This window comes from Actinoplanes xinjiangensis, from assembly GCF_003148685.1.
Taxonomy (GTDB): Bacteria; Actinomycetota; Actinomycetes; order Mycobacteriales; family Micromonosporaceae; genus Actinoplanes; species Actinoplanes xinjiangensis.
In genome coordinates, this window is record NZ_QGGR01000006.1 from 1 (window position 1) to 54947 (window position 54947).

General features: G+C 70.9%; 59 protein-coding genes (1 of these 59 running past the window's edge). 31 read left to right on the forward strand and 28 right to left on the reverse strand.

Going from position 1 to position 54947, the window contains the following annotated elements; translation table 11 throughout:
• Positions 1–254: 254 nt before the first annotated feature.
• On the forward strand, positions 255–1160 hold the full coding sequence (purU, locus tag BC793_RS14590) for a formyltetrahydrofolate deformylase (RefSeq protein WP_109593067.1): 906 nt from the start codon (positions 255–257) through the stop codon (positions 1158–1160).
• Here the strand turns inward: purU and BC793_RS14595 are convergent, their stop codons facing one another.
• Entirely contained in the window at positions 1161–2108 is a 948-nt protein-coding gene (locus BC793_RS14595; protein WP_146246280.1) for an Hsp70 family protein, read from the reverse strand.
• A gap of 226 nt (positions 2109–2334) precedes the next feature.
• Between BC793_RS14595 and BC793_RS14600 the strand changes: the two genes are divergently transcribed.
• Positions 2335–2814: an NUDIX domain-containing protein gene (locus BC793_RS14600; protein WP_109593069.1), complete on the forward strand. Its 480-nt coding sequence runs from the start codon at positions 2335–2337 to the stop codon at positions 2812–2814.
• Here the strand turns inward: BC793_RS14600 and BC793_RS14605 are convergent, their stop codons facing one another.
• The 4 genes from BC793_RS14605 to BC793_RS14620 all read right to left on the reverse strand — a co-directional run bounded on the left by BC793_RS14605 (position 2815) and on the right by BC793_RS14620 (position 5389).
• Positions 2815–3132 (reverse strand): hypothetical protein, encoded by a 318-nt coding sequence (locus BC793_RS14605; RefSeq protein ID WP_146246281.1) that lies wholly within the window; start codon positions 3130–3132, stop codon positions 2815–2817. It abuts the gene before it with no gap.
• 75 nt (positions 3133–3207) lie between these two features.
• Positions 3208–3879: a DNA alkylation repair protein gene (locus tag BC793_RS14610; protein WP_109593071.1), complete on the reverse strand. Its 672-nt coding sequence runs from the start codon at positions 3877–3879 to the stop codon at positions 3208–3210.
• 72 nt (positions 3880–3951) lie between these two features.
• Positions 3952–4134 carry a hypothetical protein gene (locus tag BC793_RS49570; protein ID WP_158319254.1) on the reverse strand — a complete coding sequence of 61 codons (183 nt, stop codon included), beginning with the start codon at positions 4132–4134 and terminating at the stop codon, positions 3952–3954.
• A gap of 52 nt (positions 4135–4186) precedes the next feature.
• Positions 4187–5389, reverse strand: a complete 1203-nt coding sequence (locus BC793_RS14620) for an MFS transporter (RefSeq protein ID WP_239170054.1) — start codon at positions 5387–5389, stop codon at positions 4187–4189.
• A gap of 82 nt (positions 5390–5471) precedes the next feature.
• Here BC793_RS14620 and BC793_RS14625 point away from each other — a divergent pair, with 82 nt between their 5' ends.
• From BC793_RS14625 to BC793_RS14650, 6 genes are all read left to right on the forward strand, one after another.
• On the forward strand, positions 5472–6377 hold the full coding sequence (locus tag BC793_RS14625; protein ID WP_109593072.1) for a LysR family transcriptional regulator: 906 nt from the start codon (positions 5472–5474) through the stop codon (positions 6375–6377).
• Positions 6378–6388: 11 nt separating this feature from the next.
• On the forward strand, positions 6389–7333 hold the full coding sequence (locus BC793_RS14630) for a serine hydrolase (RefSeq protein ID WP_109593073.1): 945 nt from the start codon (positions 6389–6391) through the stop codon (positions 7331–7333).
• On the forward strand, positions 7333–8133 hold the full coding sequence (locus BC793_RS14635) for an alpha/beta fold hydrolase (RefSeq protein WP_109593074.1): 801 nt from the start codon (positions 7333–7335) through the stop codon (positions 8131–8133). The genes BC793_RS14630 and BC793_RS14635 overlap by 1 nt, the downstream gene beginning before the upstream one ends.
• 33 nt (positions 8134–8166) lie before the next feature.
• Positions 8167–8550: a hypothetical protein gene (locus BC793_RS14640; RefSeq protein WP_109593075.1), complete on the forward strand. Its 384-nt coding sequence runs from the start codon at positions 8167–8169 to the stop codon at positions 8548–8550.
• Positions 8551–8642: 92 nt separating this feature from the next.
• Complete coding sequence (locus BC793_RS14645) at positions 8643–9518, forward strand: hypothetical protein (RefSeq protein ID WP_146246282.1); 876 nt, start codon at positions 8643–8645, stop codon at positions 9516–9518.
• Between the two features lie 265 nt (positions 9519–9783).
• Complete coding sequence (locus BC793_RS14650) at positions 9784–11091, forward strand: radical SAM protein (protein WP_109593467.1); 1308 nt, start codon at positions 9784–9786, stop codon at positions 11089–11091.
• Positions 11092–11208: 117 nt separating this feature from the next.
• On the opposite strand, the gene BC793_RS14655 is transcribed toward BC793_RS14650, so the two are convergent.
• The gene (locus BC793_RS14655; RefSeq protein ID WP_373871222.1) at positions 11209–11799 is read right to left on the reverse strand and encodes a helix-turn-helix domain-containing protein; all 591 of its coding nucleotides are present in this window, start codon (positions 11797–11799) and stop codon (positions 11209–11211) included.
• A gap of 257 nt (positions 11800–12056) precedes the next feature.
• Here BC793_RS14655 and BC793_RS14660 point away from each other — a divergent pair, with 257 nt between their 5' ends.
• Both BC793_RS14660 and BC793_RS14665 read left to right on the forward strand, forming a co-directional pair.
• Entirely contained in the window at positions 12057–13025 is a 969-nt protein-coding gene (locus BC793_RS14660) for an NAD(P)/FAD-dependent oxidoreductase (RefSeq protein ID WP_109593078.1), read from the forward strand.
• A 41-nt stretch (positions 13026–13066) separates the two neighbouring features.
• Positions 13067–13255 (forward strand): putative antibiotic biosynthesis monooxygenase, encoded by a 189-nt coding sequence (locus BC793_RS14665; protein ID WP_239170053.1) that lies wholly within the window; start codon positions 13067–13069, stop codon positions 13253–13255.
• A gap of 31 nt (positions 13256–13286) precedes the next feature.
• Here BC793_RS14665 and BC793_RS14670 read toward each other — a convergent pair whose 3' ends face one another.
• Together BC793_RS14670 and BC793_RS14675 are read right to left on the reverse strand one after the other, a co-directional pair.
• On the reverse strand, positions 13287–13766 hold the full coding sequence (locus BC793_RS14670; RefSeq protein WP_109593080.1) for a DinB family protein: 480 nt from the start codon (positions 13764–13766) through the stop codon (positions 13287–13289).
• 11 nt (positions 13767–13777) lie between these two features.
• A complete protein-coding gene (locus BC793_RS14675) occupies positions 13778–14173 on the reverse strand; it encodes a VOC family protein (RefSeq protein ID WP_109593081.1) in 396 nt (131 codons plus the stop codon).
• 143 nt (positions 14174–14316) lie between these two features.
• On the opposite strand from BC793_RS14675, the gene BC793_RS14680 reads away from it, so the two are divergent.
• Positions 14317–15186, forward strand: coding sequence for a hypothetical protein (locus tag BC793_RS14680; protein ID WP_109593082.1), 870 nt, complete (start codon positions 14317–14319; stop codon positions 15184–15186).
• On the opposite strand, the gene BC793_RS14685 is transcribed toward BC793_RS14680, so the two are convergent.
• Positions 15174–15773 (reverse strand): hypothetical protein, encoded by a 600-nt coding sequence (locus BC793_RS14685; RefSeq protein WP_239170052.1) that lies wholly within the window; start codon positions 15771–15773, stop codon positions 15174–15176. The two genes, BC793_RS14680 and BC793_RS14685, sit on opposite strands and share 13 nt — an antisense overlap.
• 24 nt (positions 15774–15797) lie before the next feature.
• On the opposite strand from BC793_RS14685, the gene BC793_RS14690 reads away from it, so the two are divergent.
• From BC793_RS14690 to BC793_RS14700, 3 genes are all read left to right on the forward strand, one after another.
• Positions 15798–16454 carry a DUF998 domain-containing protein gene (locus BC793_RS14690; protein WP_109593084.1) on the forward strand — a complete coding sequence of 219 codons (657 nt, stop codon included), beginning with the start codon at positions 15798–15800 and terminating at the stop codon, positions 16452–16454.
• A gap of 310 nt (positions 16455–16764) precedes the next feature.
• A complete protein-coding gene (locus BC793_RS51290) occupies positions 16765–18387 on the forward strand; it encodes a serine/threonine-protein kinase (RefSeq protein ID WP_239170051.1) in 1623 nt (540 codons plus the stop codon).
• A 59-nt stretch (positions 18388–18446) separates the two neighbouring features.
• Entirely contained in the window at positions 18447–19727 is a 1281-nt protein-coding gene (locus BC793_RS14700) for an alpha/beta hydrolase (protein WP_109593085.1), read from the forward strand.
• Here the strand turns inward: BC793_RS14700 and BC793_RS14705 are convergent.
• Together BC793_RS14705 and BC793_RS14710 are read right to left on the reverse strand one after the other, a co-directional pair.
• Positions 19708–20376 (reverse strand): HAD family hydrolase, encoded by a 669-nt coding sequence (locus BC793_RS14705; RefSeq protein WP_109593086.1) that lies wholly within the window; start codon positions 20374–20376, stop codon positions 19708–19710. The two genes, BC793_RS14700 and BC793_RS14705, sit on opposite strands and share 20 nt — an antisense overlap.
• Positions 20377–20556: 180 nt before the next feature.
• A complete protein-coding gene (locus tag BC793_RS14710) occupies positions 20557–20931 on the reverse strand; it encodes a PH domain-containing protein (RefSeq protein ID WP_109593087.1) in 375 nt (124 codons plus the stop codon).
• A 94-nt stretch (positions 20932–21025) separates the two neighbouring features.
• Between BC793_RS14710 and BC793_RS14715 the strand changes: the two genes are divergently transcribed.
• Positions 21026–21802, forward strand: a complete 777-nt coding sequence (locus BC793_RS14715; RefSeq protein ID WP_109593468.1) for an ArsR/SmtB family transcription factor — start codon at positions 21026–21028, stop codon at positions 21800–21802.
• Here BC793_RS14715 and lipB read toward each other — a convergent pair.
• Together lipB and BC793_RS14725 are read right to left on the reverse strand one after the other, a co-directional pair.
• Complete coding sequence (gene lipB / locus BC793_RS14720; RefSeq protein WP_203896224.1) at positions 21785–22435, reverse strand: lipoyl(octanoyl) transferase LipB; 651 nt, start codon at positions 22433–22435, stop codon at positions 21785–21787. The two genes, BC793_RS14715 and lipB, sit on opposite strands and share 18 nt — an antisense overlap.
• An 18-nt stretch (positions 22436–22453) precedes the next feature.
• Positions 22454–23323 carry an AraC family transcriptional regulator gene (locus tag BC793_RS14725; protein ID WP_109593469.1) on the reverse strand — a complete coding sequence of 290 codons (870 nt, stop codon included), beginning with the start codon at positions 23321–23323 and terminating at the stop codon, positions 22454–22456.
• Between the two features lie 93 nt (positions 23324–23416).
• Between BC793_RS14725 and BC793_RS14730 the strand changes: the two genes are divergently transcribed.
• Together BC793_RS14730 and BC793_RS14735 are read left to right on the forward strand one after the other, a co-directional pair.
• Entirely contained in the window at positions 23417–24043 is a 627-nt protein-coding gene (locus BC793_RS14730) for a class I SAM-dependent methyltransferase (protein ID WP_239170050.1), read from the forward strand.
• 70 nt (positions 24044–24113) lie between these two features.
• A complete protein-coding gene (locus BC793_RS14735) occupies positions 24114–25292 on the forward strand; it encodes an MFS transporter (RefSeq protein WP_109593090.1) in 1179 nt (392 codons plus the stop codon).
• Here BC793_RS14735 and BC793_RS50580 read toward each other — a convergent pair.
• Positions 25282–25611, reverse strand: coding sequence for a hypothetical protein (locus tag BC793_RS50580; RefSeq protein WP_203896223.1), 330 nt, complete (start codon positions 25609–25611; stop codon positions 25282–25284). The two genes, BC793_RS14735 and BC793_RS50580, sit on opposite strands and share 11 nt — an antisense overlap.
• Before the next feature lie 102 nt (positions 25612–25713).
• On the opposite strand from BC793_RS50580, the gene BC793_RS14745 reads away from it, so the two are divergent.
• A complete protein-coding gene (locus tag BC793_RS14745) occupies positions 25714–26682 on the forward strand; it encodes an NAD-dependent epimerase/dehydratase family protein (RefSeq protein ID WP_203896222.1) in 969 nt (322 codons plus the stop codon).
• A gap of 4 nt (positions 26683–26686) precedes the next feature.
• Here the strand turns inward: BC793_RS14745 and BC793_RS49575 are convergent, their stop codons facing one another.
• From BC793_RS49575 to BC793_RS14770, 6 genes are all read right to left on the reverse strand, one after another.
• Entirely contained in the window at positions 26687–26839 is a 153-nt protein-coding gene (locus BC793_RS49575) for a hypothetical protein (RefSeq protein ID WP_158319255.1), read from the reverse strand.
• Between the two features lie 45 nt (positions 26840–26884).
• Entirely contained in the window at positions 26885–27604 is a 720-nt protein-coding gene (locus BC793_RS14750) for a phosphotransferase (RefSeq protein WP_203896221.1), read from the reverse strand.
• A 45-nt stretch (positions 27605–27649) separates the two neighbouring features.
• The gene (locus tag BC793_RS14755; RefSeq protein ID WP_146246283.1) at positions 27650–28243 is read right to left on the reverse strand and encodes a hypothetical protein; all 594 of its coding nucleotides are present in this window, start codon (positions 28241–28243) and stop codon (positions 27650–27652) included.
• 96 nt (positions 28244–28339) lie between these two features.
• Positions 28340–29506 carry an RtcB family protein gene (locus tag BC793_RS14760; RefSeq protein WP_109593092.1) on the reverse strand — a complete coding sequence of 389 codons (1167 nt, stop codon included), beginning with the start codon at positions 29504–29506 and terminating at the stop codon, positions 28340–28342.
• Between the two features lie 42 nt (positions 29507–29548).
• Positions 29549–30031 carry a GNAT family N-acetyltransferase gene (locus BC793_RS14765; RefSeq protein ID WP_109593093.1) on the reverse strand — a complete coding sequence of 161 codons (483 nt, stop codon included), beginning with the start codon at positions 30029–30031 and terminating at the stop codon, positions 29549–29551.
• An 18-nt stretch (positions 30032–30049) separates the two neighbouring features.
• Entirely contained in the window at positions 30050–31462 is a 1413-nt protein-coding gene (locus BC793_RS14770; RefSeq protein WP_109593094.1) for an RICIN domain-containing protein, read from the reverse strand.
• 122 nt (positions 31463–31584) lie between these two features.
• On the opposite strand from BC793_RS14770, the gene BC793_RS14775 reads away from it, so the two are divergent.
• Both BC793_RS14775 and BC793_RS14780 read left to right on the forward strand, forming a co-directional pair.
• Positions 31585–32586: a substrate-binding domain-containing protein gene (locus tag BC793_RS14775; RefSeq protein ID WP_239170049.1), complete on the forward strand. Its 1002-nt coding sequence runs from the start codon at positions 31585–31587 to the stop codon at positions 32584–32586.
• Positions 32583–33527, forward strand: a complete 945-nt coding sequence (locus BC793_RS14780) for an inositol-3-phosphate synthase (RefSeq protein ID WP_109593096.1) — start codon at positions 32583–32585, stop codon at positions 33525–33527. The genes BC793_RS14775 and BC793_RS14780 overlap by 4 nt, the downstream gene beginning before the upstream one ends.
• 67 nt (positions 33528–33594) lie before the next feature.
• On the opposite strand, the gene BC793_RS14785 is transcribed toward BC793_RS14780, so the two are convergent.
• Positions 33595–34686, reverse strand: a complete 1092-nt coding sequence (locus BC793_RS14785; RefSeq protein ID WP_109593097.1) for a substrate-binding domain-containing protein — start codon at positions 34684–34686, stop codon at positions 33595–33597.
• Positions 34683–36518 carry a heparinase II/III domain-containing protein gene (locus tag BC793_RS14790; RefSeq protein WP_109593098.1) on the reverse strand — a complete coding sequence of 612 codons (1836 nt, stop codon included), beginning with the start codon at positions 36516–36518 and terminating at the stop codon, positions 34683–34685. Before BC793_RS14790 ends, BC793_RS14785 begins: the two co-directional genes overlap by 4 nt.
• Before the next feature lie 241 nt (positions 36519–36759).
• Here BC793_RS14790 and BC793_RS14795 point away from each other — a divergent pair, with 241 nt between their 5' ends.
• The 8 genes from BC793_RS14795 (at position 36760) to BC793_RS14830 (ending at position 45184) form a co-directional block, all read left to right on the forward strand.
• Complete coding sequence (locus tag BC793_RS14795; protein ID WP_109593099.1) at positions 36760–38595, forward strand: DUF2264 domain-containing protein; 1836 nt, start codon at positions 36760–36762, stop codon at positions 38593–38595.
• 10 nt (positions 38596–38605) lie between these two features.
• Positions 38606–39892: an ABC transporter substrate-binding protein gene (locus BC793_RS14800; RefSeq protein ID WP_109593100.1), complete on the forward strand. Its 1287-nt coding sequence runs from the start codon at positions 38606–38608 to the stop codon at positions 39890–39892.
• A 53-nt stretch (positions 39893–39945) separates the two neighbouring features.
• Complete coding sequence (locus BC793_RS14805) at positions 39946–40836, forward strand: carbohydrate ABC transporter permease (protein ID WP_109593101.1); 891 nt, start codon at positions 39946–39948, stop codon at positions 40834–40836.
• Positions 40836–41717 (forward strand): carbohydrate ABC transporter permease, encoded by an 882-nt coding sequence (locus BC793_RS14810; protein ID WP_109593472.1) that lies wholly within the window; start codon positions 40836–40838, stop codon positions 41715–41717. Before BC793_RS14805 ends, BC793_RS14810 begins: the two co-directional genes overlap by 1 nt.
• On the forward strand, positions 41714–42343 hold the full coding sequence (locus tag BC793_RS14815) for a YesL family protein (RefSeq protein WP_109593102.1): 630 nt from the start codon (positions 41714–41716) through the stop codon (positions 42341–42343). Before BC793_RS14810 ends, BC793_RS14815 begins: the two co-directional genes overlap by 4 nt.
• Positions 42340–43473, forward strand: coding sequence for a glycoside hydrolase family 88 protein (locus BC793_RS14820; RefSeq protein ID WP_109593103.1), 1134 nt, complete (start codon positions 42340–42342; stop codon positions 43471–43473). The genes BC793_RS14815 and BC793_RS14820 overlap by 4 nt, the downstream gene beginning before the upstream one ends.
• Positions 43474–43485: 12 nt before the next feature.
• Entirely contained in the window at positions 43486–44310 is an 825-nt protein-coding gene (gene iolB / locus BC793_RS14825; protein ID WP_109593104.1) for a 5-deoxy-glucuronate isomerase, read from the forward strand.
• A gap of 187 nt (positions 44311–44497) precedes the next feature.
• Entirely contained in the window at positions 44498–45184 is a 687-nt protein-coding gene (locus BC793_RS14830; RefSeq protein WP_203896220.1) for an SDR family oxidoreductase, read from the forward strand.
• Between the two features lie 926 nt (positions 45185–46110).
• On the opposite strand, the gene BC793_RS14835 is transcribed toward BC793_RS14830, so the two are convergent.
• Positions 46111–47064 carry a CU044_5270 family protein gene (locus tag BC793_RS14835; protein ID WP_109593105.1) on the reverse strand — a complete coding sequence of 318 codons (954 nt, stop codon included), beginning with the start codon at positions 47062–47064 and terminating at the stop codon, positions 46111–46113.
• Complete coding sequence (locus tag BC793_RS14840; RefSeq protein WP_203896219.1) at positions 47061–48035, reverse strand: SigE family RNA polymerase sigma factor; 975 nt, start codon at positions 48033–48035, stop codon at positions 47061–47063. Before BC793_RS14840 ends, BC793_RS14835 begins: the two co-directional genes overlap by 4 nt.
• On the opposite strand from BC793_RS14840, the gene BC793_RS14845 reads away from it, so the two are divergent.
• Entirely contained in the window at positions 48034–48525 is a 492-nt protein-coding gene (locus tag BC793_RS14845) for a hypothetical protein (RefSeq protein WP_109593107.1), read from the forward strand. The genes BC793_RS14840 and BC793_RS14845 overlap by 2 nt on opposite strands.
• 245 nt (positions 48526–48770) lie before the next feature.
• Entirely contained in the window at positions 48771–49403 is a 633-nt protein-coding gene (locus tag BC793_RS14850; RefSeq protein ID WP_109593108.1) for an NADPH-dependent F420 reductase, read from the forward strand.
• Between the two features lie 506 nt (positions 49404–49909).
• On the opposite strand, the gene BC793_RS14855 is transcribed toward BC793_RS14850, so the two are convergent.
• The 3 genes from BC793_RS14855 to BC793_RS14865 all read right to left on the reverse strand — a co-directional run bounded on the left by BC793_RS14855 (position 49910) and on the right by BC793_RS14865 (position 53272).
• A complete protein-coding gene (locus BC793_RS14855; RefSeq protein ID WP_109593109.1) occupies positions 49910–52336 on the reverse strand; it encodes an MMPL family transporter in 2427 nt (808 codons plus the stop codon).
• Positions 52337–52364: 28 nt separating this feature from the next.
• The gene (locus BC793_RS14860; protein WP_109593110.1) at positions 52365–52964 is read right to left on the reverse strand and encodes a TetR/AcrR family transcriptional regulator; all 600 of its coding nucleotides are present in this window, start codon (positions 52962–52964) and stop codon (positions 52365–52367) included.
• Between the two features lie 86 nt (positions 52965–53050).
• On the reverse strand, positions 53051–53272 hold the full coding sequence (locus BC793_RS14865) for a hypothetical protein (protein WP_109593111.1): 222 nt from the start codon (positions 53270–53272) through the stop codon (positions 53051–53053).
• An 83-nt stretch (positions 53273–53355) separates the two neighbouring features.
• On the opposite strand from BC793_RS14865, the gene BC793_RS14870 reads away from it, so the two are divergent.
• A complete protein-coding gene (locus tag BC793_RS14870) occupies positions 53356–54117 on the forward strand; it encodes a PhzF family phenazine biosynthesis protein (protein ID WP_203896218.1) in 762 nt (253 codons plus the stop codon).
• Here the strand turns inward: BC793_RS14870 and BC793_RS14875 are convergent.
• A protein-coding gene (locus BC793_RS14875; protein ID WP_109593113.1) for a trans-sulfuration enzyme family protein crosses the window boundary here: on the reverse strand, positions 54104–54947 show its 3' portion. Its footprint extends 323 nt past the window's final position; only the last 844 of its 1167 coding nucleotides appear in the window; its start codon lies off the right edge, out of view — the gene reads right to left on this strand; it ends in the stop codon at positions 54104–54106. The genes BC793_RS14870 and BC793_RS14875 overlap by 14 nt on opposite strands.

Consider the following 54947-nt stretch of genomic DNA (forward strand, 5'->3'; position numbering starts at 1 on the left):
GACGGGCGGAGAGTCGAAACGACCGTGGAGCGCAGGTAAGACCGGGATCCGTCCCGGCACCGCGCGGCGAAGCGGTAACCCACCCGGACGCCGCGCGTTCCCTGCGCAGCGTGGAGGGAATCTCCGTCCCTTAGGGCGGAGAGGATGTCAACTCGAGTGAGGATCGCCTCGCCGGGTCACCTGTCGGGTCCGGGGCGGGTTAGGTTTCTAGACTCCGGTGGCCCGTGTAGACGTTTTCGGAAGGACGCTCCGTCGTGACCCTGACCCAGCACGCCCCCGCCTCGCAGGTGACGCCGCCGAGCCCCGGTGACCAGGCCGTGCTCATCGTGCACGGGCGGGACCGGACCGGGATCGTGGCGGCTCTGAGCACGGTGCTCGGGCGGCACGGGGCGAACATCGTCTCGCTCGACCAGTATTCGGACAATCCGCAGGGTGGCGCGTTCTTCCAGCGCACCGTGTTCGGGCGCCCGGACCTGAAGGCGGCGCTCCCGGCGATCGAGGAGGACCTGCGGCAGGAACTGGCCAACGGGTTCGACCTGGAGTACACGGTGCGCGACCTGTCGGTCCCGAAGCGGGTGGCGATCTTCGCGTCGAAGGCCGACCACTGCCTGCTCGACCTGCTGTGGCGGCACCGCCGCGGTGAGCTGCCGATCAACATCAGCATGGTGATCTCCAACCACGCGCACACCGCCGACGAGGTGCGCTCGTTCGGGATCCCGTTCTTCCACGTGCCGTCGCAGGGCCCGGACAAGTCGGCCGCCGAGGCCCGCCACCTGCAACTGCTCACCGGCAACGTCGACTTCATCGTGCTGGCCCGCTACATGCAGATCCTCTCCGGCGAGTTCATCGAGAAGGTCGGCGTACCGATCATCAACATCCACCACAGCTTCCTGCCGGCGTTCATCGGCGCCGACCCGTACGCGAAGGCGCAGCACCGGGGTGTGAAGCTGGTCGGCGCCACCGCGCACTACGTGACCGAGGACCTGGACGAGGGCCCGATCATCGAGCAGGACGTGGTCCGGGTGAACCACGCGCACACCGTCGCCGAGCTGCGCCGTCGCGGTGCCGACGTGGAACGGGCGGTGCTGTCCCGCGCGGTCCTGTGGCACGCCGAGGACCGGGTCATCCGGCACGGCAACCACACGATCGTGTTCCAGTAGTCAGCGGCGCCACCACAGGCGCCGCGACGGCGGCTGGGTCCGGGCGATACCGCGCAGCAGGGCGTGCGGGTCGCGGACGGTGATCGCCGGGACCAGCCCGGCGTCGGACAGGGCCGTGGCGACCTGGGCGTCCTCGCCGACCTGGACCACCGCGGTGACCCGGTCGACGCCCGCGTCCGCGAGCAGCAGCTTGACGGTGTCCGGCAGCCGGTCCAGGTGGACCGCCTTCGCCGCGGTCAGGTCGTCGCGGGTCAGGACGACCGCCTGATGCGGCTCGGGCAGCAGCATCGCGGCCCGCTGCTGCACGCCCAGGGTGGCGCGGGCGCGTTCGACCTCACGGGTCAGCCGCCAGTCGTCGGGGTCGGCCTCGGCGCCGCCGCGGGCGGCCGCCACCCGCAGCAGGGCCTCGTCGATCGCCGGTGCCCCCGGTGCACGGACCGCCGAGGCCGCCAGGTGCCGCTGACCGTCGACGAGGGTGAGTTCCGGCCAGGCCGCACCGGCCACGCACACCAGCACCACCCCGGGGCCGGTCGGGGCGGCGGCGGCGACGGCGGTCGAGACGATGCGGGGGCGGGGGAGCCCGGCGATGGTGGCGGCCGACTCGAGACGGTCGCGGGCCGGCCGGTCCCACTCCTGGGCGGTGACGACGGTGAGCGCGGCCGGGCGGCCGGTGCGTTCGGCGACGTGGGAGAGGACCGCGGCGACGGCGGCCGGTGGACCGCCGTGCCGGAGCAGGGTCATCGGGTCGGGGCGGTACGACTCGGGGTTCGCCAGGCCCGCGGTGAGGGCGGTGGTCCCGGCGGTGTAGACGCCGGATAACTGGAAGACCCCGCTGGGTGCGCGGGCTCGCCCGTCGAAGAGAACGGGCCGGTCGAAGCCCTCGGACTCGAACACCGCGGTGACCCACCATGCGGCGATGTCGACGACCACAAGATCCGTCGCTGGCATGTCCGGCAGTGTCCCAAATGGACGAACCTTGCGATACTCCTTGTCCGGAATTTTCCACGCATAGTGATAGATCGCCAACGCTAGGTTAGTCTGGTCGGATCGGTTCAGGGCAGGCCGGTTCATGGCGGAGTGTGGGGACGAACGGGTCCCGTCAACGCCGCCCCGGATGTCACCCGTGCGAGTGCGGGGCCGCTTTTCTGTCGTACCCCCGTGATGGAATCCGGGCATGCCGACGCACCGCATCCCCGCCGCCCGGCCGGTCCGGGCGGCCCCGACGCATCCGGTCGACGTGCTGCTCCTGCTCACCGACGGCGACGATGTCCTGCTGGCCCTGCGCTCGGGGACCGGCTATGCCGACGGTCGGTGGAATCTTCCGTCCGGCAAACTCGAGCACGGCGAGGACGCGGTGACCGCGCTGCGCCGCGAGTCGGCCGAGGAGGTCGGGCTGCACCTGGCCGCCGACGAGCCACGCCTGATCACCACCGTCCACTACCGCACGCCGTCCGGTCACGCCCGGGTCGGGCTGACCTTCCACGTCCACCACGACCCGGTGCGGCACGGTGTACCGGTCAACGCCGAGCCGCACAAGTGCGCCGGGATCGGGTGGTTCCGGTGGGACGCCCTCCCATCGTCGACGTATCCCTACTCCGCGGCGTGCGTCGAGGCCTGGCGTTCCCGTGCACCGTTGACGTTGCGCGGGTGGTGATCAGGCCGATTCCTCCGGGGCGGGGCGAGGCAGTCCCATGGTCGGGTGCGGGTGGCCGCCCAGCGCCGACGAGAGGGCGCCGACCACGGCCCAGTACTCCGGTTCCTCGTCCTGCGAGGCCCGCTGGGCCAGCCGGTCGACCACCAGGGCCCAGTTCCGGCCGGGCAGAGTGACCCGGACCGACTCGGTGGACCCGGCCGCCTCCTCGTCCGTCGTCTTCTCCGCCACGGTGAACTCGCACCACGGCGACCAGTCGCCGCCGGCCACCCTCTGCGGTGTGCCCCGAACCCGCCACTCATACGTCGCACCCTGCTGCAACGGCTGGACCAGACGGAGGTCGAGTTCCGCCGGCTTGTCCCACGCCGACGGGTGAGCCGGCGCGCTCGGCGAAGATCAGGCGGCCTGGCGGCGGACCATCTCGGTGATCCAGATCGGGGCGTACGGGGAGGTGCAGTTCGGCGGGGTCGGGTAGTCCTTCAGGACTTCCAGGCGCTCGCCGATGTCGAGGGCCCGGGCGCGCCGGTCCGGGTGCGAGATGCCGATCTGGGCCAGGCAGTGGTTCATCGCCCACTGGAGGCGGTCGGGGGCGTCCTTCATCCGCGCCTCGATCACGTCGAGCAGCCCGTCGAGGTCGAGGCCGTCGGGCTTCTTCGCGACGCGTTCGGTGGTCAGGGCCCAGCCGGCGCTCGCCACCACCGGGTCCGGGTCGGCGGTCCAGGCGACCCGTAGGGCCTCGGCGTGCGGGCTCTTCTTGACCACGTAGTTGACCAGCCAGTCGTGCACCTTCGGGGTCCGCGACTCGCGCAGCATGGTGTCCAGCTCGTCCCGCTCGAAGGCCCGCGGCCGGCAGATCAGCAGCGCCACCAGCCGGGCCGCGCCGTCCCCGGTCGCCCACAGCTCCCGGGCCAGGTCCTGCTGGGTCTTCAGCCGTTTCGCGATGGCCCGCAGCGCGCCGAGGTTGACACCGTGGTCGTCGCCGTGCCGCTCGTTGACGGCACGCGCCTTCGGATCCTCCAGGGCGGCCAGTTCCGCCAGCACCCCGGTCACCGTCGTCGTCTCGGCCACTGTCCGCCTCCGTCGCTTCCGAACCTGCGGTAGCACGCTATCAAGGGGCGAGCAGCCATCGACGAAGATCGGTCAGCTGACATGTTCGGCCGCTGGAGCGGAATCGGGGGGTTCGGAATGTCCGAGGTGGCGCTGCGCCCGGTCGAGGATGCCGGCCTCGATGCCCTGTTCGAGCAGATGCGCGATCCGGAGTCGGTCCGCATGGCCGCCTTCACCGCCGCCGACCCCGACGACCGCGCCGCGTTCGACGCCCACATGGCACGGGTACGGACGTCACCCGGCGTCACCCACCGCGCTGTCGGTCGGCTCAGCCGTGACGCGGCTCCCGCGACCGGATCGGATCAGCACTTCCCGCACGACGGGTCAGGGCGGCCACCGCGCCGAGCAGGAGCAGCAGGGCGGCGGCGAACCAGGTCATCACCGTGATCACCGGCGTGGTCCGGGCGGCGAGGCCGATGGCCAGGGCGGACACGGCCAGCGCCACGTAGGCGATCAGGAAGATCCCGGCGAGTGCCGCACCCCGCTCCCGGCCGGTGGCGAGCGCGGCGACCGTACCGATGCCTGCTTTGAAGAGGACGCCCGCGCCCGCGGCCGCGAGGATGCCGCCGATCAGGAACACCGTCAGGCTTGCCTGATGCATTCCGGTCACCAGGGTGACCGTGCCGATGGCCTGGGCGATCAGGCCCAGCGTCGTGCGGCGCCGCGCGCCGATCCCGGTGGTGAGGGTCTGCGCGGCCGCCGAGCCGCCGAAGACGGTGAAGACGATCAGCCCGGCGAGGGCCCGCGACGGGTGGTGCAGGGTGCCGGCGACGAAGCCGGGCGCGACCGAGGTGAAGAAGCCGAAGACGGAGAACGCGGCGAACGCACCGGTGGCGGCGGCGAGATGGGCGGGGCCGCGGCCGGTGGTCACCCGCTGCGGCCGGTAGCGGTAGGCGGGGTCGGGCCGCACGGTCTCCGGCGCCAGGGTGACGGCCACGATGGCGGCGAGCAGCAGAACGACGAAGACGAGGTACGGCGTACGCAGCGGCGCATCCACGAAAGAGGCGAGCACCCCGGCGACGAGCGTGCCGACGCCCAGGCCCCCGATGTTCGCCGCCGTCGACACCATCTCGAAGCGGGCCGGGGAGCCGCCGTTCAGTTCGAGCAGGTGCGCGGTGGCCGTGGCGGTGATCATGCCGACGCCGAGGCCGGTGATGAGCCGCGCCGCCAGCAGCACCGGCAGTGACGTCCCGGAGAGGAACAGCACCGCCGCGACGAGTTCCAGGCCGAGCGCCGGGATCAGAATCCGGCGCCGTCCGACCTGGTCGGAGACGTGCCCGGCGAGAAGCAGGCTCGCCACGACACCGACCGCGTAGGCCGCGAACACGACGGTCACGGTGAACGTGGAGTAACCGTAGAGCGGGTAGAGCGGCGCCGGGACCGTCGAGAACGCCATCGCGACGGTGAACGCGAACGCGACCGGCCAGAAACCGGTACTCCGGGTGGCGACCCGGGCCTGGAGAAGTGCCATGCGCCGACTGTCCACCGCGCCGATCATCAACGCCAACGAAAGTTGATGCTCGCGCCGATCGCGATCGTTGATACTTCGAGGTGTGGAACTCCGCCAGCTCGCATACTTCGTGGCCGTCGCCGAGGAGCAGCACTTCACCCGCGCGGCGGCCCGCCTGCACGTGGTCCAGTCCGCCGTCTCCGCCGCGATCAAGACCCTGGAACGTGAGCTGGGCGCCCCGCTGCTCGACCGCAACGCCAAACGGGTGCGGCTCACCGACGCCGGTCTCGCCCTGCTGCCCCGCGCCCGGGTCGCCCTCGACGCCGCCCGGGACGCCCGGGACGCGGTCGCCGAGGTGCGCGGCGGCCTGCGCGGCACCCTGCGGATCGGCACGCTCACCTCGATCCGGGTGATCGACGTGCCGGCGCTGCTCGGCGAGTACCACCGCCGCCACCCCGGTGTGCTGTTGCAGACCGCGGTGTCCCCGATGGGCTCCCGCGGCCTGATCGGCATGCTGGCCGAGCACCGCCTCGACCTGGCGTTCGTGTCGGTGCCCGGACCACGGCCGGCCGGTGTGCACCTGGTCGAGCTGGCCAGCGCCGTGATGGACCTGGCCGTGCCGGCCGATCATCCGCTCGCCGGGCGGCCGGCGGTGTCGGTCGAGGAACTGGCCGGGCTCGACTTCATCGACCTGCCGGCCGGTTACGGCAACCGGGACGTCGCCGATCGGGCGTTCGCGGCGGCCAGCGTCCGGCGCAACGTGACGATCGAGATCACCGACATCGGAACGAGCGCGGACTACGTACGCCATGGGCTCGGTGTCGCTCTTCTCCCGCGATTTCTGCTGGCCGGCGGGGAAGGGCTCACCATCGTTCCGGTGACCGGGGCGGACCTGCGGTGGCCGTTGTCGCTGGCGGTTCCGGCGGACCGTCCGCCGGGCGCCGCCGCGCGTGCGCTGATCTCGCTGACCGCGGACTTCCTCCCGGACGGCGACCGGCCGGTCGATTAGAGTGACCCGCCATGAGGTCGAAACGGGTCTGGATCATCGCGGCGGCAGCGGTCGTCGCCATCGGTGGAGGAGGCCTGGTGGTGGCCGGTCCGGACACCGGCGCGCCGGCGGACTCCACACCCGTGCCGGTCGCCGTGACGATCCTCGCGGCATCGCCGGCCGCCCCGTCCGCGGCAGCCGCGGCCGCGTCCGCCGCTGTCACGCCGCCGCAGGCAGCCGCCTCGACCGCCGCCACCGACCGCGCCACGCGTGTCAAGAACCTCAATGCGGCATTGAAGGCGGTCAAGGGCGACTTCGCGGTCGCGGTCCTCGATCGGAGGACCGGGCAGCGGTACGTGTATCGCGGCGCCGTCAAATACGACACCGCCAGCATCGTGAAGGTGCAGATCCTCGCCTGCATGCTGCTCAAGGCCCAGGACGCCGGCCGCGCGCCGACCTCTGCCGAGATGAAGCTGGCCCGGCCGATGATCCGGCTCAGCGACAACAACGCGACCACGTCGCTCTACCAGCGGATCGGTGGCAGGACCGCGGTCACCAGGTGCAACAAGCGGCTCGGCCTGACGCAGACCGTCGTCAACAGCCGGTGGGGCCTGACCCGGACCACCGCCGCCGACCAGGTCGTCCTGCTGTCGGAACTCGTCGACACCAGGGGACCGCTCTCGGCGGGATCCCGCAAGACGGCGTTCACGCTGCTGAACACGGTGGACAAGGCGCAGGACTGGGGCGTCCCGGTCGTCGCCCGCACGGGTGAGATCTTCACGGTCAAGAACGGATGGGACACCCGTACGGCCGACGGCGGCCTGTGGGCGGTCAACACCATCGGCCGGATCACCGCGAAGAACGGCAGGGTGGACGTGTCCGTCGCGGTACTCACCCGTCGCAACCGGAACATGAGCAGCGGCGTCACCCTGGTGGAGAGGGTCGCCAAGCTCACCCGGAGACACCTGGCCTACTGATGACGTTGCACGTCGAGTCCCGCGGTGACGGTGTGCCGGTGCTGGCGCTGCACGGGTGGACGGCCGATCACCGGCTGATGCTGGGCTGTCTGGAGCCGGTGTTCGCGGACCGGCCGGGATATCGGCGGCTCTACCCCGACCTGCCGGGCATGGGGAGATCGCCCGCGCCGCCGTCGATCGCGAGTGCCGACGATGTGCTGGCCGCCGTGCTCGACCTCGTCGACACGGTCCTCACCGACGAGCCGTTCCTGGTGGTGGGGGAGTCGTACGGCGGATATCTGGGCCGGGCGGTGACCCGTGCACGCCGCGACCGGGTGCTGGGGCTGGCGCTGATCTGCCCGCTCGGCACGATGGTGGACCGGTCCCGTCGTACGCTGCCGGCCCGTGCCGTTCAGGTCCTGCGCCCCGACCCGTCGGCGGTCGCCGGCCTGGACGCCCGGACCGCGGAGGCGTTCACCGAGATGGCCGTGGTCCAGTCGCCGGAGACCGCCGCCCGGTTCCGTGACGAGATCATGACCGGCCTCGACGTGGCCGATCCGGTGGCGATCACCCGCATCGAGCGGAACTGGGAGTTGAGTGTCGTCCCGGAGACCGGCCCCGCCTTCACCCGGCCCACCCTGATCCTCACCGGCCGCCAGGACCAGCAGGTCGGATTCGTCGATCAGTTCGCCCTGCTGCCGCACTATCCACGGGCGACGTTCGCCGTCGTCGACGTGGCCGGCCACAACCTGCAACTCGATCAGCCGGCCCTCTTCGCGACCCTCACCCACGACTGGCTCGACCGCGTCGCATCCGGCTGACGCGGTCCACTCGCCGCTGTCGGGGGGTTGCCGATGGTGACCAATCTGCGCGACGCTGATCAGGTGGGAGAACCGGGTGCCCGGGCCGCGCTCGGATTCGTACGTGCCGTCGCTGTGCTCGCCTCCGACGCCGAGGTGCAGGTGGCCTGGCTGAGCAGGGTCTTCGCCGAGGGCGGGGCCGTCGTCGACGAGCTGGCGCTGGAGTTCGACCAGGGCTACCGCTCGTTGTCCACCTTCGTGTTGTACACCTGGATCGACCCCGGGGCGGTGCCCGCGCTGACCGAACTCGACCGGCAACTCGACGAGATGAGCGGCGACCACAACCGGGCACTGTGGACCGCCGAGGCGCTGGTCACCCGCCCGGAGTGGGACCGGGTCCGGTTCCTGGCCCGGGCCGCCCTGATCCTGCTGCCCTGACTCGCCTTGCCGCCGTCGGTCCTGGGCTCGATCGTGGTGACGATCGTCGCTATCGTTTGCGGCGCCCGCTGCTTCGATCATGGGGAATGCCGATGTCGTTACGCCGTTTGACCAGGCTGACGGGGCGGTGGGCACTCACCGTCATGGCGACGGTGGCCTGGCTCGGCGCCGTCGGTGGACTGGTCCTGATCCTCGCCACCGGCACGGCGGCGTTCAGTGACCCGAGCCCGGCCCGGATGTGGGTGGTCTGGCTGCTGCTGGTGGCGGCGTGCTTCCTGAGCCTGCTGGCCGACCGGTCACGGCCGGCCGGTGTGCTGGCCCGGCACGCGGCAGCGGCCGGATGGGAGCGGACCGCCCCGGGGAAATCGGAGTGGCCGTGGCCCGGACCCCAGTCTGGCGGGACGATCCGGGTGCGCCGGGCATGGTCCTTCACCGCGGGCGGACTCCCGGTCACCGCGGGCGATGTCCGGTGGACCGGCAGGGCGTTCGGTGGCGCGACCGACGACGCCGACGGTCAGGGCGTGGTCGTGGTGGTCCACCTGCGGGGCCGGGTGCCGTCGATGGCGTATCACGTCCCGTTCGAGCGGATCGGTGACTCACCGCTGCTCGACCGCACCGAACTGCGCAAAGCATTCCTGACCCGCCGGATCCCACCGTGGACGGTCCGGGAGCGGTGCCTGTACACCGTCGAGCCGGCGAACGGGAGCGTCACGCCGGCACTCATCGACTCCGCCGTCCGTCGCGCCCTGCTGATCGTCCGCCTGCTCGACCTCACCAGCGAAGCCGGTACCAGCGAAGCCGGTACCAGCGAAGTCCGCACGAGCGAGGCCCGTACCGGCGAGGCCGGCAAGGGCGAGATCCTTAATGGCGAGGTCCATGCCGGCGAAGCGCGTATCAACGGGGTCCGGCCCGGTACCGTGCGGCCGAAAGGGCCCCGAGCCGAGGGCGGCGCCGACACGGCCGGGTGAACGGGGCGGTCTGAACGGTGGGAGCCGCACACGCCCGTGAGGCGCCTTGCGGTCCGGTGTCGTGACCGTGTCGCGGGGTAGTCGTGGGCGGTGTGGGTGCGGTTGTCGGCGGGCGTGGCCCGTACAAGATCAATGAAAACGATCGTGAGCTGGCCGGAGTCGGTGACAGGGGTGCTGACCTGGGGTTTGGTGATCTGTGACACGGGTGCCTGGCTCCGGTTGTAAGGGGTCGGGCGTGCTACGGTCCGGATGGGAGGACGCCACGATGCAGACGCGTACGGATCTCATCGAAGATCTGATGGGACGGTTCCCACACATCCCGCGCGAGGCGGTGATCAAGGAAGACCTGCTGCGAGGCGGGCTGGCGTTCGACGATTCGGCGCTCACCGACAATGAGAACGGTGATGTGAAGCCGAAGTCGTATTTCATCTTCTCGTTCGATCACCGCACGCTGCCGGAGCTGGGGGAGGCGGCGCTGCGGCGGCCGCCGGAGGAGATCGTGCTGACCGGGGGGCCCTACGGCCTGCGGCGCACCGTGGTCTCGGTCCGGGTCAACCCGGCCTCGCCGTACCGGGTGAAGCCGTCCGACGACGGCCGGCTGATGCTGTTCCTGGACGGGAAGCCGATCGCCGATGTCGGGCTGCCGCCGATGCCCGATTACTACCGGCACACGCTGGAGGGCGGCAAGCAGATCATGGAGGTGGCACCCACCATCCAGTGGGGCTATCTGATCTATCTGACCGTGTTCCGGGTCTGTCAGTATTTCGGCGCCAAAGAGGAGTGCCAGTACTGCGACATCAACCACAACTGGCGTCAGCACAAGGCGGCCGGGCGGCCCTACACCGGCGTCAAGCCGGTCGACGAGGTGCTCGAAGCGCTCGCGATCATCGACAAATATGACACCGCGAAGACGTCGCAGGCCTACACGCTGACCGGCGGCAGTGTCACCAGCAAGGTCGACGGGCTGGCCGAGGCCGACTTCTACGGGCGCTATGCGCAGGCCATCGAGGAGCGGTTCCCGGGCCGGTGGATCGGCAAGGTCGTCGCGCAGGCACTGCCGAAAGAGGACGTCCAGCGCTTCTACGACTACGGCATCCGCATCTACCACCCCAACTTCGAGGTGTGGGACAAGCGGCTGTTCGAGCTGTACTGCCCCGGTAAAGAGCGTTATGTGGGCCGCGCCGAATGGCACCGGCGCATTCTCGAATCGGCCGAGATCTTCGGGCCGCGCAACGTGATCCCCAACTTCGTGGCCGGCGTGGAGATGGCGGAGCCGTTCGGTTTCCGGACCGTGGACGAGGCGATCGAGTCGACCACCGAGGGCCTGCAATATTTCATGTCCCGGGGCATTCTGCCGCGCTTCACCACCTGGTGCCCGGAGCCGACGACGCCGCTCGGTAAGTCGAATCCGGAGGGCGCTCCCCTGGAGTACCACATCCGGCTCCTGGAGGCGTACCGCGCGACCATGGAGGCCAACGGACTGAGCAGTCCGCCCGGCTACGGCGCGCCCGGCGCCGGCAACGCCGTCTTCTCGGTGAGCTCGTTCATGGATACTCTGCCAGCCGCCGAATGACCGGGGCGTGACCTGATCCGGCCGTTTCGGTCGGTGGCCCGAACTAAGTGGCGAATTGCCGTTCCGGCACCTTTCTCAAGGTGTCGGAGCGGCATTTCCCGTTGGGCGGCACTCTGATCAGGCGTCGTCCCGCTGTGTGGTCGAGCGGGCGCGGACGTGCATCCGCTCGCCCTGGCGGCCCAGAATGCTGATGATCTCGACGGCGTGCTCACCGGTGCTGCCGAACCAGTGCGGCAGCCGGGTGTCGAACTCGGCCGCCTCGCCGGGGCCGATCACGAAGTCGTGGTCACCGAGGACCAGCCGTAGCCGCCCGGACAACACGTACAGCCACTCGTAGCCCTCGTGGGTCCGCGGCTCCGGCTCGGTCTGGTCGGCCGGAATGATGACCTTCCAGGCCTGCAACGACCCGGCGTGCGGGGTCAGCGGCAGCACGATGCGCCCGTTGACCCGGCGCGGTACCGGCCGGACCCGGGGATCGGCGATCTGCGGCGCCCCGATCAGCTCGTCGATCGGCACCCGGTGCGCCTGGGCGATCGGCAGCAGCAGTTCGAGGCTCGGTTTCCGCTGACCGCTCTCCAGCCGGGACAGGGTGCTCTTGGAGATCCCGGTCGTCTCGGCGAGCGCGGTCAGGGTGACGTTGCGCTGGGTGCGCAGTCGCCGGAGCCGGGGTCCCACCTCGGCCAGTGCGGCCGTGATCGCTTGTTCCACCCGCCCATTGCACCCACCTGTTCCCGGATCGGCAACCCGCTTTGCCATTTCTGCGACACGCGCCACCGTCATCGCGCCCCGGTCACAGCGGCCCCGGCATCGATGTGCCCCACCGCACCGTCGCCCGTCGCCCGTCGCCCGTTGCCCGTTGCCTGTCGCCCGCCGCCCGGCGGCCGCGTTCACCGTCCCGGGCTCCGGATTCCCGGAAACGGCAACAATGATTGCCGGATGCAGGGGCCAGGCCGAGTCTTGGCCGCATGAACGAATACGACGTCGTAGTGGTGGGCGGTGGCGCTGCCGGACTGAGCGCCGCCCTGGTCCTGACCCGGGCCCGGCGCCGGGTCGCGGTGATCGACGCGGGCCGGCCCCGCAACGCACCGGCCGCCCACATGCACGGATACCTGTCCCGCGACGGCATGCCGCCGGCCGACTTCCTCGCCGCGGGCCGGGCCGAGGTGACGGGATACGGCGGCCACATGATCACCGGCACGGTCCGCGAGATCACCCCGACGGCCCCGGCGGGGGACACCGGCTTCCGGGTCCGCCTGGCCGACGGCGGGTTGCTCCTCGCGCGGCGGGTCGTCGTGGCCACCGGCCTGCGCGACGAGCTCCCGGACATCCCCGGACTCGCCGACCGGTGGGGCCGCGACGTGCTGCACTGCCCGTACTGCCACGGCTACGAGGTTCGCGACCGCCCACTGGGCGTGCTCGGCGGCACCCCGGAGACCGTCGGGCACGCCCTGCTGATCCGGCAGTGGTCGGACGACGTGGCCTTCTTCTCCCACGCTTATGAATTGACCGCCGACGAACGGCAGCGGCTCACCGCCCGGGGCATCCGCATCGTCGAGGGCGCCGTGACCCGTCTGGTCATCGACGGTGACCGGCTGGCCGGCATCGAACTCGACCGGGCGAGCGTGGTCGCCCCGCACGCCCTCTTCGTCCGTCCTCGGCTCGTCCCCGCCGACGGTCTTCTCACCGCACTGAACGCCGTCGTCGTCGACGCCCGCACGGGACGCACCGACGTCCCCGGAGTGTGGGCGGCCGGGAACGCCGTCGATCCCCGCGCCCAGGTGATCACCGCGGCGGGCGCCGGGTCGGCCGCCGCGATCGACCTGAACGCGGATCTGGTCGACGAGGACGTCCGCGCCGCCCTGCCGTTCTCGGCGGCCCAGGAACGTGAGGTCGCCGCCATCCTCGCTTCCGTCACCTTCGCACACCAGGAGTAATCGCCATGTCGCATCAATCGAGCCGTCACCAGATGGCCGTCATGATCTGGATCGCTGTCGCCCCGACCCTCATCGTCCTCCAGTTGGTCCTCGGTGATCTGCTGCGAGACGCGCCGGTGGTGCTGCGCACCCTGATCACGGCCACGATCGCGGTGCCGATCGTGGTCTACGGTCTGCTGCCGCTCCTCCAGCGCGCCCGGGCCCGGCTGGTTCCGGGCGGCCGGGCCTGAGCCGGAGACCACGAGGAGCGGGCGCCGCCCGTCAGCGGGGGCCCAGGCCGGTGCGCCCGTCGATCAGCTCGCGGGCGGCGTCCAGGTGGCCCGCATGCCGGGCGGTCTCCTCGATCATGTGCAGGATGATCGAGCGCAGGTCGGTGGTCTGGGCGGCGAGCACCTCGTCCTCATGCTTCCCGGCGGGCGCCGCGTCCAGCGGCGTTTCCGCGATCAGCTCGTCGGACACCGCACACACCTGCCGGTAGAAGTCGAGCACCGCAGCCGCCGGCCGTGGGGTGACGAACGACAAGCCGTCGTCACCCCACGGGGGCGGCGAACAGGACCCGGTCAGCACGGTCTGGAACCAGTGCCGCTCGGCGTCCCCCAGATGCTCGATCAACCCGATCGGCGTCCACCCGGACGGCAGCACCGCCGTGTGCAGCGCAGCCTCGTCGAGCCCGCCGATGATCGCCACGACGCTGGCTCGCTGGTAACCCAGATACGCCTGTAGAACGGCCTTCTCCGTCATGGGCCCGGACGCTACCCGGCACCTCCGACATTTCTGAGCGCCGCCGGGTTCTGCACGAGTTCGAAGACGGTGCCGTCCGGCGCCCGGAAGTGCTGCCATCGATAGCCACCGCCACCGTCCTCCACCGGCCCGATCAGTTCGATCCCCGCTTCCCGCAGCTCGGCGGCCGCCGCGGCGACGTCGTCGACGAGCAACCCGGCGACGACCTTCTCCCGGGCGAACTGCTCCGGCGGGTCGTCGGCGCCGGCTCCGAAGATCTCCACCTTGCCGCCGTCGGGCAGCCCGAAGACGGCGAAGTCGGGCCGTTCGGTGTCGAGCCGCAACCCGGCCACGTCGGCGAAGAAGTCCCGCATCCCCTGGTAGGAGTCGGTCTTCACGCCGACCCACGAAATCCCGTACACGCGCATCGCCCCAGCATCCGACGTGAAGTCCGGTTCAGGTCAAGCCGCGGCCCGGGCACCGCGCACGCCGGGGATCACCGCCGTTCCGGCACGTTCGGCGAGATTCCGCCGTTCCTCGCCGAAACGGCCGGACGGGTATCGTCTGCGGGGTGAGAAGTCGTCAGTTCGCGCTGGTCCGGGCGGATCTGGAGGATGCGGTCTGCCCGGTGCCCGACGATCTGGCCGCCACGGTCGCCGGCCGGGATTCGGTCACCGTCGTCATCGAGCACCGGACGCTGGGGCTCACCCCGGCCCGGGAGTCGTTCGAGGCGGCCACCGTCCAGGAGCCCGGCCTCCAGCTGACCGGGATCGCCTGGCCGGCGGATGTGCGCCCGGGCGTGCTGGTCACCGTGGCCTGGCGTCCGTCGGAGGAGTATGTGGTGGTCAGGACCACGGCCCTGGACGAGCCGCTGCGGGTGGACGGCGTCGACTACTACCACCACTACGACCCGAGAGTGATCACCCGCGAGTTCGATCCGGGTGTCTCCAACCGGGGGCAGGTGCTGAAGGCGGTCCGCCGGCTGGGCCGGGTCTTCGACGACGGTTCGGCGGTCTTCCCGGAGGCGGAGCTGCCCGCCCACTGCGGTCTGGGCCGTGGCAAGAAGGGCACGTTCCTGCTGCGTAACGCCGTCGACCAGTTGCTCCGCGAGGGGTATGTCACCCGTGTCACGGGCAGCACCGGCCCGGACGGCGAGCTGAACTATCCGGCCGTCGACGGCGAGGACCGTGTGGACCTGCTGTTCTACGCCCCACTGGTGGAGGAGGCCACGCTGCCGGGTGAGTCCGGTGGGGACGGTCACGGCGACGCCGGTGACCGCCGTGACCACTGGGTGAACGGGTTCGTCCGCCGTCTACCACCCGGCGCGCACGCGTCGAAGAGGCAGCTGACCCTGCACCAGAAGGCGCTGGAGAAGGAACAGATCGACGGTTTCACCCTGGAACCGGGTTACACCTTCGTGAAACGCCATCACCGGGGATAGTCGATCTCCGCGATGTCGTCGGCCAGATATCCCACGGTCACGGCCGGGTTGAGCCGCCGCACCAGCCGGTCGGTGAGCGGCCGCAACGCGAAGACCTCGGTGACCGCCGCCAGGTCCACGTCCTCCTCGTAGTAGTCCTCGGCGAACTCCCGGTAGGCCTCCGGGGTGCCGTCGACGAGCAGTTCGAACAGCCACGCCACGTCGTCGAGCCCGCGCCCCTGCCACTGCCCGTCGCCGGTCTCCCGCCACAGGCAGATGTTCGCGCCGTGGCTGAACGCCGGCTCGCCGATCTGGGCCGCGAACACCGCCGGCACGTCGTCGAAGAGTCCCGGCTCCTGCCGTGCCTCGTGGTCGAGCCCGCGGATCCAGGCGCCGGCGGGGGAGAACACGATCGAGTACTCGTCACCGGACCCGTTGCGCATCGACGCCAGGTGCTCGCCCCGGTCGGTGTTCCACCGGGAGTCGTAGGAGTAGTAGCGGCTCTCCCAGTCGGGGCTGATGATCGCCTCGCACATGGCGAGCGCCCGCGACCGCCGCCGCAGATCCTCGACGTCCGGCAGGGCCCGGACCACCTCAAGAACACTCACAGGAAGATCCTGCACCCTTGGCGGATGAAAGCCCTCGCCGCCCTCGGGGTCGCCGGTGTCCTGGCCTCGCTGGCCCTGTATGCGTCGCTGCACGTCCTGCCGCCGTCGGCCGGGCTGGACTGGAGCCGCCGCACCATCAGCCAGTATGCGCTGATGCCGAACGGCTGGATCTTCGACGCCGCGACGCTGCTGCTGGCGGCCGGCTCCGCGGCGATCCTGGCCGCCCTGCACCGGACCGGCCGGCTGACCCGCGGCGCACTGGTGGCTCTCGCGTTGTGGGTGGCCGGCCTGGTCGGTGTGGTCTGGTTCGAGAAGCACAACTGGCAGGCCGGGCCGTCGATGAGTGGGGACGTGCACCGGGTGGCCAGCGTGGTCGCGTTCCTCAGCCTCCCGATCGGTGCCCTGCTCGCCGCCGGGCGCACACCGGGCCGGGCCCGATGGGTGGCGGCCGGCGGGGTGGTGTCGCTGCTCTGCTTCACGCCGATCCTGTGGGCGGTGCTGGCCGAGCCGTGGACGGGTGTGCGCTGGTGGCAGGCCATCCCGCTGGGCACCGTGGAGCGGCTGCTGGGCCTGGCCGAGGTGCTGACGGTGCTGCTGCTGGCCTGGTGGGCGGTCCGCACCGAGGGGGTCCGCGACCGGGAGGGCGACATCCGGACCGTCCGGACCACGATCAAGACCTGACGGGGGTACGCCCCGCGCGCCCCCCTTCGCCGCAAGAGGCCCGCCCCACCGCCACGTCCGCAGCAGCCGGTCCGCACCCCGGCCGTCGTGACGGGCGGTGATCCGTCCACGGTTCGCGCCGCCGGAAACGGACCGCCTCCGCCCGTGAGTCGCCTTGGCGGCCGTGCGGGACCGCCCGCGTCGCGCGGTGGCCACGGGACGGTCCCGGTTCGGTGAGCCGGGCCACGCCGTACCGCCAGAAGGTCCTGGTCTGTGGAAAGGCCTTTCCCTGGGGCTGCGGATGGTCATCATTGACGGCAGACTGGCGGGGATGAGCGATGCCGGTGGATATGAGGGGGCGCGCGAGGGGCTGGTCCTGGGCGGGCGTTATCGGCTGGTGGCCCCGGTCGGCGCCGGTGGGATGGCCGTCGTGTGGCAGGCGCGGGACGAGGTGCTCGGCCGTGCGGTGGCGGTGAAACTGCTGGCTCCGGCGCAGGCCGGCGACGCCCGTTCGCGGGAGCGGATCCGTCGTGAGGCGCGGGCCGCCGCGGCGTTGTCGCATCCGAACATCGCGCAGGTGCACGACTACGGTGAGACGGATCTCGCCGGGCGGGTGTTTCCCTACGTGGTGATGGAGCTCGTGCCGGGCGGCACCCTGTCGGCGCGGCTGGCGCTGGGTGCTCCGCCGCCCCGGTTCGCGATGCGGACCGGCGCGGAGATCGCGGCCGCCCTGGCCGCCGCGCACGCCGAGGGGCTGGTGCACCGCGACATCAAGCCGGGCAACGTGATGCTCGCCCCGACCGGGGCCAAGGTGGTCGACTTCGGCATCGCCGCGGCGGTCGCGCCGGACGGGTCCGGCGCGCCGGACGACCCGGACGAGGTGCTCGGCACCCCGGCCTACCTGGCACCGGAGCGCCTCGTCGGGGACGCCGTGGTGCCTGCGTCCGACGTGTACGCGCTGGGGGTGGTGCTCTACCGGATGCTGTCCGGCCGTTCGCCGTGGAGCAGCGAGGACACCCGGCAGATGGTTCAGGCGCATCTGTACGTCCCGCCGGCGCCGTTGCCGCCCGTCGCGGGTGTGCCGGAATACGTGGTCCGGCTCTGCGACCGCTGTCTGGCCAAGAATCCGGCACACCGCCCGAGCGCCGAGGAGGCCGCCGCGGTGCTCGCCCACGGCGCCGGCATCCGGGTGGTCACCGACGAGCCGCCGCCCGCCCACGATGCCGGGATCCCGGTGGTCACCGGCGGTCGGCAGTCCGCCGCGGGTGACCGGCCGCCGGCCGGCGACGAGCGGGAGTTGTCCGTGGTGGTCCGCCGGGGCCCGTCGGCCGTGCGGGCCGAGCCGCATGTCGCGGTGCCGGTGGCGCCGCCGGCCGGGCCGCCCCGGCGGGACCGGCGGGTGGCGTGGTGGGCCGCGGCGGTCGTGGTTCTGCTCGCCGCCGCCGGTGCCGGCGTGTGGCTGTTCACCGGGCGGTCGCCGGAACAGGGCGCCGGAGCGAGTGGCCGGATAGTCCCGGGGGAATCCGCGCCGCCGTCCCCCGCGCGCCCCGGCGCCGTCCCGGAGGCGACGACCGGTCCCGGGCCGGTGGTCACCGCGCCGGGGACGAAGCCGGGCCGGTCCCGCCCGGCACCGCCCGACCAGGCCCCCTCGCGGCCGCCGGGCCCGTCGCCGTCCACCCCGATCACCACCAGCACCCCGCCGTCGCCGTCACCCACCCCGGAGGCGGTGGAACGGACGCTCTCGTCGGAGGGCGGGACGGTCGTGGCGACGTGCTCCGACCCGGTGACCGCGCGGCTGCTGTCGTGGAAGGCGACCCGGCCGTACAAGGTGCAGTCCGCCGATCCCGGGCCGGCGGCCGCTCCCGAGGTCACCTTCAAACGCGGCACCGATCTGATCACCATGACGGTGACCTGTTCCGGCGGTGTTCCGGCCGCGGAGGTTGCCCAGGCCTGACCCGGCCGTAATACTTGCACGGACCGTGCAGAATTCACGGCTGTCTATCGGGAGGGTCGATGGGGATTACTCGCCGAACTCTGATGGTGGTTCCGGCCGGGGTGGCACTCGCCGCCGGGGCCGGTGTGCCGGCGATGGCGGGCCGAGGGCGGCCACCACGACCGGTCGTCTTCATCCACGGCAGCGCCGGATCCGCGATGCAGTTCCGGGTGCAGGCCAAGCGCCTGGCGAGCAACGGCTATCCGGCCGGAATCGTCGAGGCACACGAGTACGACTCGCCGAACATCGCCGCGATCGTGCAGCAGGTCTGGGTGAGCCTCGACGAACGGATCACCCGCCTGCTGGCACTGACCGGATCCGATCAGGTCGACCTGGCCGCGCATTCGCTCGGCACGTTCGTGACCCAGGGCTACCTCAACAGCTCGCCCGAGCGGGCCGCCCGGGTCGCGCACTACGTCAACCTGGACGGCCGGCCCGCCACGGCACTGCCCGGTGGCGTGCCGACCCTGGCGATCTGGGGCGAGGGCGATCCGGCACGGACCGTGGTGGGCGCGTCCAACGTGTATCTGCCGGACCAGTCGCACACCCAGACCGTCTCGTCGGCCGAGTCGTTCCGGGCGATCCACCGGTTCCTGCGCGGGCACGAGCCGCGCACCGTCGAGGTCCGGCGGGAGCGGGTCGCGCACGTCTCCGGCCGGGCCGTGCTGTTCCCCAGCAACGCCGGCGTGACCGGAGCCTCGCTGGAGATCCACCGGGTCGGCGAACGGACCGGGCGACGGCGGGGCCGCCCGATCCGGGTCGCCGTCGGCGCCGACGGCAGGTTCGGGCCGGTGCCACTCGCACCCCATGAGCGGTACGAGTTCGCGCTGCTCCGCGCCGGGCAGTCCACCCACCACTTCTACTTCCAGCCGTTCCGCCGCTCGGACTCGTTCGTACGGCTGCTCACCAGCCGGCCGGGCGAGGGGCTCGGTGGACTGGTCGACACGAGTGACCGGCACACGGCGCTGACGTTCCAGCGGCAGAAGGAGTGGTGGGGCGGCGAGGGCGACCACCTGTGGATCAACGGGACGGACATCCTGAACCCGGCGACCGCCCCGCACCAACGGCGGGTGATCGGCGTGTTCGCGTTCGACGACGGCAGCGACGGGGTGAGCGACCTGACCGCGCCGCTGCCCGAGTTCATCGCGCAGACGTTCATCTCCGGGGTCGACCTGTTCATCCCGTCCGCACCGCGGGGGACCGTGTCGATCGTGGCGCGCGAGCGTGGCGGCGGAGTCACGCGACTGCCGGTGCCGGCGTGGCCGTCCAGCGGGCACCGGATCAGCGTGGAGTTCGGCTGAGTCGCTCCACCACGGCCACCACCTCGGGAAAGGCGGCGACCTCGGCGGTCACGTACCGGCTGTCGAAGTCGCCGGGGCGGCGCACCCCGCTCTGCAGGCAGGCGATGAACGGCAGGCCCGCCCCGCCGGCCGCGACCGCGTCACCGGGCGAGTCACCGACGTAGACACACTGCGCCGGTGACAGCCCGGTGTGCGCGAGCAACTCGTCGAAGGCCCGCGGATCGGGCTTGCCGTGCCGGGTGTTGCCGCGATGCCAGATGCCGCTGATCCGGGTCGCCAGCACATGATCCGGTTCCAGCATGTGCCGGACCTCGTGGCCCTCACGCGAGGTCAGCAGCATCACGCTCCGGCCGGAGAGGACCAGCTCGTCGAGGGCGGCCAGATTCTCCGGCGGGATCACGTCGAGCCGGCCCTCGTCCAGATAGCGGTCCATCGTCGTCTGGAACAGCGGCGCGAACACGGCCGGATCGATCCCCGGCGACCGGTGCGGCATCGCCTCCAGCAGCGGCTCGCCCCACGTGGCCAGGTGCAGGTCCCGCGGCATCGGCGGCCGCCCCATCGCGGCCAGCACCTCGTTCTCCAGCTCGAACGACGCCGCCTCGGTCATGCACAGGGTGTCGTCGACGTCCACCACGACTGCCTCGATCATCCCGCGAGGGTACCGTCAGCCCCGGTGCTGGTAGACCAGCTGCCGGTTGCCCCGGACCACCTTCAGCGGCAAGGTCACGTGCCGATCGGCGTCCACACCGGAGCAGACGGCCGGCACCGCCCCGGGCGGCGAAGACCCCGGTGCCCGCGAGGGAACCGGGGCCGAGGACGACGTCGTCGGTCAGAGGATGAACCCGGCGATCAGCTGACCCAGGGCGCGGATGTCCGAGCTGGCCTTGAACTCCAGGCGCACCTTGCCGAGGCCGCTGAAATACAGCTCCAGCTCGGCGTCCCGGTCGAAGTTGCCGGCCGTCTCGATCGAGAAGGCCTGGATCTTGTTGTACGGCAGGGAGGTGAAGTCGACCTTCTTCCCGGTCATCCCCTGCACATTCGCCGCGATCAGCCGCTTGTTCGTGAACGCCACGAAGTCACGGGTCGTCTTGAACGCGTAGATCAGCTGCTCCCCCTGAATCAGCAGCGGCGCGACCTGCGAATAGACCGAACCGGGGTCGACCGGGGTGAGCTTGAAAACCGACGGGCTGGAGAAATCGATCACGGGACCACGGTAGCCCGCGCCCGCCAGCCGCCGGGCTTGGTCTCCAGCGCGCCCGTTTGACAACATGCAGTCGCGGGACTGCATAATGCAGGTCATGGACATGGTGTTCCGGGCGCTCGCCGATCCGACCCGCCGTCGGCTGCTCGACAGCCTCCGCGAGGAGAGCGGGCAGACGCTCGGCCGGCTCTGCGGCAGCCTGGCCATGACCCGGCAGTCCGTCACCCAGCACCTGGCCGTGCTCGAGGAGGCGAATCTGATCAGTACCGTCCGGCGCGGGCGGGAGAAGCTGCACTACCTCAATCCGGTCCCGATCCACGAGTTGCAGATGCGCTGGATGGCACCGTTCGAGGAGCCGCGCCTGCGGGTCCTCTACGACGTCCGGCGCCATGCGGAGGAGCACAGGGTGAAACCCGATTTCGTGTATGTGACGTACATCCACGCCACCCCCGGGCGGGTCTGGGAGGCATTGACCTCAGCCGACCTGACCGGTGAGTTCTGGGGGCACAGCAACGTCTCCGACTGGCGGCCCGGCTCGCCGTGGGAGCACCGCCGGACCGATGGGTCCGGTGTCGCCGACGGCGGCGGCGTGGTCATCGAGGTCGATCCGCCGACCCGGCTGGTCATGACGTTCGGCGAGCCGGGTTCCGGCGCCGGGCCGGACGCGTCGACGGTCACCTTCCTGATCGAGCCGTATCAGGAGATCGTCCGGCTGACCGTCACCCACGTGAATCTGGCGACCGACGCCGACGCCGAGGCCGTCTCGCACGGCTGGCCCGCGGTCATGGCCAACCTCAAGTCGCTGCTGGAGACCGGTCACGTGCTGCCACAGGCCCCGTGGGACATGCATGCCGAGCTACGCGGCGGGCGTTGACCCCGCGGTCAGGGCGGCGGTGACCGCATCACGGACCTCGGTTTCGCCCGGCATGCGGATGCCCTGTTCGTCGGCGAGCCGGCGCAGCGAGGTCATCGTCACGTCGTCGAGGCTGCACGCCACGAACCGGTCGAAGACCGAGAGGTCCGGGTCGATGTTGAGGGCGAAACCGTGAGTGGTGACCCCGCCGCGGATGCGCATGCCGATCGAGACGAGCTTGCGGCCGTCCGGCGTCCACACGCCGACCAGGCTGGGCGAACCCGGGGGAGTGTCCCGGCGTTCGGTGCCGAAGCCCAGTCCGGCCAGCGCGTCGACCAATCCGTTCTCCAGCCACCGGACCACGTCGACCGGGCCCCGGTCGCGCAGGTCCATCACCAGGTAACCGACCAGTTGACCGGGGCCGTGGTAGGTGGCGTTGCCACCCCGGTCGGCCTCGACGACCGGGATCGCCGACAGGTCCCGCGGCAGTTCGGCCGGGGGAGTCCGCCGGCCGTGGGTGATGACCGGTGGATGGCTGAGCAGGAAGAGCCGATCCGGTGCGGCACCCGCCCGGCGTTCCTCGGCCCACTGCGCCATCCACGTGACGGCGGTGCCGTAATCCACCTCGCCCAGATCAACACGATGGAGTCGCATGGACTCCATCAAACACCGTCAGGCGGGCTCGACCGGCAGCCACAGTTCGGTGGTGGCGGTGCTGAAATCGTCGGCCCTCTCCAGGATCGTCACGATCGACGGCCCCGGCCGCAGCCGCCACGGGTTGGAGGGGAACCATTCGGTCGCCGTCGCCGCCCACGTCGCCTGGAGGCTGTCCGGGAAGGGGCCGTCGGCGCGGAACACCGCCCACTTCCCGGCCGGCACCTCGATGGCGTCGAGGTCGTCCGGCACCGGCGTCCGCCCGGTGACGGCCACCCCGTGCAGGTAGGTGAGTTCGCTGCCCTCCGGGGCGTCGGGTTCGACGCCGTCGGTGACCTGGAGCAGCCCGGCCGGTTCGGTGTCGCCGAGTTCCTTCAGCCGCTGATGTGCCGCGGCCGGCAGCGAGGCGATGTGTCGCTGGATGTGCGGGTTGACGCCCACGTGGATCAGCGGAACCCTCGCGGCGTGGCCGATGAGCCGGAAAGCGGGCCGGTCGGCGATGCGGGTGTCCATGGGGGTGCTCCCTTCGACGGTCAGGCGGAACCTGAGGTGTGGCTGGGTCCGAAGGGGACCTCCGTCACGGCGGACCTCACCGGGCCCGGCGCCGTGGACCGCCCGGAACGCCCGCCCGAAAGCCTCGGTCGAGCCGTATCCGTAGCGGACCGCGATACCGAGCAGATCGTCCTCACCGCGGACCACCTCGCCGGCGGCCACCGTCATCCGGCGCCGCCGGATGTACTCCGACAGCGGCATGCCGGCCAGCGAGGAGAACATCCGGCGCAGGTGGTATTCGGTGGTGCCGAGGCCCTTCGCCACCGAACCGAGGTCCAGTTCCTCGCCGAGGCGTTCCTCGACCAGGTCGACGAGCCGGTTGAGTGCCGAGATCATCAGGTCTCCCTTCGGCTTCCACTCTCGCCCGCGGGGGCCGGTCCGCGCCCGATCGTTCTGGCCCGATCCGATCATGTCTGGCAGGGTGACATGGTGGAACTGCTCGATGACCCGGCCCTGCACGCCTCGTCGGTGGTCGCCAACAACGCGATGAACCGGGAACGGCAACTGCACGGGGTCAACAGCTATGCGAAGGTTCTCGGGTTCGACCCGCTGACCAGGGCCGGAAGTGCCTGGCTGGATCTGTGCTGCGGCAGCGGGCTGGCGCTGATCCAGGCCGCCGGGCAGACCAGCGGCGTGACCCTGACCGGGGTGGATCTGGTCGAGGCGTTCCGTCCCGCCCCGCCCGGCGTGACCCTGGTCGCGGCACCGCTCGAGACGTGGGCGCCGGGGCGGGTGTTCGACCTGATCACATGCGTGCACGGGCTGCACTACGTGGGGGACAAGCTGGGTGTGCTCGCCAGGATCCTGACCTGGCTGACTCCGGGCGGGACCTTCGTCGCCGACCTGGACCTGGCATCGATCCGGTCCGGGGACCGGCGCCTGGCCGGGCTGCTGCGTGCCGCCGGGGTCGAGTATGACGGGCGCCGTAAACGGATCACCTGCACCGGCCCGCGGGTACTCGACCTTCCCTACCGCTACCTGGGCGCCGACGACCGGGCCGGGCCCAACTACACCGGCCAGCCGGCCGTGACGTCGCACTACGAGAAAACCGTTTGACGGCACCGATAATCTGATCCTCCGTGCCTGCGAGGGGGGCTTTCGCCCACCTCGACTCACGGAGCCGACGTTGAGATTCCTGCTCGTCACCGTCTTCCTCGACATGCTCGGGCTCGGCCTGCTCGTGCCGATCATGCCCGCGCTGATGACCGCGGTCACCGCCGATCCGGCCACCGCGGTCCTGTGGTCCGGGGTGCTCGGTTCCACCTACGGCGTACTCCAGTTCGTGGTGTCGCCGCTGCTCGGCCGGATCTCCGACCGGTACGGCCGGCGGCCCGTCCTGCTCGCCTCGCTGATCTGCCTCGGTGTCGACTGGCTCGCCCACGCGTCGGCGTCCGGCCCGTGGGCGCTCCTGGCGTTCCACGCGCTCGCCGGCGCGTGTGCGGGAACGAACACCGTGGTCAACGCCTATGTCGCCGACGTCACCGAGCCGTCCGGGCGAGCCCGCGCGTACGGGATGATCGGCGCCGCGTTCGGTCTCGGCTTCGTCGCCGGGCCCGTCCTCGGCGGCCTGCTCGGTGCGGTCGACGTACGCCTGCCGTTCCTCGCCGCCGGCCTGCTCTGTTTCGCCAACGCCGCCTACGGCTGGCTGGTCCTGCCGGAATCCCGCCCCGGCGACGGTGTCACCCCGCTCACCCTCCGCACCGCGGACCCGTTCGGCGCCGTCACGGTCGTGCTGCGCCGCCCGGTGCTGGGCCGGCTCACCTGCGCCCGCCTGTGCGCCGACATCGCCCGCATGATCTACCAGTCGGTGTGGACGTTCTTCCTGACCGTCCAGTTCGCCTGGAGCACCGCCCACATCGGCATCGTCATGGCCACCGGCGCACTGGCCGGCGCGGTCTTCCAGTGGCAGGCGGTCGGCGGCATCGTCCGCGTCCTCGGCGACCGACGCGCCGCGGTGATCGGCAGCCTCATCGGCGTGGTGTCGCTGGCCGGCGTCGCGTTCGCGACGGCCCCGTGGATGCTCTACACCAGCCAGGCGGTCGCCGTGGCCGGCTCGTTCGGCGCGCCCGCCGCCCAGTCCTGGATCTCCCGCAGCATCGGCGCCGGTGAACAGGGCACGGTCCAGGGCGCCCTGACGGGCGTCAGCGCGATCGCCGAGGCCTGCGTCCCGGTCACCGCGGGTGTCGTCTTCGGTTCCCTGATCGGGTACGGCCACCCGTCCCTGATCTTCGCCGGTGCCGCGGCATTCGCGGCCGCCTCGACGGTCCTGCTCGCCACCACCCGCGAGCCCGTCGTCACCGGCTGACCGGCCCGGCCGCGGCGGTCCCGCCCGCCACGACCGGCGGGCCCGCCGTGACCGGCCGACCGGCGAGCCGCCGTGACGGGTCGACCGGCGCGGCCGCGGCGGTTGTCAGCATCGCCGCGGCCGCGGGTGCAGCCAGGCCGTGAGCAGTGGCGGCGTCGAGCACGGACACCTCCCGGTTCGTCAGCGTTCCCGCGGCGTAGGCCGCCTCCGCCTCCCGGACGACCGCGGCATGCCCGAGCAGCCCGGCCAGGTGCTGCCCGCTACTGGTGCCGGGCACCAGGGTTCCGTCCACGTCGAAGAACACGGCCCCACGAACCACGCTCCGACGCTAACCCATGATCGGCGTCGGACACGGCGCCCGATGCCGCCGGGATGCCGATCGGCCCGGAGTGTGCGGCACGGGCCTGCTTGAATGTGTCCGATGCGACATGCTCTGATCATCGGCGGTACCGGCATGATCGGCGGTGCCGTCGCCCGCCACCTGCTCGGGGCGGGCTGGCAGGTCACCGCCACCGGCCGCCGTCCCCGTCCGGTCCCGTCCGGCGCCCGCCTGCTCCTGGCCGACCACGACACCCTGCCCACCGGGGCGTACGACCTGGTCGTCGACTGCGCCTGCTACACCGCCGCCCACGCCCGTCAGGTGCTGCCGCTGATGCGCGACGCCGGCTCCGCGGTGATGATCTCCAGCAAGGCCGTCTACGTGGACGCCGACGGTAACCACGTCAACTCACCGGAGCCGCCCCGCTTCGACGGCCCGGTCACCGAGGAGCAGCCGACCCTGCCGCCGGGGGACATGGACTACGACTCGGCGGAGGGCTACGGCCCGAACAAGGTGGCCGCCGAGCAGGTGCTGCTGGACAGCGGGGCGCCGGTCACCGTGCTGCGCCCGTCGAAGGTGCACGGGGCCGGCGCGAACCCGCCGCGCACCTGGTGGTTCCTCAAGCGTGCCCTGGACCGCCGGCCGTACGTGCTGCTCGCCGGGGGTGGCCGGGGCGTCGACCACACATCGGCGGCGGTGAACATCGCCGCGCTGGTCGCCTGCGTGGCCGACCGTCCCGGGCGGCGGATCCTGAACGCCGCCGACCCGGACGCCCCGGACGGCCTGACGATCTCCCGGGTGATCGCCGGTCTGGCCGGGCATCGCTGGGAGGAGATCGCGGTGCCCGACGACGACGAGGCCGGCCGGCACCCGTGGCACCGGATCCCACCGATCGTGCTGGACATGACCGCGGCCGGCAGCCTCGGCTACCGGCCGGCCGGTGACTTCGCGGCGACCGTCACCGACGAGGTCGAACCCCTGCTGCGCAACCGTCCGGACGACCCCGAGGGCTGGTTCGACTACGCGGCGGAGGACGCGCGGGCCCGGACCGGTTCCGGACCGGGCCGGTGACGGGCTACTCCTTCGCCGGCGGTACGGCCTGCGCCTTCTCCTTCCGGCCGGCCGGGTGCCGGGGCATCCGGCTCACATCGGGCTGATCACGGAACGCCTCGGCCAGCTTGTCCCCGTGGATCTTCTTCGGGGCTTCCGGTACGTGTGTCTCTGCCATACATCCATGGTCAGCCCGCCCCGCCGATCCCGAGACGCCTTTCGGCTACCCCGGCTCCAGCGCCGCCCGGTGCTGCGACGTCCACTCGTGCGCGGCCCGGACCTGCTCGGCGATCCCGTCGTCGCGCAGCCGGATCATCGCCGGGTCACCCGCCCCGGCGGCCGCGAGGATGCCACGCCAGGTGGCTTCCTGCCACCACAGGATCGTCGCGACCAGTTCGTCACGGTCGGCGGCGGCCAGGTCGTATCCGTCGGCGATCACGCCGATCAGCCGTCCTGCCCGGGCCGGATCGGACGTCGCCGGGCCCAGCCCGACGAACTGCCAGCACGCATGGGCCACGTCCTGCACCCGCCGGCCCGGTGCCGCGTCGTCCCAGTCGATGAACGCGACCGGGACCGCACCCCGGTAGACGGTGTTCTTCGGCGACAGGTCGTGGTGGCAGACCACCTCCTGATCCCCGGCCAGAGCGGTCCCGGCGGTCAGATCATGGAACTCGCGCATCAGCCGCCCGACCGCCGCCAGGCCCGGTTCACCGCGCACGAAGGCGGGCACCTCGCCCCACGGCACGGTGCCCTCCAGGAACTCGAGCACATCCCGCCCGCTCTCGTCACCGCCCAGGAACCGCGGTGCCCCACGCCAGCCGGACCGCTCGAAGAACTCCAGCAGGCCGTGCACGAAACCTGGATCCCGTGGCGGTCGCTTCCGCACCGTCGAACCCAGCCGGACCGCCCCCGCCACGAACCCGCCCCGCATCGGCTCCTCCACGACGCCGACCGTACCGCCGTCGCCGGTGCCCGGACCCGGACGGGTTCAGCCGGTGGTGATCGGCTTCGTCAGGAAGACACACGTCAGGGCGGCCTGGGCCGGCTTCCCGGCGATCATCTCGCGGATCTCCGGGTCGTCGGTCTTCGGCATCGTGCAGGATCTGCGGGCCTCGGCGATGACCCGCAGCGCCTCGGCGATCTCGGTCTCCCGCTGCGGGCAGCGGTATTCGACGTCCAGGTGCACGTCGGCCAGGGTGCCGTCGTCGGTGTTGACGGCCACCCAGCCGGCGAACTCCTCGCGGTCCCAGCCGCAGACCTGCTCGGCGACCTCTTCGATCTCGGCGAAACCGGTGTCGGACAGATCGTTGCCGATCTGGTCCTCCAGCGCCCTGCGGTAGCCGTCGGCGTCGTAGAGGGCCTCGGCGACCGGCTCGTTGACCACCGGCCCGGTGGGCGCCGAGAAACCGGCCGGCGCGGTCACGGGTGCGGGGGCGGCCATGCGCAGGACGCCGGCCTCGGCGGCGCCCGCACCGACGGCACCGGCCAGCGCGACCATGACGAGGGCCACGCGGGCACGGCGGGGCATCCGGCGTCGGTGCAGCGCGCGGCGCGTGTGTACGCCCCGGTACCGCTCCTCCATCCGATGCCCCCCTTCGCGTCCGGCGGTCAGCCGTTCCACCAGTCCTTTCGGCCGGGTGGGCGGTGGGCGAAGGGGTTCGGGGCATTTCTCACACGGTCAGTCGCCCTTGACATTGACGATCTGGCGCAGCGTGTGACGGATCTCCACGAGGTCGTCGGCGTCCTTCATGACGACGTCGATCGGTTTGTACGCCTGCGGGATCTCGTCGAGGAACGCGTCGGTGTCACGGAACTCGATGCCCTTCATGGCGGCGCGCAGCTGTTCCCGGGTGAACGTCTTGCGCGCCCGGGTCCGCGAGTAGGCACGCCCGGCGCCGTGCGGCGACGAGTTCAGGGCGGTCGCGTTGCCCTTGCCGGTCACCACGTACGACGCGTCGCCCATCGATCCGGGGATGAGGCCGGGCACCCCCTTCGCCGCGTTGATGGCACCCTTGCGCGACAGCCACACCGTCTCGCCGAAATGGGTCTCCTGCTCGGTGTAGTTGTGGTGGCACTGGACGCGTTCGCGCTGCTCGACGGGGCCACCGACGAACTCGGCGAAACACGCGATCACCCGGTCCATCATCTCGTCCCGGTTGACCAGTGCGAAGTTCTGCGCCCACCGCAGCTCCCGCAGATAGGCGTCGAACTGTTCGGTGCCCTCCTCGAGATAGGCGAGGTCCCGGTCGGGCAGGCTGATGCCGCGGTCGGCGATGAGGGCCTGCGCGACCCGGATGTGATGGCCGGCGATCTTGTTGCCGACGCCGCGGGAACCGGAGTGCAGGAACAGCCAGACCGCGCCCTTCTCGTCGTGGCAGACCTCGATGAAGTGGTTGCCGCTGCCGAGCGTGCCGAGTTGCAGGGCCCAGTTGCGGGCGTACTGCGCGGGGTCGAAACCGGCGGCCTCCGCCTCCGTGGTCAGCCGCTCCACGCGCTGCCGGGCCGAGCCGGTCAGCTTCGTGTTGTAGGCGCCGGCCGACAGCGGGACCGCCCGTTCGATCGCCGTCCGTAGCCGGCTCAGGTCGCCGCGCAGGTCGTCCCGGTGGTACTGGGTACGGACGGCGGCCATCCCGCAGCCGATGTCGACGCCGACCGCGGCCGGGATGATCGCACCGAGAGTCGGGATCACCGAGCCGACCGTGGCGCCCTTGCCCAGGTGCGCGTCCGGCATCAGCGCGATGTGCGGATGGATGAACGGCAGCTGTGACGCCTTCTCGGCCTGGTGCAGCGTCTCGTCCTCGAGGATGCTGGCCCAGCTGATCAGCCGCTCATTGATCTTGCGCATGCCGTACGCCCCCGTCCTGGTATGTCCTCACATACCGTACGGTCAGGGCTTTTCGGTGAGCTCGCGGACGTGCCGGATCCCGTCGTGATCGGCATCGCCGACGGCGACGAACCCGGTGGCGCGGAGCACCGCCAGGGAGGGCAGGTTGGTCGGGCCGGCGCCCGCGGTCAGCCGGGTCAGACCGTAGTCGTCGCGGGCCAGCTCGATCACCCGGCGGACCCCGAGTTTGGCGAACCCGCGCCCGGTCACCCGCTCGGCGACCCGGTACCCCAGCTCGGCGCAGCCGTCCTCGACGTCGAACAGGTTGAACCGGCCCACCACGGCGCCGTCGCCGTCGACCAGCACGTGGAAGTGGCAGAGCCCGGTGTCCTGCTCGGCGAGCAGCGCCGCGTGCCGGTCGCCGAAGTGCGCGAAGAAGTCGTCACCGCGGTCCGCGATGGTGCGCGCGAAGAACTCCCGGTTCGCCGTCTCGAACTCCAGCAGCGCCGTCGCGTGATCGTCCCGAAGCCGCTGGAGTTCGTACACGCCGCCATCCTAGGGGGTTCAGGAGACCGTGCGGGACCACTGCTGGTTGTTGCCGGAGTTGCAGGTGTACTGCTGGATGTCGGCGCCGTCGGCGGTGCTGGACGACACGACGTCCAGGCACTTGCCGCTGTGCCGGGCCTTGAGCTGGTGATAGCTACCGATCGCGGCCCACTGCCACTGCTGGTTGGTGCCGGTTCCGCAGGTGTACTGGATGATGTTCGCGCCGTCGGCGGTCGAACCGGACGCCACGTCGAGACACTTGCCGCTGTGCTGGGCGACGATCTGGAAGTAGCCGTTGCCGGCGTCGCGGAATTCGAAGCGCTGGTTCCCGCCGTTGTTCCAGGTGTACTGCTTGATCTCGGCACTGTCGGCCATCGAGGCGCTGACCACGTCCATCACCTTGCCGCCGGCCCGGTTGGTCACCCGGTGGTAGGTGGCCGGGTTACCGGTGACCGTGCCCGCGGCGGCGTCCACCGTGACCGTCGGATACCAGCTCAGCGACATCGATGTGGAACTGGGGAAGCTGATCGGCAGCCAGACGTAGCGGGAGTCGTTGACCGGGCCGGACCAGGCGCCGGCCCAGCGGTCACCCATGTAGAGGTAGCCGGTGCCGGACGTACCGGTGATCGGCAGGACATAGGCCGGCTGCGAGCCGAAGGTGGTCGAGTCGCCGACGTTCGTCCAGCCCGACCACGGGCCGCTGATGCTGGTGGCGGTGGCGTACTTCGACTGGTTGGGGTTCCAGCCGGAGGTGCCCGAGGTGAGCAGGAAGTAGACACCGTTGCGCTTGAACATCGCCGGCGCCTCCCGGGTCGCGTTGTCCCAGAAGTTGCCGACGACCGCGGAGACCTGGAGGTAGTCGGCGGTGAGACGGTAGATCATCAGGTCGCGGTTCTCGTCGGCAGCGGAGATCATGTACGCCGTGCCACCGTCCTCGTAGAGGGTGATGTCCCGGGACATGTAGGTGCCGAACGGCCGGAAACTGCCGTGATAGGTGTACGTGCCGTCGACCGTCGCCGAGGAGGCCACCGCCGCACGGGCCTCGCCGTAGTCGGCCCCGTTCTCCTTGTGCATCCACATCACGTAGCGCCCGGTGGACGCGTTGTACACGACCTTCGGCCGCTCGATCTTGGCACTGCCCAGTTCGGACGCCGACGACGAGGTGAGCACGTTGTTGCGGAACTCCCACGTGCGCAGGTCGGTCGAGCGGTAGACGGAGACGGCCCGGAACGTGTCGTCGGCGTTGCGATTCTCGCCGAACCAGTACCAGTAGGAGCCGACCTTGAGCACCCCGCCACCGTGCGCGTGCACACCGGCCCCGGACGTGTCGGTGAACTGCACCCCGTTGGTGATCGTGACCGGTGCGGCCTGCGCCGGTGCGGGAAGCACCAGGATCAGCAGGAAGGCCGCCGCGGCGGCGAGAAGTCTCATCCGTAAGCCCCGATCGATGCGTAAGAATGTGCGTAACGTCTTCGTAAACGGTCGGAAACGGTGAAGCCATGGTGCGATCCCGCTCGGTCGCAAACGCAACCAATCGAACAGCCCTGTTCCAGGTGCAGAGACACGAGCGGCTGCTCACCGAGTTGCGGCGCTGCGGCGCGGTCCGGGTCAGTGACCTGGCCCGTGACCTCGGCGTCAGCGAGTTGACCATCCGCCGGGACATCGCCGCCCTGGCCGCCCGCAACCTGTGCCATCGCGTGCACGGCGGCGCGACCCTGCCGGCACCGGCCCGGCCGTCGCCGGCACGCAAGACCGCGTTCACGATCGGGATGGTCGTGCCCTCACTGGACTTCTACTGGCCGCCCATCGTGGCCGGTGCCCGCGCCGCCGGCGCCGCCCTCGGGGTGAACGTGCAGCTGCGCGGCTCCAGCTACGACCCGGAGGAGGACCGGCGGCAGATCAGCCGGCTCGTCGACGCCGGCCAGGTGCAGGGACTCCTGCTGGCCCCCGGCCTGGAGGACGGAGAGGCGGACCGCACCCTCACCTGGATCAGCCGGCTGCCGGTGCCGACGATCCTGGTCGAACGCCAGCCCCGCGGGTGGACGAGCACACCCCGGCGGATCGAGTGGGTACGCAGCGACCACGCCCTGGGCCTGGAGATCGCCGTCCACCATCTGTACGAGCAGGGCCACCGCCGCATCGGCCTGCACCTGTCCGGGAGCAGCCCGACCTCGACGTACCTGCTCCAGGGCTGGCACCGGGCATGCGCCGACCTGGGCATCGCCGACGACGCCGTCAACACCGGCTGGAAGGGACTCACCGGACTGATCGTGCACAGCGACCCGCAGGCCATCATCGTCGCCCGTAACGCGGCCGACCAGGGCATCCGCGTCCCCGACGACCTGGCCATCGTCTCCTACGACGACGAGGTGGCGCACCTGGCCGAACCGGCGCTGACCGCGATCCGCCCCCCGAAGAACCACGTCGGCCGGCTGGCCGTCGAACTGATGGTGTCCCGCCTGCTCGACGGCGACAAACGACCCGCGCAGGGGGTGCTGGTCGCGCCGGAACTGGTGGTCCGGCAGTCGTCGCTGTCCCGCAGGATGAGGGTGTGACCGACAACGTCAGACTCGCCGTCGCCGGGGTGGGCAACAACACCTCGGCCCTGGCCCAGGGCATCAACCTCTACCGCCGTACCGGCAGCCGGGTCGGCCTGAACCGCCCGCTGATCGACGGGATCGGCGTCGGCGACGTTGATTTCGTCGCCGCGTTCGCCGTCTCCGACGCCAAAGTGGGCCGTGACCTGCACGAGGCGATCCTCATCCCGCCCAACAACTACCCCCGCCTCGACGGGGAGTTGCCGCCGGCCGGGGTGACCGTCCGGCGTGGACTCACCGACGCGACGGGTATCGACGCCGTCGCCGCCGCGGTGAAGGACGCCGAGGTGCTGCTCTACTCGGCGCCCAGCGGTCACCCCGGGATCGCCCGCGCCTACGCCGAGGCGGCTCTGCGGGCCGGGGTCGCCTTCATCAACTCGACCGCCGATCCGGTCGCCCGAGATCCGGAACTGCTCGCCCGTTTCGAGGCGGCCGGGCTGCCGTTGCTCGGCGACGATCTGGCCAGCCAGTTCGGCACCTCGGCGCTGCACCCGGCCCTGCTGCGGCTCCTCGCCGACCGCGGGCTCACGCTGGTCAGCTCCTATCAGGTCAACCTCGGCGGCACCGAGGACTTCCGCAACCTCGTCGAGCGCCCGGAAACCAAGAAACGCTCCAAGCTGAACGCCCTCGGCGCTGACGACCGGGTGCAGGTGGCGCCGCTCGGTTACCTGTCACAGCTCGGCTCGCGCAAGGTCGCGCACATCAACATCGAGGCCCGGGGCTGGGCCGGCAGCACGGTCAGCGTCGACCTGAAACTCGAGGCCGACGACCCGGCCGGCGGCGCCGGCGTCAACATCGACCTGATCCGCTTCGCGGCCGGCGCACTCCGGTCCGGCCGCGGCGGTTTCCTCCCGGAAGCCGTCACCCTTCTGAAATCCCCACCGGGTACGGCCACCTGACCCGGGCCGATCCTGAGGCATCCACCCCGCCCAGCCGTTCACGCACCGGCCCTGCTCCCTGTCCGGGTCAGGGGCGGTGCGGTGCGCCGGCGGAGTCGCGGATGCGCAGCGAGGGGCTTATCACGATGCGGTGGGTGGGTCGCTGGGGGTCGGCGAGGCGGTCGGCGGCGAGGCGGACCGCGGCCCGGCCGATCGAGCCGCGCGGGGGGCGGACCGCGGTGAGGGCCGGGCTGAACAGTCCGGCCACCTCGTCGTCGTAGGCGACCACCGACAGGTCGCCGGGAACCGACAGCTGGCGTTCCTCGCACCGCTGGACCAGGGCGATCGCCTCGGCGTCGGCGTGCACGAGCAGCGCCGTGGTGCCGGTCTCCAGCGCCCGGTCGAGGGTCTTGTCGAGGGCGTCCTTGCTGTCCGGTGTGCGGGCGTCGGGGACCTGCTCGTCGACGGTGTCGGTGGCGTCCAGGCCGAGTTCGGCGGCCGCCTCATACCAGCCGCGGTGGATGTGCGGACTGGTCGGGCTGAGGGCGGCCAGGACCACGCCGACCTTGCGGTGGCCGAGCCCGGCGAGGTGACGGACGGCCATCCCGGCGCCCTGCGCGTGGTCGGAGACGACCGACTCGAGGTGGGCGTGGTGCGGGCCGGCGGTGGCGGTGCGTTCCAGCAGGACGACCGGGATGCCGAGCCCGGCCAGCCACTCGATGGTCTGCTGGGCGGTCGGCGCGTCCAGCCGCGGTGCCACGATCAGTGCGTCGACGCCCTGGTCGACGAGCCGGTCGAGCTGGGGCCGGTCGTCCTCGGTCCGGTACGACGAGCCGCGCAGCACGATCCGCAGGTCGAGGTCGCGGGCGGTCTCCTCGGCGCCGCGGGCGACGTGCGGGTAGTAGTAGTCGAGCGACGGCACGAGCATGCCGATGCTGCCGCTGAACAGGTCGTCGCTGTCGCGCTGTTCGTCGCCGGTGGGCAGGGCGACACCGCCGTGCACCCGGCGGACCAGGCCTTCGGAGGCGAGCTGGGCGATGTCGCGCCGGATCGTCACCGTGGAGGCGCCGAGGGCGTCGGTGAGGTCGGAGACCCGCAGCACGCCGTCGCGCTGCAACTGTTCCAGCAGCCGTGCCCGGCGGGCCACCTGCAACGGCCCCCGCTTGTCTGTGTTGCTCACCGTCTCTCCTTCACGGTCAATTCGAGGGTACCGACGGGACCCAGGGTGGTGACGTCGATGTCGAGACGGGTCAGCCGGTCACCCCACACGTCGGTGAGAAGCGGGTCGTCGAGCCGGCGGCTGGTGACCGTGCACGGCCGGTCGCCCCAGGCCACGCTGATGCCGCCGATGTCGGCGCCGCCGCCGGTGAGGGTGACCTCGCCGGCCGCGATCAGGTGGAGCACGGTCCGGCCGGTTCCCGGCAGCAGCTCCCAGGAGTCACGGATCGTGATCGTGCCGGTGGTGCGGTCCAGCCGGGCGGTACGAACCCAGCGGCGCACGTCGTCGCGGGGATAGGCGCCGGCCAGGTCGAGGGTGAGCGAGCCGGCGTCGACGTCGGCGACCACGTCACGGGCCGCGAACGACCGGCCGGCGGCCTGCTCGACACCTCGAATCGACGGCGTGTTGTGCCAGGTGGATCGCATGGTCCAGATCTCGTACCGCCGGGGCCCGAAGGTCTGTGCGGTGTAGGTGGGGCGCCCGGGGTCGATCAGGACCGGCACCCCGTCACGGGCCACGATGAAGCTGCCGACGTCGTTGTGGTTGTGGTTCTCCCCGTTGTGGCCGCCCTTGACGGCCAGGGTCAGCCCGGCGGTGCCGCCCGCGGCGGGCCGGGCCAGCAGGACCTGGGTCGACGGGAACCAGACGTCGCGGGGCAGCGGCGAGGCGGCCGGCACGGCGGCGATCCAGTCCTGGTCGACGACGGCCTGGAGCAGGTAGCCGAGTCCGTGACTCTCGTGCGCGACCGGTTCACCGGGCCGCCGGTGCGCGGCCGCGTGCGCCTCGGCGTCGCGGGCGGCGGAGGTGTGGCGGGCGGCAGAGGCGTCGCGGCCAGCGGAGGCGTCACGGGCGGGAGACGAGGTCTCGGGGGTGGCGGAGGTGTCGCGGGTGGCGGCGAGGCGGGCCAGCCGGTGCAGGGTGTGCCACGGCTGATGCGGTGACGGCCGGGCCGGCCCGTCGGCGTGATTGAGATACCACGGCCCGCCGAGGTGGACGCGGTGCGGGAAGGCGATCAGCTCCGGATCGAGGTCACGGCCGAGCCGCTCCAGGGTCTCCAGATAACGCAGCGCACCGAACCACCAGTAGTGGTAGCCCTCGTCGATGGCCCCGTCCGCGGGCACGGCCGCGGCGTACCGGCCGATGCCCTCGACGACGAGGCCGGTCAGCTGCTCGCGCCGGGCGGGCGAGGTGACCAGCAACGACGTGGCGATCAGGATGTTGCTGTGGATCCACGGGTTCCAGTTGTGCACGTGGCCGTCGAGACCGAGCCAGTGCCAGTCGCGCCGCTCGGTGAACGGCCGCAGCACCCGCCGGTCGACCTCGTGCCGGATGCGGGCGCGCAGCCCCGGGAAGCGCTCGTCGAGCGGGGCGCCGAGCACGTGATCGGTCCACGCCAGATCGGCGGCGACCTCGCCGGCGCCGAGGTCGACGTAGGGATCGGTGACGGTGGGCAGCACCGAGCCGTGCCGGGTGAACGTGTCGTCGTGAGCGGGCCAGCACCAGGTGCTCTGCTCGCAGAACAGGGTGACGCCGTCGGCGACCTCGTCCAGCCAGACCGGGTCGAGGGTGGCGGCGGCCAGCACGACGGCGCGGGCCAGCCGCCGGTGCCGGCCCCAGATCGCCTGCTCGTAGGTGTCACGGTCGCCGTCGCGGAAGTAGCGGGCGAAGTCGCGGGCCAGGGGAGTGGGCCAGGGTGTGCCGAGGGTGGCGCGGGCGCGCTCGGACAGCTCCCGGAGGGTCGGCTCGTCCGCCGATCTCCACACCGGGCGGTCGGTCGCCGGTGGCACGAACATGGTCACCTCCCCGTGATCGAACGCGATCGTATCAGATCACTTTGACCATCCTGTGACGATCGATCCGCGCTGTACGGTCCGATCGGTTAGCTGTTAGTAGTCCTAAACGGCCAGCTCACGGCGTTATCCGATCACTTCTGTCGTTGTCTGAGCGAAGAACTCATTGACATGGTCGATTGTGAGCGTTTTACTTCCCGGAAACCGATCACAGGTACCCGCCCGACCCACTCCGGAGCGTGATGTGCCCCCGCCGAATGCTGCCCTCGACACCCGTGCCGACTGGACCGGGTTCGCCGACCGCCTGCTCGCCGCCGCGTCCCGGCACGCCTCGCCGTCACACGCGCTGATCACCCTGCCCGGTGCCGAGGGCGGTTACGGGCGTGCGATCGACGGCCTGGAGGGTTTCGCCCGCACCTTCCTGCTGGCCGGCTTCCGCCTGGCCGGCGAGCGCGGCCGGGGCCTCGACCATCTGGTGGAGCGTTACTCCGCCGGCCTTGCGGCGGGCACGGATCCGGCCAACCCCGATCGATGGGTACGGCTGACCGAACACGCCCAGGCCAAGGTGGAGGCGGCCTCGATCGCCCTGATCCTGGACATGACCCGCGACTGGATCTGGGACAGCCTGGACCCGGGTGTCCAGGAGCGGATCGTCGACTACCTGTCCCCGGCCGTCGGTGACGCCACCTATCCCCGGATCAACTGGGTGTGGTTCCGCCTGGTCGTGCAGACGTTCCTGCGCTCGGTCGGCGGCCCGTACTCCGCGGCCGAGATGGAGGAGGATCTGGCCACCCACGACACGTTCCGGCGTGCCGACGGCTGGCTGTCGGACGGCTCGTCCCGGGCCTACGACCACTACACCGGCTGGGCCCTGCACCTCTATCCCGTCCTCTGGTCGCGGATGACCGGCAGTCCCGGCCTGCGTCAGGTCGACCGTGATCTGCTCGACCGTTTCCTCAGCGACGCGCTGGCCCTGACCGGTGGTGACGGCTCACCGCTGCTGCAGGGCCGCAGCCTGATCTACCGGTTCGCCGCCGCCGCCCCGTTCTGGGCCGGGGTCCTCGCCGGCGTCCCGTCCCACGCACCGGGCCTGCTGCGGCACGCCGCCGGAAAGGTCGTCGGGCACTTCGTACCGCACGGGGACCTGCTCACTCTCGGCTGGCACGGGCCGTGGCCGCGGCTGGCCCAGTCCTACTCCGGTCCCGGCTCGCCCTACTGGGCGAGTAAGGGACTGCTCGGCGTGGCCCTGCCGGAGGACCATCCGGTGTGGGCCGCGCCGGCCGAGCCGCTGCCGGTGGAGACCGGCGACGTGCTCCGCGCCGTCCGCGCCCCGGGCTGGCTGATCGCCGGTACCCGCGCCGACGGCATCGTCCGCGTCATCAACCACGGCACCGATCACGGCGACGAGGGCGTGCCCGGCGGGGACTCGCCGCTGTACGCCCGGCTCGGCTACTCGACGGCGACCGCGCCGGTGCTCGACGAGAGCGGCTGGACCCACCCCGAGGACCAGTCGGTCGTCCTCGTCGACCCGGCCGGCCGGCACTCGCACCGCACCGGCATGCGCACTCTGGCCGTACGCGTCGAGGGGTCTGTGGGTTGTGCGGGTTCGGTCGCCGACGCGCATTGGCTCGAACCGGACCCGCCGGGCCGCGACCATGGCTCGGGCCGTTCCGGAAAACTCCGCCCGGCCGGGCGGATCACCACATTCTCGCTGGTCCGGGGCCCCTGGGAGGTCCGGCTCGTCCGGGTCGCGCAGGCCGTGCCGGACGCCGTCCGGCTGCGGATCGGCGGCTGGCCCGCGACCAGTGGGCTCGTCTCGCGTCTCACGCCGGTGATCGGCGCGGGCGCGGTGGGCGAGACCGAACACGACGACGCGTCACCGCTCGGCGGCCCGGTCCGGGTGCCGTGGATCGAGTTCCCGGTCACCGAGAGCTGGATCGCCGTGCTCGTCGAGCTGTCCACCGATCCGGCGGAGACGACGTGCCGCGCCGAGATCCACCCGGGGCACGTCCGGGTCGTCTGGCCCGACGCCGTCCTCACCCACACCCGCATCGACATCGACAATCCCGTTCCGACATAGAGGAGTAGAGATGAAGCGCTCCCTCGCCGCTGTCACGGCGCTCCTGCTCGGCATCACCGGCTGCAGCAGCGGCGGCGATGCCGAGGAGTCCGGCCCGGTCACCCTGACCCTGGCCGGGTGGAGCCTGGCGACCACGCCGGAGTTCAAGACCCTCGCCGACGGCTTCAAGAGCTCGCACCCCGACATCACTGTCGAGCTGAAGGAATACGACGCCGCCAACTACGACACCCAGATGATCGCCGACCTGGCCGCCGGCAAGGCCCCGGACGTCTACGTGCAGAAGAACCTGAAGAACTTCTTCACCTACCAGGACGGCAAGCAACTCGTCGACGTGTCCGATGTGGCCGGCAAGCTCGGGCCCAAGGTCGGTGGGCTGAGCGCCTACCAGGTCGACGGCAAGACCTGGGCGATCCCGTACCGCGCCGACTCGTGGGTGCTGTATTACAACAAGGCACTGTTCGACAAGGCCGGGGTCAAGCACCCGGACGGCAGCTGGACCTGGGCCGAGTACGCGACCGCCGCCAAGGAACTGACCACCAAGCTGAAGGCGTCCGGCGACAAGGCGCTCGGTACCTACCAGCACACCTGGCAGTCCACCGCGCAGGGCTTCGCGCTCGCCCAGACCGCCGGGGCGAGCCTGGAGACCGGCGACTACGCGTTCCTCAAGCCCTACTACGAGACCGCCCTCGACCTTCAGACCGCGGGCGCGCAGGTCAGCCTCGGTGACGCCACCACCAACAGCCTCACCTACCAGGCCCAGTTCGGTAAGCAGTCGGCGGCGATGATGGTGATGGGCACCTGGTACATCGCGACCCTGCTCAACCAGCAGGCCAAGGGTGACGCCGACACCTTCGAGTGGGGCATCGCCCCGGCGCCGCAGCTGACCAAGGCCACCACCGGCACGTCGGCGACCCCGGTGACCTTCGCCGACCCGACCGGCCTCGGCATCAACCCGAAGATCAGCGAGAAGAAGATCGCCGCGGCCAAGGAGTTCCTGGCCTACGCGGCCGGTGCGGACGCGGCCAAGGCGCTCGCCGGGATCGGTGTCACGCCGGCCGACAGCAGCTCGGTGGCCGACACCATCTTCTCGCTCAAGGGCGCACCCGGCGACGAACTGTCGAAGTTCACCTTCACCACCCACGACACCAAGCCGGAGAACCCGGTCTCCAAGTACACCGCCCCGCTCCAGAACATCCTCAAGGACCTGCACACCGAGGTCCTGTCCGGGACCACGCCGATCGACGCGGCCATCACCAAGGCACAGGACCGGGCCAAGAACGAGGTCCTGAGCAAGTGAGTCTCCGCGGGCCCGGCACGGGGTCCGGGCCCGCGGCACCTCTAGGAGATCTGATGACGACGATGCCCGTACGACGCCGGCGGTGGCGCAACACCGCGATCGGGCTGAGCTTCCTGCTGCCGAACTTCATCGGCTTCCTGATCCTCACCCTGATCCCGGTGGGGCTGCTCTTCTACTACGCGTTCACCGAGTGGAACGTGTTCGGCGGCGCCACCTGGACCGGGCTGGACAACTTCCGCCAGATGGCCCGTGACACCACGTTCTGGACCGCGCTGCGCAACACCCTCTACTACGCGGCCTTCCACATCCCGCTCACGCTGGCCGTCTCGCTCGGGCTCGCGCTGCTGCTCAACCGCAAACTGCGCGGGGTCGCGTTCTTCCGTGCGGTCGCGTTCTTCCCGTACATCACCTCGATCGTCGCGATCGCACAGATCTGGAACATGCTGTTCAGCCCCGGATTCGGGCCGGTCAACGAGCTGCTGCGGTGGGTCGGAGTGGACAACCCGCCCGGCTGGACCACGTCGGCCGACTGGTCGATGCCGGCGGTCATCGTGGTGGGCGTCTGGCGCGACATGGGCTACTACATGCTGCTGTTCCTGGCCGGGTTGCAGACCATCCCGGGCCAGCTGTACGAGGCGGCCCGGGTCGACGGTGCGTCGGCGTGGCAGCGGTTCCGTGCGGTCACGCTGCCCGGACTGCGGCCCACCACCTTCTTCATCACCGTGCTGCTGACCATCGGCAGCTTCAAGGTCTTCGACCTGATCCTGGTGATGACCAACGGCGGGCCGGGGCAGTCCACGCTGGTGCTGGCGCAGTACATCTTCCGCAAGGGCTTCGAGGAGAACCAGTTCGGATACGCGTCCGCGGTCTCCATCGTGCTGTTCGCCATCTGCCTCCTGGTGACGGTCGTCCAGTTCGTCGTCAACAAGCGCAGGAGCTCGTGATGACCACACTCTTGGTTCCCACGCCCGCGGAGACGGCCGCTCCCGCGGCTCCCGCCCGGCGCCCGTCGCGGGTCTGGCGCATCCTCGGCTACCTCGCACTGGCCGCCGCCGGTGCCGTGGTGCTGCTGCCGTTCTACTGGATGGTGCTGTCGTCACTGAAGGGCAACAACGACGTCTTCACCATCCCGGTCCAGTGGATCACCACCGATCCGGTGTGGAGCAATTACGCCGACATCTGGTCGAGGTCGAACATGTCGACCTGGCTGGGCAACACCGTCGTCCTGTCGGCGGTCGTCACCATGCTCCAGGTCCTCACCGGCAGCTTCGCGGCGTACGGCTTCGCCAAGATCCGTTTTCCGGGCCGGGACGTGCTGTTCCTCGCCTACATCGGCACGCTCGCGGTGCCGTGGCAGTCCTACATGGTCCCGCAGTTCGTGATGATGACGAAGCTGCAGCTCACCGACTCGCTGTGGTCGATCGTCGCGTTGCAGGCGTTCGGTGCGCTCGGCGTGTTCATGATGAAGCAGTTCTACGAGACCGTGCCGGACGAACTGCTCGACGCCGCCCGCATCGACGGGATGAGCGAGTACGGCATCTACCGGCGGATCATGCTGCCGCTGTCGGTGCCGGCACTGGCCAGCCTCACCCTGATCACCGCGGTCACCACCTGGAACGACTACATGGGGCCGCTGATCTACCTGCGCAGCCCCGACCTGTGGACGATCCAGATCGGACTCAAGTCCTTCATCAGCCAGTACAACGCCGAGTACGCGCTGATCATGACCGGCTCGGTGCTGTCGGTGCTGCCGATCGTGGTGGTCTTCCTGCTCGGGCAGCGGTACTTCGTCGAAGGCATCGCGACCACGGGGCTCAAGGGATGAACTTCGGCCGGATCTTCGAGGCCGCCTACACGGCGCTGCTGACGAACCTGCTGCTCGCGATCGCCTGCGCGCCGCTGGTACTGGTCGTCCTCACCACCGACCCGGGACGGACCTGGCCACTGCTCGTGCTGTTCGCGCCGCTCGGCGGGCCGGCACTGGTTGCGGTCTTCGCGGTGCTCCGGGCGTACGGTGACGGTGTCCCCAGGGTCTTCTGGAACGCCTGGCGCGCCTCGGCGCGACGCGCGCTGACCGCCGGGACCGTCGCCACCGTCGCGCTGCTCGTCCTCGGTGTCGACGCGGCCTGGCTCGCCGGGCGCACCGCCGGCGCCGTGCTGCTGCCGGTGATCGCCGTCGTCATGACCCTGATCGTGATCACCACCGTGCTGACGCTCGTGGCACTCGCCGAACAACCCGGCGCGCGGCTGCGCGACATCGCCCGCGCCAGTCTCTACCTCGGCCTGCGCCGCTGGTACCTCAGCCTGTTCTCGCTGCTCGTGCTGGTGCTGTTCGAGGTGCTGCTGGCGGCGCGGCCGGCCATCGCGATCGGTGTCGCGGCCAGCCCGCTGCTCTACATCGTGTGGGCGAACAGCAGGTTCACCCTGACCCCCGACGGAAGGACGACATGACGGCGATCGCCGACCAGACCGGAACTGCCGTGACCGCCGCGCTGCGCACCATCGACGCCAACATCGCCGAGTTCGGTGACCGCTACCCCGACGACACGACCGACAACGACCGCTATCGGCCGCGGCCGGCGAACACCGGCTGGACCACCAGCTTCTGGCCCGGCATGCTGTGGCTCGCCCACGACCTGACCGGCGACGACACCTACCGCAAGGCGGCGTCGGCGCACGTGCGGTCGTTCGTCGACCGCGTCGATCAGGGCATCGACCTGGACACACACGACCTGGGGTTCCTCTACACCCTGTCCTGCGTGACCGCGTGGCGGCGGCACCGCGACCCGGAGGCCAAACGGGCCGCGCTGTCCGCCGCCGATCATCTGATGCGGCGCGTGCTGCCGTCCGCGGGGATCATCCAGGCGTGGGGCGATCTGGCCGATCCGCGGCAGCAGGGCCGCACCATCGTCGACAGTCTGATGAACACGCCGCTGCTCTTCTGGGCCAGCCGGACCAGCGGGGACCCGCGGTATGCGGCGGCCGCCCGGCGGCACACCACCCAGCTGCGCGACCACATCCTGCGGCCGGACGACACGACGTATCACACGTTCTACTGGGACCCGGCCACCGGCGAACCGCTGCGCGGGGAGACCGAGCAGGGCAGCGCCGACGAGTCGTGCTGGGCCCGGGGGCAGGCGTGGGGCATCTACGGCTTCACGCTCAATCACCAGTACACCGGCGATCCGACGCTGCTCGAGGCGGCGATCCGGTGTGCCGACTACTTCCTCGCCCACCTGCCCGACGACGGGGTGGCCTACTGGGACCTGATCTTCACCTCCGGTCCTGAGGAACGCGACAGCTCGGCGGCGGCCATCGCGGTCAACGGGCTGCTCGAACTGGCGGCCCACGTGCCGTCGCCGCTGGCTGATCACTATCGGGCGTCGGCCGGGCGGATCCTGCGATCGCTGATCGACGGCTACTCGACTTTCGACCGCCCCGGCTCCAACGCACTGCTGCTGCACGGTGTCTACGACAAACCCAAGGCCGTCGGAGTCGACGAGGGAAACCTGTGGGGCGACTACTTCTACCTGGAAGCCCTCGCCCGCGTCACCCGGCCCGGCTGGACCCACCCCTGGTAAGGAGCACCACTGATGGACTACAAGTACCACTGCTACATCCCGGCCGCCGACGGGCTGAACACGCTGCCCTTCAACCCCTGCTCGCTGCTCGACCTGCAACTGCTCCGACTGGAGGCGGGCGAGACCTGGTCGGGATCGTCCGGAGACCGCGAGATCCTGGCCGTGATCCTGGGCGGCACGGCGAACTTCACCGTCGGAGGGTCGAAGTTCGCCGCGGTCGGCGGCCGGGCGGACGTGTTCAGCGGCAAACCCCACTCGGTGTACGTGCCGATCGACTCGGACATCACGATCGAGGCGGTCAGCGCGGTGGAGATCGCCCTGCCCAGCGCGCCGAGCGACCTCGTCACCGAGCCGTACGTCATCGAACCCGGCGCGGTGGCGTCCGGGCGCTGGGGCGGGGCCAACTTCGGCCGCGACTACCACCAGATCCTGACCGAGATCGCCCAGCCGTCGCTGCCGGCCCGGCGGCTCATCGTCGGCGAGACCTACACGCCGTCCGGCAACTGGAGCACCTATCCGCCGCACCGGCACAAGACCGACAACCTGCCCGCCGAGGCCGCGCACGAGGAGATGTACTACTTCCGCGTCGCGCCGGAGGGTGGCTTCGGGATCTGCCGCCTCTACACCGACGAGGGGTACGAGGAGAACTTCACCGTCCGCGACCACGGCGTCCACATGATGCCGGAGGGGTATCACACGGTGGTCAGTGCACCCGGCTACACCACGTACTACCTGTGGTTCCTCGCCGGGACCCAGCGCACCCAGGGCGCCCACGAGGACACCACCCTCAGCTGGGTCGGCAAGACCGTGCCCACCCTGCGCGATCTGGGCCTCTGACCGTGATCGTCACCCTCGCCTGCTCGTGCAGGCCCCGGGTCCGTGACGCTCGTCCGTGGGGGCCCCGCCTTCGTGACGCTCGTCCGTGGGGGCCGCGCGCTCGTGGCGCCCGCCCGGGAGGGCCGCGGGTTCGTTGCGTCCGCCCGTCGGAGCTCGGGGTTCGTGGCGCCCTGCCGTGGGGGGTTCGGTGATCCTGGACAGCTTCCGCCTGGACGGGCGGGTCGCCCTGGTCACCGGCGGCAACCGTGGCCTCGGCCGGGCGTGTGCTGATGCCCTGGCCGAGGCCGGTGCCTCGGTGATCGCCGTGGGCAGCCGGGAGCTGGATCTCGCCAGCGCCGACCTCCACGCCTACGTGTCCGAACTCGATCAGATCGACATCCTGGTCAACAACGCCGGGATCATCCGCCGTGCCCCGGCTGTCGAGGTCACCGCCGAGGACTGGAACGACGTCCTCACCGTCAACCTCGACGCCACCTTCCAGCTCAGCCAGGCCGCGGGACGCCGGATGATCGCCCAGGGCCACGGGAAGATCATCAACATCGCGTCGATGCTGTCCTTCCAGGGCGGTATCCGGGTGCCCGCCTACACCGCCAGCAAGCACGCGGTCCTCGGTCTGACCCGGGCACTCGCCAACGAGTGGGCCGGTTCCGGAGTCAACGTCAACGCCATCGCCCCCGGCTACATGGAGACCGACAACACGGCCGAACTCCGCGCCGACCCGGCCCGGGCCCCCACCATCACCGACCGCATCCCGGCCGGCCGCTGGGGCACCCCGGACGACCTGAAAGGCGCGGTCGTCTTCCTCGCCTCCGACGCCGCACGCTACATCCACGGGGCGGTCCTCCCGGTCGACGGAGGCTGGCTCGCCCGCTGACCGCAGCCCGGCCCTCACCCAGCCTGGCCGGGACCGCAAACCTGTCCGCTCATCGACCCGCCTGGCCTTCGGCCGCAGGCCTGTCCGGTCGTCGGCCCGTCTGGCCCTCGGCCGCAGGTCCGTCTGGTCTTCGACCCGTCTGGTCTTCGGCCGCAGGCCCGTCCGGTCGTCGGCCTTTCGGGCGCGGTAGGTCTGGAGACCTGGTCACGCCGACCCGCGATTCTTGGAATTCCGGCACACCGTCATGGCGGAACCCTCCACATTGCAGACCCTGGCTCCGGAAGTCCTCACAGAGCTTCTAGGGCCGGGGTCTGATGGGTGCCCAGGTCACTAGCGCGGTTCGATGGGTACCGGGCTCCGGGTCGGGATCTGATGGGTGCCCAGGTCACTAGCGCGGTTCGATGGGTACCCGGCTCCGGGTCGGGGTCTGATGGGTGCCCGGGTTTGGGCCGGGGTGAGATGGCTGCCCTGCTCAGGGTCGGAGTCTGACGGGTGCCCGAGCCTGGGCCGGGGTCTGATGGGTGCCCGGAACGACGACGGGAGCGCACGATTCGCGATCGTGGGCGCTGACCCTCGGTATTGCCGTGATGGGATCGCACGATCGGTCCTACGTGCGCGTTCGTCTTCGCCATCACGAGGACCAGGCCTCACGATCGCGCTGCGTGTGATTTCACTGTCGCTGCCGTTCGGGCTAGCGAGGGTCGGTTCGGCAGACTGTTGGTCCGGTCGTGCAGCCGACAGGGTCGCCCGGGCGGATCCCGCCCACGCTCGACCCTGCCGGCAGTGACGCTGGCGAACTATCTACCGCTATAAAACCGGCGAACTACCACTGGGAAGCTTCCGGAGCCATGGTTGGTCATTGGTGACCGCTCCTCGGCGGCGTTCCTCCGGCGGCGTTCCGCTGGAAGGGTCGCCACCGGAGGCGGTCACCGGGCTGGTCGGTCGCCGACCTCGTTGACGACCGCCTGCTCGGTGGTGTCGAGGTCACTGCCGAGATAGGCATACGTCTTCGGGTCGAAGACCCACATTGCACGGTATTTACCGAATGTCCAGGTCACCCCGGTGCCGGTACGGCCGGCCGCGTCCACCGCGTCGTCCACCACCGTGATCCCGGGAATGCGGGCCGCCGCCTGGAACAATGCCGCCCGTTGCGCGGGCCGCAGATACCGCGAGGAACCCAGCGTCCACATGTCCTTGGCGATGCTGTTCGTCTTGTTCTCCGCAGGTGCGTCGTCCTGGTGCGCGTTGGAGAGGTTGAGATAGCGGGCCATGGATTCCGCTTCCTCCGGCAGATCGGGCAGATAGGCGGGGTCGGCCTCGCACGGCCCGCCCTGATCCGGGCCGGAGACGTAGCGGCCGTCCCGGCAGCCGGGGAACGCGAACCGGTCGATCTCGCCGCCCTGCACGTTGAAGCCGAGACCGTCGCGGGTGCCGTCGATCGAAAACCACCGTTCGGTGAGGATCCGGCCGTCGCGGCCCACGGTGCGGGTGTAAAGGAACTGGCCGGGATCGGGCAGCACGTCAGCCGCCTTGGCGGCGGTGCCCGCGGCCAGATCCAGGACCTGGGCGACCGGGCGCATCGACAGGCGGGTGCCCGGCCCGTAGCCGGGAGTCGCCGACAGTGTCCCCGGCGCCCGGACCGGTTCGGTGGGTGGGGACGCCACCTGTGGGAAGGGCACCGGCTCGGGTGCGGGCGGCCACACCGCGGTCGCCGCCGCGATGACCGCGACGACACTCGCCGCCAGCGCCCAGGCGCCGGTGCGCAGCCGTTGGGAACGGGCCGCACGGCGGGTGCTCGTCACCAGGTCGGCTGCTCGCGGGGCAGCATCTGCCTCGGCGGCGAACAGGTCCCGCAACTGCTGCTCGATCAGGTCGCTCATCGCTCCTCCAAGGCGCTTTTGGCTACGGTGATCGGCCCGGCCACCAGTGCGGTCGCCGAGGTTTCCACCCCGGTTGTGGTTCGTTGCGCGGGTGTGATGTCCGCGGGCGTGATCGCTTGTTTCGTGAGCGGGGTGTCCGCGGAAGGGGCCGTTCGTTTCGTGAGCGAAGTGTCCGCGGAAGAGGTCGTTCGTTTCGTGAGCGCGGTGTTCGGTGGCGTGGTTCCGCGTCTCGCGGGTGTGATGTCCACGGACGTGGTCTCCCGTTTCGTAATGGGAATGTCCTCGGAAGTGGCGGCTCGATCCGCCGGTGAGCTGTCCGCCGGCGCGGTGGCGGGCGGTGTCGTGGATGGAGTGACTGCCGGAGGGATGGCTCGCCCACGTTCCGCGCCGGATGCCGGCTCTGCGGCGTTGCCGCGGAGCGTGGCCAGTGCGCGGGAGGCGGTCGCCCGCACCGAGCTCTCGGTGATGCCCATGGTCTCGGCGATGGCCGCGTCGGTGAGATCGGCGTAGTAGCGCAGCACCAGAACGGTCCGCGCCCGTGGTGCGAGACCCGCCAGCATCGTCCGCAGATGATCGCGTTCGACCAGGGCGTCGCTCGGGTCGGGCAGCAGACCGGCTGCGGCGTCGTTCATCTCGCTCGGGCGTTCCGTGGTCCAGCGGCGACGTCGCCAGCTCAGGTGCGCGTTGACCAGCACTTTTCGCACATATGAATCGGGTCTTCGGGCGGCCGCCACTTTCGCCCAGTTGCGATACGCGTCGACCAGCGCCGTCTGCGCCAGATCCTCCGCGTGCTGCCGGTGTCCGGTGAGCACGAAAGCCAGTCGCATCAGCGCCTGGCCGTGCTCGGCCACGAAACTCTCGAACGTCATGCCCGCCTCATCGGTTGCCATCATCCCGAAGACGCACCGGCGGACCGCCTCCGCTGCAGCCGCCCGGAAATTGTCGGGGGGTCCTGCCATCATCGGCGGCATGGAGATCCTGGCGGGTGAAGGTGTGGCGATGGTCAAGGTCGGCGAGAGCCGTGACGTGGTCGAGAGCCGCATCGGTGCACCGATGCATCCGGGGCGGTCGAGCAGGGCGGTCTACGACACCGACCCGATGCTGGTGATCACCTATCGGGAGGACGAGACGGTCGAGCTGGTGGAGATCGGTTACGGCGGCGAGGAAGTGTTCTTCGAGGGTGTGCAGCTGACCTACCGGTTCATGGACGACGTGGTCGCCGAGTTGGCCGCCGGCGGGCACCGGGCGGTGCCGTTCGACATCGGGTTCTCGTTCGAGCCGGGGTTCGCGATCTTCTCGATGTCGTCGCTGTCGGCATCGGAGCTCGATCCGGAAGCGTCCGCCGACGACCCACGCCGGGTCGTCGAGGGTGTGTCGATCGCGCCGTTCGACTACTTCCGCGAGCCGACCCAGGAGGAGATCGAGGCGTATGTCCGCGGTCGGCAGGCGGCGTCGTCGTAGGTGCGGTCTGCGGCTGCCGGCGCACCCGCGAAAAGCCACGCGGACACGGATCGCAGGGCCGCGGAAGCACAAATCGCAAGGGCGCGGAAACACGGAATGAACCGCCGCGGAGGTACGGATCGCACAGCCGCGGAGATACGGGTCGCATGGCTGCGGACGTAGGGGTCGCACGGCCGCGGACGTACGGAATGAACGGCTGCCCCGAATAGTTGGGTGACACGTCAACTACTTGGGAGGGCTCGATCATGACGACCATCGGCATTCTCGGCGCGGGCAAGCTCGGTACCGTGCTGGCCCGGCTTGCGGTCGCCGCCGGCTATCGGGTGCTGATCGCGGGTTCCGGTGATCCGGCGAAGATCGAGCTGATCGTCGGGGTGCTGGCTCCGGGCGCGATCGCCGTCACCGCGGCCGAGGCCGCTGAGCAGGCCGATGTCGTGGTGCTGGCGCTGCAGCTCGGCAAGTACCGGACCGTTCCGGCGGCGGCGTTGCGCGGCAAACTCGTCATCGACGCCATGAACTACTGGTGGGAGGTGGACGGCATCCGAGAGGATCTGCGCTCCGACACCAGTTCGCTGGTCCGTGACGCCCTGCCCGGTGCACGCGTCGTCAAGGCGTTCAACCACATGGGCTACCACGTCCTCGAGGAGGAGGCCCGGCCGGCGGGTACACCCGGGCGCAAGGCCATCGCGGTCGCCGGTGACGATCCCGCCGACCTGGCCGCCGTCACCGCGATCGTCGACCGGATCGGCTTCGACCCGGTCGAGGCGGGCGCGCTCGCCGAAGGCGTCCGGATGGAGCCGGGCACCGACCTGTTCGGCTCCAACAGCGACGCCACCGAGGTCCGCGCGATGCTGGACCGATACCGAGAGCGGGTTTGACCTGCTCACGGCCGAGGCGCCGCCCGGCCCGCGCCGTCGGGCCCGCGCCGCGCGGCCCGCGGCGGTCGAATGATGGCGGTCGAGGAGAAAGCGGGCGACGGTGATCGACGACTGCGAGCGGAGACGGCGATCACTGCGGCCGGTTCCACAGAGCCCGAGCGGTGGCTGGGCTGGGCGGTGGCCAAGCCGAGACGGCGGCTGGACCGGGGCGGCTCGACCAAGGCGGCGGCTGGACCGAGGCGGCGGCTGGACCGGGGCGGCTCGACCAAGGCGGCGGCTAGACCAGGGCGGCGGCTGGACCAGGGGGCAACTGGACCGGGACGGCGGCTGGGTAGGGACAGCGGCTGGGCCGGGGGGAGCGCCCGCCGGCACGGTGGCCGGTTGCCGAGGGGGAGCGTAGGCACGAGGCGTCGGGTGGCCGTACGACAGCGGGCTTGAAGTGAACGGCCTGCGGTGAGAGGCCCTGGGGTCCGGCTGCCGGAAGGGCCGGCAGCCGGACCACCGGATCAGCGGAGGGCGGGTTCGGCCGGCTCCGAGTGGGACGGGTGGTGGGCGACCGGGTGGGCGCGTTCGAGGGCGGCGCCCTCGACGTCCACGTTGGGCAGGATGCGGTCGAGCCAGCGCGGGATCCACCAGGCCGAGCGGCCCAGCAGGTGCATGACCGCCGGGATGAGCAGCATGCGGACCAGGAAGGCGTCGACCAGGACACCGAAGGCCAGGCCGAAGCCGAGCGAGCGGATCATCGCGGTGTTGGAGAAGATGAAGCCGCCGAACACCGAGATCATGATGATGGCGGCCGCGGTCACGACCGTCCGGCCGGCGTGGACGCCCTGCTGGACGGCGAGGCGGGCGGGGGCGCCGTGGGCGTACGCCTCGCGCATGCCGGACACCAGGAACAGCTGGTAGTCCATGGCCAGGCCGAACAGGATGCCGATCAGGATGGTCGGCAGGAAGCTCAGCACCGGGCCCGGGTCGTGGATGCCGAAGACGGTGCTCAGCCAGCCCCACTGGAAGATCGCGGTGACGCCGCCGAACGTGGCGAACAGGCTGAGGACGAAGCCGAGCGTCGCGGTCACCGGTACCAGGATCGAGCGGAACACGAAGATCATGATGATCAGGGAGATGCCGATGACCAGCCCCAGGTAGAGGGGGAGGACGTCGTCCAGCTTCTCCGAGATGTCGATGTTGCCGCTGGCCGAGCCGGCCACGCCCAGGGTGACGTCGCCGGAGACCGGGGAGAGGCCGCGCAGGTCGTGGACCAGCTGTTCGGTCTCGGCGCTGGTCGGGCCGGTGGTGGGGATGATCTGGAAGCCCAGGGTCCGGCCGTCCTCGGAGGCGCCGATGGGTGCGACCGCGGTGACGTTGTTCTGGGCGAGCAGCAGGTTGCCGATGCGGACCTGTTCGGCCTGCTGGGCGTCGCCGGTGACCGGGGCCGGCAGGTCGGCGACGACGACGAGCGAGCCGTTGACGCCGGCGCCGAAGCGGTCCTCGATCAGCTTGTAGGCCTGGTACTGGGTGGAGTCCTGGGCTTCGGACGAGCCGTCGGGCAGGCCGAGCCGCATCGACATCGCCGGGATCGCGACCGTCACCAGGGCGACCAGCAGGGCCAGGACGGTGACGACGGCCCGCGCGGTGCTCATCGGCTTGACCAAGGCGTGGGACACGGCGTGGGCCTTGCGGTTGAGGACCCGCCGGCCGATGAGCGCGAGCAGGGCGGGGGTCAGGGTGACGGCCAGGAGTACGGCCACCGCGACACAGATGGCGGCGACGGTGCCCATCAGTCCCAGGAACGGGATCCCGGTGATGTTGAGGGCCAGCAGGGCGACCAGCACCGTGGACCCGGCGAACACGACCGCGTTGCCGGAGGTGCCGTTGGCCAGGCCGATCGACTCGTGGAAGTCGACCCCTTCGAGGAGTTGCCGCCGGTGCCGGTTGAGGATGAACAGGCTGTAGTCGATGCCGACGGCCAGGCCCAGCATGACGCCGAGGACCGGGGTGATCGACAGCATCTCCACCACGCCGGAGAGCGCCAGCGACGCGGTGACGCCGATGCCGACGCCGGCCAGGGCGCTGAGGATGGGCAGGGCGGCGCCGATCAGCGTACGCAGCATGACCAGCAGCGTGATCGCCGCGATGACCAGGCCGATGACCTCGCCGATGCCGACGATCTCGGGGAGCCCCTGGGTGATCTCGTTGGAGTATTCGACCTCGACGCCGGCCGGCAGGCCCGCGTCGACGTGGCTGACGACCCGTTCCTTGGTCTCCGGGGTGACGTCGAGCTGCGGCACGGTGAACCGGACCTGCGCGACGGCGGTGGAGCCGTCGACCGACACCTGCCGGATCGGCGACGACATGGTGAGCAGCCGTTGCCCGAGGGACAGTTTCTCGGCCTGCGTCTCCAGTTCGCGGCGGTTCTCGTTGATCAGCGCCTGCTGCTCGTCGAGTGTCGCCCTGGTGGCCGCGTCCGCTCCGTCGCCGAGCAGCGCCCTGGCCCCGTTGATCTTCTGCTGACCCTCGTTGATCTGGGCGCGGCCGGCCTCGATCTGCTTCAGGCCGTCGGCGACCTGGGCCCGCCGGTCGTTGATCTGCTGGGAGATCGCGAACGGGTCGGTGGTGGAGGCGACACCCTCGAGCTTCGCGGTGGAGGCGAGCAGCGTGGAGATCGCCGCCTTCTGCGAGTCGGTGAGCGGTGCGCCGTCGGGGCTGTGGAAGACGATCTTGCCGTTGCCGCCGGCCGCGACGGGGAGCCGCTCGCCGAGGCGGTCGCTCACCTTCGCGGTCTCGGTGCCGGGGATGTCGACCACCGGGGACAGTTCGCCGCGGGCGACGAAGTAGCCGGTGACGGCGAGGCCCAGGACCACCAGCCAGGAGGCCAGGACGACGCCGGCACGCCGGGCGCAGAAGCGGCCCAGGCGGTAGAGGAGCTCGGCCAATGTGGTTCGTTCCTTCGGACAGCCGGACTCAGTAGCCGGTGCGGACAGTGTCGATCATGCGTTCGAGCAGGTGGTGCCAGAGGGTGCGGGACCGTTCGTCGGTCGCCGCGGCGGTCACCGCGATCCAGTGGGTGGCGATCACCACGGTGCCGTTCATCAAGGAGCTGACCAGGATCGCGGCGTCCAGGGGGTCGGCTTCGGGATATTTGCGGGACAGCTCGCGGGCCATCTCCTCCGAGGTCCGCTGGAAGGTGGCCTGGAAGATCAGGGTGGCCTGTGGGTCACCCGGGGCGAATCCGCCCAGGGCCCGCCAGAGGTACGCGATGACGCCGGGCACGTCGGTGGCCCGCAGTGCTCCGGCGACGTCGGCGAACATCGACTCCCGGGCACCGGAGGTGACGGTGGTGCGGAACCCGTCGATCACCATGTGCAGCATCTCGGTGCACACGGTGGTGACCACGTCGTCGATCGAGACGAAATGGTTGAAGATCGTGCGCCGGGACACGTCGGCGCGGTCGGCGAGTTGGTCGACGCTGAACCGGACGCCCTCGGAGATCAGGGCGTGCGCCGCGTCGAGGATGGCGCGCCGATGCCGGGCCTTCAGAGCCGACCGGCGATCGATGGTCACCCTTCTACACTAAGTGCATCGTTGCACCGAGTGCAAAGCAGCCCCCCACCGGAGAACCGGTGGAGGGCTGCTTCTCCCGAACAGGATCAGAGTTTCTGCGTCTCGGTCGTGGCGGGGTGCAGCTCGGCGGTGGTCTCCTTGACGAATTTGCCCGTGCTCGCGCTGCGGTTGACCTCGCGGTCGCCCCGCTCCTTGTCGCCACCCACCGTCTCGGTGGTCGTGGTGCGCGGGTTCCGCTCCGCGGTGCTCTCCTTGACGAACCGCCCGCTGCGAGCGCTGCGGTTGACCTCGTGCTCGTTGCCGGCCATCGGGGGGCCTCCTCGTCCGGTGTGACTGTCGTTGCGCCCTTTTATCTGCCCGCTTTCGCGCCCGGGAAACTACCATCGCCGATGTGATCACCGTGGTCGACGCGTGTGTCCGGGACGGCGACGGTGGCAGCCCCACCGTCGTCGCCGATGACGACGTCGCCTACAGCGACGCCGATCGCCGGGCGATCGTCCGATCGGGAGGGGCCTCACACGGCGCCTTCCTCGACCTCCCGCGGGTGCGCTTCTTCACCGGTACGGGCGAGCTGCGCAACTGTGGACACGGGACGATCGCCGCGCACGCGGTCCTGCTGGCGCGCAGTGGCCTCCCGTGGCGGCGCTCCGCCCAGCACACCGGCGGCCGGGTCGTCGAGACGACCGCCACCCGCCTGCCCGGTGGTGGCATCGAGGTGTGGTTCGACCAGGGGCCGGTCACGGTCTCGGCGCCAGCCGGTGACCTCGCCGGGTTGCTGGACGCCCTCGGTACCGGCGACCCCGGTGGCATCGTGGTCGCGTCGCCCGGCACCCCGCGCCTGTTGATCCCGGTCGCCGATCCGATGGTGCTGGTCCCCGACCTCCCCCGGCTCGCGCGCGAATGCCGGGCCCAGGGGCTGCTGGGCTGCTTCGTCTACCGCCTCGACGGCCCGGTCGTCCGGGCCCGGCTGTTCGCGCCGGCGATCGGCGTCGACGAGGACGTGGCGAACGCCAACAGCGCCGGCTGCCTCGCCGCCCACCTCGGCCGCCGGGTGCAGGTGTGGCAGGGCGACGCGCTGGGGCGGCCGTCGGCGGTGTGGGCGGACACCGACGGCCGCACCACCCGGGTGGGCGGGATCGTCAAGCTGCGCTGAGCGCCTGATCCAGGTCGGCGATCAGGTCGTCGGGGTGCTCGATGCCGACGGCGATGCGGATCGTGCCGGGGCCGATCGACGCGGCCCGCAGCGCCGCGGCGTCCAACTGGCGGTGCGAACTCGACGCCGGGTGCAGGATCAGGGTCTGCGTGCCGCCCAGCGACGGCGCGAGCCTGATCACCCGTACCCCCTTCTGGAATCGCAGGCCCGCCTCGTAGCCGCCGGCCAGGTCGAAGCAGAACGGCGCGGCGAAGCCGCGGACGAACGCCGCGGCGATCGCGTGGCTGGGATGTTCGGGGTCGCCGGTCCAGAGCACCCGGTCGACCGCCGGGTGCCCGGCCAGGAAACCGGCGACCCGGGCCACGTTCTCGGTGTGGCGGGCGATGCGCAGTGGCAGCGTCTGCAGGCCGCGCAGCGTCAGCCAGGCCGCGAACGGATCCGGGGTCGCGCCGAACTCGACGGCCTCCGCCCACACCTCGCGGTAGCGGGCGTCGTCGGCGAACACCACGATGCCGCCGGTCACGTCGCTGTGCCCGCCGAGGAACTTCGTCACCGAGTGCAGCACCACGTCGGCACCGTGTTCCAGCGGACGGCACAGCAGCGGCGTCGCGAACGTGTTGTCGACCACCGTCACGATCCCGGCCGCCCGGGCGATCGGCGCGAGGGCGGGCAGGTCACTGACGTGGCCGGTCGGGTTCGCCACGGTCTCCAGATAGAGCATCCTGGTACGCGGGGTGATCGCCGCGCGTACCTCCTCGGGATCGTGCCCGGACACGAAGGTCACCGTGAGGCCGTTGCGGTCGGCGAGTTTGCGCAGCGCGGCATGCGTG

Excerpts from the sequence above, each read along its gene's own strand:
- BC793_RS14595 (WP_146246280.1), bottom strand. The coding sequence starts at position 2,108 with ATGCCAGCGACGGATCTTGTGGTCGTCGACATCGCCGCATGGTGGGTC.
- BC793_RS14635 (WP_109593074.1), top strand. The coding sequence starts at position 7,333 with ATGACGTTGCACGTCGAGTCCCGCGGTGACGGTGTGCCGGTGCTGGCG.
- BC793_RS14820 (WP_109593103.1), top strand. The coding sequence starts at position 42,340 with ATGACGGCGATCGCCGACCAGACCGGAACTGCCGTGACCGCCGCGCTG.
- lipB (WP_203896224.1), bottom strand. The coding sequence starts at position 22,435 with ATGCGACTCCATCGTGTTGATCTGGGCGAGGTGGATTACGGCACCGCC.
- BC793_RS14675 (WP_109593081.1), bottom strand. The coding sequence starts at position 14,173 with ATGCGCGTGTACGGGATTTCGTGGGTCGGCGTGAAGACCGACTCCTAC.
- BC793_RS14690 (WP_109593084.1), top strand. The coding sequence starts at position 15,798 with ATGAAAGCCCTCGCCGCCCTCGGGGTCGCCGGTGTCCTGGCCTCGCTG.
- BC793_RS14650 (WP_109593467.1), top strand. The coding sequence starts at position 9,784 with ATGCAGACGCGTACGGATCTCATCGAAGATCTGATGGGACGGTTCCCA.
- BC793_RS14800 (WP_109593100.1), top strand. The coding sequence starts at position 38,606 with ATGAAGCGCTCCCTCGCCGCTGTCACGGCGCTCCTGCTCGGCATCACC.
- BC793_RS14815 (WP_109593102.1), top strand. The coding sequence starts at position 41,714 with ATGAACTTCGGCCGGATCTTCGAGGCCGCCTACACGGCGCTGCTGACG.
- BC793_RS14630 (WP_109593073.1), top strand. The coding sequence starts at position 6,389 with ATGAGGTCGAAACGGGTCTGGATCATCGCGGCGGCAGCGGTCGTCGCC.
- BC793_RS14645 (WP_146246282.1), top strand. The coding sequence starts at position 8,643 with ATGTCGTTACGCCGTTTGACCAGGCTGACGGGGCGGTGGGCACTCACC.
- BC793_RS14805 (WP_109593101.1), top strand. The coding sequence starts at position 39,946 with ATGACGACGATGCCCGTACGACGCCGGCGGTGGCGCAACACCGCGATC.
- BC793_RS14660 (WP_109593078.1), top strand. The coding sequence starts at position 12,057 with ATGAACGAATACGACGTCGTAGTGGTGGGCGGTGGCGCTGCCGGACTG.
- BC793_RS14725 (WP_109593469.1), bottom strand. The coding sequence starts at position 23,323 with ATGATCTCGGCACTCAACCGGCTCGTCGACCTGGTCGAGGAACGCCTC.
- BC793_RS14865 (WP_109593111.1), bottom strand. The coding sequence starts at position 53,272 with ATGGCCGGCAACGAGCACGAGGTCAACCGCAGCGCTCGCAGCGGGCGG.
- BC793_RS14810 (WP_109593472.1), top strand. The coding sequence starts at position 40,836 with ATGACCACACTCTTGGTTCCCACGCCCGCGGAGACGGCCGCTCCCGCG.
- BC793_RS49575 (WP_158319255.1), bottom strand. The coding sequence starts at position 26,839 with ATGGCAGAGACACACGTACCGGAAGCCCCGAAGAAGATCCACGGGGAC.
- BC793_RS14790 (WP_109593098.1), bottom strand. The coding sequence starts at position 36,518 with ATGTTCGTGCCACCGGCGACCGACCGCCCGGTGTGGAGATCGGCGGAC.
- BC793_RS14835 (WP_109593105.1), bottom strand. The coding sequence starts at position 47,064 with ATGAGCGACCTGATCGAGCAGCAGTTGCGGGACCTGTTCGCCGCCGAG.
- BC793_RS14665 (WP_239170053.1), top strand. The coding sequence starts at position 13,067 with ATGATCTGGATCGCTGTCGCCCCGACCCTCATCGTCCTCCAGTTGGTC.
- BC793_RS51290 (WP_239170051.1), top strand. The coding sequence starts at position 16,765 with ATGAGCGATGCCGGTGGATATGAGGGGGCGCGCGAGGGGCTGGTCCTG.
- BC793_RS14670 (WP_109593080.1), bottom strand. The coding sequence starts at position 13,766 with ATGACGGAGAAGGCCGTTCTACAGGCGTATCTGGGTTACCAGCGAGCC.
- BC793_RS14760 (WP_109593092.1), bottom strand. The coding sequence starts at position 29,506 with ATGCGCAAGATCAATGAGCGGCTGATCAGCTGGGCCAGCATCCTCGAG.
- BC793_RS14620 (WP_239170054.1), bottom strand. The coding sequence starts at position 5,389 with ATGGCACTTCTCCAGGCCCGGGTCGCCACCCGGAGTACCGGTTTCTGG.
- BC793_RS14745 (WP_203896222.1), top strand. The coding sequence starts at position 25,714 with ATGCGACATGCTCTGATCATCGGCGGTACCGGCATGATCGGCGGTGCC.
- BC793_RS14700 (WP_109593085.1), top strand. The coding sequence starts at position 18,447 with ATGGGGATTACTCGCCGAACTCTGATGGTGGTTCCGGCCGGGGTGGCA.
- BC793_RS14850 (WP_109593108.1), top strand. The coding sequence starts at position 48,771 with ATGACGACCATCGGCATTCTCGGCGCGGGCAAGCTCGGTACCGTGCTG.
- BC793_RS14770 (WP_109593094.1), bottom strand. The coding sequence starts at position 31,462 with ATGAGACTTCTCGCCGCCGCGGCGGCCTTCCTGCTGATCCTGGTGCTT.
- BC793_RS14705 (WP_109593086.1), bottom strand. The coding sequence starts at position 20,376 with ATGATCGAGGCAGTCGTGGTGGACGTCGACGACACCCTGTGCATGACC.
- BC793_RS14715 (WP_109593468.1), top strand. The coding sequence starts at position 21,026 with ATGGACATGGTGTTCCGGGCGCTCGCCGATCCGACCCGCCGTCGGCTG.
- BC793_RS14755 (WP_146246283.1), bottom strand. The coding sequence starts at position 28,243 with ATGGAGGAGCGGTACCGGGGCGTACACACGCGCCGCGCGCTGCACCGA.
- BC793_RS14840 (WP_203896219.1), bottom strand. The coding sequence starts at position 48,035 with ATGCCGCCGATGATGGCAGGACCCCCCGACAATTTCCGGGCGGCTGCA.
- BC793_RS14600 (WP_109593069.1), top strand. The coding sequence starts at position 2,335 with ATGCCGACGCACCGCATCCCCGCCGCCCGGCCGGTCCGGGCGGCCCCG.
- iolB (WP_109593104.1), top strand. The coding sequence starts at position 43,486 with ATGGACTACAAGTACCACTGCTACATCCCGGCCGCCGACGGGCTGAAC.
- BC793_RS14640 (WP_109593075.1), top strand. The coding sequence starts at position 8,167 with ATGGTGACCAATCTGCGCGACGCTGATCAGGTGGGAGAACCGGGTGCC.
- BC793_RS14845 (WP_109593107.1), top strand. The coding sequence starts at position 48,034 with ATGGAGATCCTGGCGGGTGAAGGTGTGGCGATGGTCAAGGTCGGCGAG.